Origin of the sequence: Paenibacillus monticola (assembly GCF_009664975.1) — a bacterium.
In the GTDB taxonomy this organism is placed as follows: Bacteria; Bacillota; Bacilli; order Paenibacillales; family Paenibacillaceae; genus Paenibacillus_AQ; species Paenibacillus_AQ monticola.
Map to the genome: position 1 here is coordinate 346029 of NZ_WJXB01000003.1, position 57671 is coordinate 403699.

Below are 57671 nucleotides of genomic sequence, written 5' to 3' on the forward strand. Positions count from 1 at the left end.
TAAAGTTCAAAGGCACTTTGTCTGTGCCGCCGATTTCTGTATTCATCCAGCTTCCGATCAGCAGCATGCTGGCGGATTCATTAAAGAATTGGGTCCGGTAAGCCAGCTTCTGCGAGATCATATCGGCGTAAGGAACCGAAGATTGATCTTCTTTTTCCATTCTCAATCTCAGCTCAAGCGTAGCCTTGAAGTTAGGATCATCCAGATTGGATGTGCCGTCAGCTTTCAGATATTCAGCATTCTGTGGTTGATTCTCCATCTTCAGCTTCAGGAATTCCATCCAGCCGCCTGCTTGAGGACCATGAAAGTAAGTACCATAACGTTTCTGGGCACCTTCACCAGTCGTCAGTTTCTTGGCATAGTCGGCAAAATCATCCCAAGTCCAATCGGTAGGAACCGCAAGACCGGCCTCATCCAACTGGTTCTTGTTCAGCAGTACATACCATGGATTAAACTTGCCTGGAAGTGCATAAACCTTGTCATCCAGATGGGTATCCACCTTGTAATCTTCCTCTACCTTGTAACCGTCTTTGGCAATAAAATCATCCAATGGTTCAGCCATACCAAGTGCAACACGCTGAGCATACCCTGCTGCATCACTAAACATCAGAACATCCATCTGCGCAGATGATGCCGCCTCTAGGTCAAGCTTCTTGAAAGCCTCCTGCGTATCGCCCTTTTCACTTAACTGCACTAGCTCCACCGTTACATTCGGTTCTAAGGCTTGATACGCATCAAGCGTATGCTTCCAGTTATAAGCTTCTTCTGTACCATAGGTGTACAAGCGCAGATTAATCTTGTCTGCCGCAGCATTTGTACCCTTAGTAGCATCCGGGGAGGCCGTATTTCCGTTAGCCGCGTTATTGTTGTTCGAGCCACCGCAGCCGGATAGCAGGCTTAACATCAACACCCCTGAAATCGCACCTGCCCAAACTTTTCTCTTCATCATGTAATAACCCTCCTAAAAGTTTTGTGAGCGTTGCTTCTTTGAGAACCTTCGTACAAAACTCGCTTCGAAAGCATTCATCTTATGATCACTGTCTCACTACCAAAGTATAGAATACGCTTTCACAAGGGACATGAAACAATATTTACTTTTTCCAAACTATTTTTACTTCTATTTAAAATGGCTATTCATTCCGTATCATTTATTACCCTTTCACACCGCCAAGTGCGATGCCTTCGATAACGCTTTTTTGACCGATGATGAAAATAATGATTAATGGGAGTATAGCAGATACAGCTGCCGCCATAATTAAGGAATAGAATTCTCCACTCATTGAAGTAAATTTCTGGATCGCAATCGGCAAGGTCAGCAGGTTATCACTTCTTATGAAGATAAGCGGATTCTGATAATCATTCCAGGTCCAGATAAATCTCAGGATAGCATAAGTAGCTACAGCTGGCTTAACGAGCGGCATGGCGATAGACCAGAAAATACGGGCATGACCTGCTCCATCGATTTTGGCGGATTCAATAAATTCCTGATGCAGTCCCATGAAAAATTGGCGCAGCATGAATGTGCCCAATACGCTAAAGCTGCCGAGCATAATCAAGCCCAGATGGCTGTCGAACAGCCCAATATTACGATACAGAATAAATTGGGGAATCAGGATAGCCTGTCCTGGAATCATGTACGTCACAAGTACGATCATAAACAGGAAGTTGCTGGCAGCGAATTTGATTTTGGAGAACCCATAGGCGGCCATTGCGGATATGAGACACGATACCACCGTAGTAATCACTGCCACTTTAATTGAATTCCAGTAATACAAAGGAAATGGATAATCCCCAAACCAGACTTCTTTATAGTTCTCTATAGCATTCCAGTGCTTGGGAATCCACTGAATCGGATAGGTGAAGACATCCGTCTCTACTTTGAACGAGGTAATAAGCATCCATATGAATGGCAGCAGAAACAGAACACTTCCTGCGAACATAAGAATTGTAACGACAAGCTTGCGCCAGTTGAGGCCTTCGCGCGTTTCCATATTTTCTCTCCCTCACTCTCTCTTTAGTAATTGACCCATTTCTTCTCAGCCAACCACTGGCCAAAGGTAATCAATAGCACGAAGACAAACAGCACAACTGCGATCGCCGAAGCGTAACCGACCTTGAGATTCACAAAGGCTGTATCATATAAATACCAAACCATCATGGTTGTCGAGCCAATTGGCCCCCCTTGCGTCATGACGGCGATAATATCAAATACCTTAAAGGTAGCGATAATTCCCGTTACAAGCAGGAAAAATGAGGTTGGAGACAGCAGCGGAAAGGTGATCCGTCTAAACTTCGTCCAGGCGTTAGCACCATCAATATCCGCAGCTTCATACAAATCCTTCGGAATGGACTGCAGACCCGCGATGTAGATAATCATGTTAAACCCAATCGAGATCCAGATAGAAATCATCATAATCGAGATCAGTGCAAAATGCGGATCAGCAATCCATTTCGGCGGATCGGAGATCCCGATGGCCTTCAACATTTCGTTAATGGGCCCATAGGAAGGCTGGAACAGCACCTGCCAAACTACGGCTACCGCTACGGTCATGGATACATAGGGAACGAAGTAGGCAATTTTGAAATACCCCTTCAGATACACATAACGGTCAATGAGTACCGCCAGCACCATGGATACCAACAAGTAAATCGGTACGGTCAGCAGAAAAATAAAGTTGTTGCGGATCGAGCGGATAAACATCTCATCCTGAAACAGGTTGATGAAATTCTGCAATCCCACCCAGCGGATACCATCAAAACCTTGAACAAAGTTCCAGTCAGCAAAGCCGAGCACCAGCGTCGCTATAATTGGGATCAGCACTAGAATGGATACTCCGATCAGCATCGGGCTTACAAACAGAAAGCCTGACAGCGTTTCACCTCTTTGCAGTGACCACCCTTTGCGTTTACGCGCAGCTGGTGGCTTTTGCGATAATGTCTCAATATTTTGCCCCATTGTCTACACCTCAATTGTTTCGTTTATAAGTCACACTTGAATATGTATTTATTATAAAAAAAATACCGTCAGCACTTTGACGGTATTTTGATCATATTCACTGTAATTTTTACTTATTGCGTTCATGCGAAAGGATGGCTGTTACTTTTTCTTCTTGCCTTTAGCACCCCGTTCAGTTGCTGCTATCAGCTTCTCATCATAGGTATATACAACCTGCTCTTCAAGCCGCTCGCCCTGCAAATGCTTCCGCACCAACGCTTTCGCTGATTTGGGCGTAATTTCTTTATACCACACGCCTTCAGGGTAAGCGATAACTACACAGGCATCATCGCATCGCCCATTACAACGGGTCACAGTCGTATGGATAAGACTCTGTGCACCTTGCTTCTCTATTTCATCCTCAATGGCTTCGGCAACCTCTTCGCCCTTATTCTTCTTACAGCTGCTTCCATTACAGATCAGCAAATGGCTTACCGTCCCTTGCAGATTCCAGGTCGTCATGGAATCATCCCCCCTCTTGCCCAATAATCCCCCACTACCGGAGTATCATAAACTCTACTAATAAGAGTGCTTAGCGTCAATAGGAGCACCGGTAGATGAAGTGGCGAGGTTATTTTCAATGACTACGGAATTACTCAAGTGGAAATAATAGCTTTAGCTACGATACTAAACCAAGGAGATCACACCCTATGAAGATTCTGTTTCTTTATTTCCTGCTCGCCTTTATGGGCTTGTCTATGATTGTCACCATTGATCTGTTGTCAGAACTGAGTCTTTCGATGTCGCTCCACTCCATTTATACCGCCTTTGTCAACATAAACATACAGGAATCTATACTCATGGTTTTCTTTATTTCCCTTCCCTTTATTAACGCTATAGCCGATTCCTTCAAGAAACGGAAACAAAGAACTAAATAATGTCACCTCAAAAGACCCAGACATTTACGTATGTAATGTACAATGAACAGCAGTATAGGAACGGCCGCACACATATACGTCAATATATATTTCATAAAAACTTTTCCCTCATCCAAATGTATGGGGTAATTCTCTGCGCTAATAAATGAACTAAACAGAACAACAATCCCAATAGGAACAGCCAATTTCCGGGCATCCTTCACCTTAAATAAATCCGCAGTCACTGTCATAGCAGCGTAACAGTAAATAGTCATTTTGAAGAAAACGCCGATAATTAAGGTTAATATAACTAGAGCATCTAGCCGTTGAATAAAATTAGCCAAATTAACTAAAGTTATCGTTGTAAATAATGGAAAAGTAGCTCTGGCGTATATATTCGTTCCTAGTACAGATATTTCGATAGCATGTGTGAAACTCAACAGTAGACCACTTAGGATGATTGCTGCAATTCCTGTCCGCTGGGCCACACGAAACTTGTTAATATGAGGTAAAATTGTAGTAAAGCATACGAGTTCCCCGTAAGGAAAAGTCCAAATGCTGGGATACGCTGAAGTTAATGCATCTCTCCAGTCCTTCGCATGTATTGGAAACAAATTTTCAAATTCAACGAGTCCGGCAGCAATAACAACAAAGCAGCATATTAAGCCCATACCAAGGATAATTAGCAAATATATTTCTGCTGTTCTGGAAAATACTTCTAATCCTTTATTAAGCACATAGATCACCGCAGTGATCATCATGGCATTAATTATAAATATGGGTGTTTGGTCATAGGAAGACGCTATTAACAAGTCCCCCGCTTCCCGTAAGTTTCTGGAGCCATTATACATGAAGATTGGAATATATAATAAGCTCAGTGGCCAACCCAAGAATCGGCCCAAAATTCTCTGAGTATACCCACTGATGATCATATTGGGATATTGCTGATATAAATAAGAATAGATAAGATATAAGAGAACGCCTCCAGGCAGGGCGAGCAGTATAGATATCCAGACTGCATGTCCACTTTCAAGCCCTATGGGAACCACGAGTGCCGTACCCATTTCAAACAGAATAATCATGGCAAACAATTGATTTGCACTAATGAGTTCTTTTCTCATTTTGTGGATTCCCCCACCTTTCCAGCAGATTCTTGTTATTCTTCATTTTGTTGATACGGCTTTGATCTCATTCCTGTGCTGCGAATGTACGCTTCAACATGAACATCCAGTTCCCCTTTAGCAAATAAGGATACCCAATTCTTCTTTACCGTTTTCCATGCCTTAGGATCAGTACGTTTTAATTCATTTCCAAAATTGAAAATATCACATTCCATGCTCTGGGCAACTTGTAAAGATTTCACAACTTCTCCTTTCGTCTTCAACGCGATCTCTTTTTCCAATTTATAGAGTTCCTTCCTCTGGCTTATATCAACAAAATCTTTTATCTCATTTATTGAACCCTCCTCTTTGATGTAAATATGAAAGACCGGCACCCCCTCACGAAGATTAACCTTCACTTTCGTTTTTGAATGATTAATAATGACGGCAATCGAATCTTGTTCTTTCTCGGAATCGATATTAATACTGGTCTGCTCTAACTTATTCTGAACCCACATTGTTCCTCTGGCCTCTGGACCATCCAGCCAACCCTTTAATTTCCCTTCTTTAAATACAGCCAATCCGCTCAGGGAAATGACCGCTTCCACTTGACTTTGTTCCAGGTGTGATTTTTTCGATCCTTTATCCAAGTCACCATAAATTTGAACACCGCTGATAACCGGTTCGCCTTCTCCAGTTATGGTGTTAATTAGCTCAAATACACTTATTGCCCTATTTTCTCCCCATAATTTTGCTGTATTCTTATTCTTCTTGACCACAGCCATTGCTGGAATGCTCTCGATAGGTAACAGTATTTTCAGAACAGAAGCCGCATCAGTCTCTCTGGATACAATAACTACCGAATTTAGCCGAAGTTCGTGAGACCTTTCAAATACGTCAAACAGACCGTTTATTCCGCTCTTTGCCATAGACTCTCCTATAATCAAAAGCTGCGTGTGAGCAAAAAATAGCTGTCTCGCCGCCTTTCTTGATGTTTTACGCAAGGCCCCAAACAAAGTCCGATCTGTTGTCGTGTAGACTGTAATCGGTGGCTGCCCTGTACTGGCTCCTACACTCGTAGCAGTTGCCGACGGATTAACAATTTGAAAAGTAACCCGATATTCATCACTATTCGGCGCTTTATCTATTCCTATACCGGTCACTATGGCCATATCATTCAATTCTCTGCTGTTCCAACAACTTGTAAGCAGCAATAGCATTACCATATAAATAGGAGGCTGAATTATCCATTTAACTTTCATCTGAATCTCCCCGCTTCCCCTTATCTACTGCCATTCGAGTAATATTCTTTTGGTTGACCAGACGCGGCCTTTTACTCATGAACTTCAAAGGAACACGTATGATGGAATCTCTATGATTCTCGGCAATAAAAGGACCCAAAGGAGACATATAAGGAAATCCAAGGGATCTCAGACTGCACATATGGGCAATTAAAATAAAAAGAAGGATAGATATCCCATAAAGCCCCATAAATGCGGCGACAAACATAATGGTAAAACGGAGGATGCGTATCGAAAGAGCCATGTTAAAGGCGGGTGTCGCAAAGCTGGAAATACCCGTTAGCGAAACGACGATTACCATCGCAGGTGAGATAATTCCTGCTTGTACTGCAGCCTGTCCCAATACCAATCCCCCAATAATAGATACGGTTTGACCAATGGGGGATGGCATACGAATTCCAGCTTCACGTATAATCTCGAAGGTAACCTCCATCATGAGTGCTTCAATAAATGCAGGGAAAGGAACGCCCTCTCTTTGCGAGGCTAGGTTAATTAACAGTGAGGTGGGGATCATTTCCTGATGAAAGTTGAGCGCAGCAATAAATACAGCAGGACCAAATAACGAAATTATCAGACACATAAATCTTAATAAGCGAATAAATGTGGAAATATCAAACCGTTGATAATAATCTTCTACAGCATGAAAAAACATAAAAAATGAAGTAGGAGCAATCAAAACAAAAGGCGTGCCATCCACAAAAATAGCAACCCGTCCCTCCAGTATATTTCCGGCAACACTATCTGGGCGCTCCGTGTTATATAAGGTTGGAAATGGGGAAAATACATTTTCTTCAATTAATTGTTCGATATAGCCCGATTCCAAAATGGCATCCACGTCAATGGCCTGCAGTTTTTTTTTCAAAGCCTGAAGCGCTTTATCGTTAACAATGCCATGAATATACATCAGTGAGACGTTTGTTTGTGTCACATCACCGATTTTCATGGTTTCAATCCATAAGTTCGGGCTCTTTATTTTCCTGCGTACCAGAGAGAGATTTGTCCCTAAGGATTCCGTAAAACTTTCTTTAGAACCACGGATCGCTACCTGGGTAGTGGCTTCCGTAACCGATCTAACTTCTCCACCACTTGTGTTTCCTCTTATCGCTTCTCCAATTCCATCGATCAGAAGAATCGTATTCCCGGAGAACAAAGCTTCAAATAGCACATCCCAATCTTTGATAATCTTTTCTTCACTTACGTTTCGTGCTTTTTCTTTCATAAATGCAAAAATATCTTTCGCTGATATTATTTCTGGATGCTTACCGTCAAAAGAATCAATTGACATCATATGCCCCACAAACTCTTCAACCACGGCTTTTTCGATAAGACCTTCAACATATATCGCAGCAACTTGGATCTGTGCAGACATCAAGGTGAATTTCCGGATGATAATATCTGGGCTGTTCCCCAGTCTTTCTCTGAGTTGATCCAGATTATCTGTTAAGCTGCTCGAAATAGACATCATCCACACCTCCTGACGATACTATTTGCTTACAGCACTTTTTTTATACAACTTATGGAATCAAGCGGATACTATATATTCTTTATATCTGCACAAAAAATCCCGATTAGGCTCATTATGAGCTAACCGGGATATACGTTCCTTCTTCTAATGATCATCACCTACTAATGATCGTCGACTACGCCTAACGCTTTGTTCTTTTCCTTGAAACGTTCATTGTGAGACGATACATAAGCCACTTTGGGAGCTGACGGGTCCATGTACAACTTGGCACTATTAAGCGCCAGAACAGCATCCGTGAAAGTTCCGGCAATCAGGCGGACCTTGCTGCTGTGGTCTACAAAGTCACCGGCAGCGAAGATGCCAGGAAGATTGGTCTCCAACTGGGCGCTGACATTTGCACACCATTCACCCATATCCAGGCCCCATTCCTTCAGCGGCCCGAAATCACTTTTCAAGCCATGATTCACGATTACAGCATCCACCTCAAGCAGCGCGGTTTCCCCCGTTTCTATATGACTGATCGTTACCTGATCAATAGCTTCACCGTTGCTGCTCTGCAGATGACTCACAGCGTAAGGCACTCGCACATCAACTGTTGAGGATTTCATCCGAGCGATATTCTTCTCATGGCCTCCGAACTGCTCGCGGCGGTGCACGATGGTTACGCTCGCCGCAACAGATTCTAGCTCATTGGCCCAATCCACTGCCGAGTCGCCCCCTCCGGAGATCAGCACCCGTTTACCCCGAAAGGGCTCTAATTCCTGAACGGTATAATGCAGATTCGTTACCTCATAACGATCTGCACCAGCAATTTCAAGCTTCGCCATCTGCAAAATACCATAACCAATGGCCAGTATCACCGTTCTTGTCCAATGCTTCTCTCCGGTAGCCGCGGTCAGAATATAGGTCCCATCCTCCTGCCGCGCCTGATCTGTAATCTGCTGCCCCAGGACGAGAGTTGGATCAAATGTCCGCGCCTGCTCCCCTAGCTGATCAATCAGCTTGCGGCACAGAATCGGAGTCACGCCCCCTACGTCCCAGATCATTTTCTCAGGATAAATAAGCATTCTTCCGCCAAGCTCTTCCTTCGCTTCAATTAACTTTGTCTTCAAATCTCTCATTCCACTATAAAAAGCAGCATACATACCGGCAGGTCCCCCGCCAATAATCGTGACATCATATAATTCCAATGGTTTGCTCACTTTGTTCTCCTCCATATCTTTAGTCTAGTAACACACTTCTTAAGACTTCGTACGTGCCAGTAAATATAAAAAATAGGGAGCTCCAATAACGGCAACAACGATCCCCGTTGGAATCTCTGAAGGCTGTAGAATCCACCGGCCGATAGTATCGGCCGTAATCACCAGCAGTGCTCCCAGAAGCGCTGATGCTGGCAGCATTAGCTGATGCTTTGGGCCAACCAGACGTCTGGCCAGGTGTGGCCCAATCAGACCGACAAAACCGATCCCACCACTCACCGCAACACTTGCAGCAGCTAGTCCTACCGCGGCAGCCAGCAGACGGAATTGTTCTTTTGTTACCGCGGCTCCTAGTCCGGTGGCGGTCTGCTCACCCAGATTAAGTACATTCAACACCCGCGCCTTATAAATTACATAAGGCAGCAGAATAACAATCCAGGGCAGCAGAGAAAGTACAAACTTCCAGCTAGTCCCCCAGATACTTCCAGCCAGCCAAGTAGCAACGAACTGGTACTTGTCCGGATCAAGCCGCAGCGTAAGCACGATCATCGCTGCGCTCATCCCTGCCGCGACGGCAACACCTGTCAGGAGCAGACGAATCGGAGAGATCCCCTGATGCCGTTTGTAAGCGAGAGAATAGATTAGGGCGGCAGTACAGGCGGCACCTACGAATGCCACTATCGGCAACAGAAATACTGGTGCTGCTGAGGTCGTTGGATAGAAGGAAATCAGCAGCATGACCATAAGGCCAGCTCCAGCATTAATGCCGAGAATACCGGGATCTGCAAGTGCATTGCGGAAGACCCCTTGCATTACAGCTCCGGAAACAGCAAGTCCTGCACCGATCAGAATAGAGATGACAATCCGTGGCAGTCGAAAATCAAACAATATTAGTTCTTGCTTCGCTGTCCCCTTCCCGAACATTGTCTTCAGCAGATCCAGAGGAGTTAAGCGTATGTAGCCAGTGTTCACACTGATAATAAAAACAATGATAATTAGAAGCATTAATACGAGCATCACGTGCAGACCCCGTTTGTTTCTGGATGAACCATAGGAGGTGACAGCTGTCTTCTCCGGCATCACAGCTCCCTCCTTTCCTTGCGTGCAAGATAGAGGAAGAAGGGGACACCAATAAGCGCAACGATCGCCCCCACTGGCGTTTCATACGGGGGGTTAACCATCCGGGCCCCAAGGTCAGCGAAGACGACCAGCAAACTGCCCAACACAGCCGAACATGGAATAATCCAGCGATAATCCACACCAACCAGATAGCGGGTCAAATGCGGAATAATTAGACCAATGAAACCTACTGCACCGACCACTGCTACAGAGGAACCGGCTAGGATCAAGACAATTAGCGCGCCAGCCAATTTAACCAGACCGGTTCGTTGCCCCAGTCCCTTGGCAATATCCTCACCCAGACTGAGCATAGTTATAGAACGAGATAACGCTATAGCACCCATCATCGCTCCTCCTATCCAGGGGAACATTATCTTCAACTGGAACCACTTGGTGCCTGCCACACCCCCTGCATACCAGAAAGCCAGATCTTGACCAATATGAAAATATAAAGCGACCCCTTCGCTCAGCGCTGAGAGCAATGCACTAAACGCGGCACCAGCCAGCACCAAACGCGCGGGCGACAGACCCCCTTGGGCCATGGAACCAATACCATACACTATTCCTGCACCTGCTCCCGCTCCCACAAAGGCATACAGAATCAGATACATAAACGAAAGATTCGGAAAAAAAGCAAAGCAGAGTGCCAGGGCAAATCCGGCACCTGAGTTAATGCCCATCAGACCGGAATCCGCCAAGGGGTTTCGGGTCATACCCTGCATAATAGCCCCGGCTACCGCAAAGCTGGCCCCAACCATTGCACCACCTAACACCCGAGGCAAACGTAATTCCCGAATAATCTGATGGTCCGTAAGCTCCGGATTAAAGTGAATAATGGCTGCCCATACGACAGACCATTTAATGTCAGCGGCTCCAAAAGAGACCGATACAGCCATACCCAGCGCTAGCAGAATCAGGCCACCGACCAAGATTAATGTCGCAGCCCAAGGGCGTGAACGGAATTTCTCTTTATCCGCTTTTCTATTCACCCCTACTCTAGTAGTCACTTGTTGATTCATGAATGTCACCTGTTTTCTATGAAATTGATTATCATTATCATTACCATTCTTTATAGTATTGTAATTTATGTTCCCTTAGTTTGGCAATGGACAAATATAATCTGCCCTTTAGCATAGCAATAAAAAGCCAGCCTCCGAGTGATCGGGGCTGGCTGCTTTTAGCGGGTATAATCCTCATATTCATCAGTTCTACTTAACTTATGATACATATATTCATCATTCTTCAGCTTGGATAGCTGCCCTATTCCGGCAAATACGATAAACAGCACCAGGATTAATCCGTAAGCATACATGAACTGATTCAAGTAGAAGCAGACTACGATGGCAACAAAAATGAACAACAATAACATCATTGCAATCCTGGATAATATTTTTTTCATTTATAATACCCCCTTGGCACTAGATAAGAGGAGCAACCCATTTGCTCCATTCTGGATCAGCTTCGCCGATTTTACTGCTAATTCCTCTTTCGATAAGCTTTTATTGTTGTTCCACTTTAAAGCAACTCCATAAATCGACCAACTCACAATAATAATGGAAAGCTCCATTTCTTCTGAGAAATGCTCCGGCTCAGCAACGCATGGTTTAGCGATTCCCGCAATAAAGGCAGCCAAGCGGGAGATGATTTTCTCTTCCATCAGGGACATCACGGATGAACTAATCTTTCTACAGGCATTTTTAATAAACATGAAGTAGTCGCAGACAGCCATTATTAATTTCTCCAAGGTTTCAATACTAAAGGAGCTATCATCAATCTTGTTTCTGGCAAGGGTTTGGTCAAAGAACTCTAGAAAAAGCACTTCCAACAGCATGTACTTATCCACATAGTGCGCATAGAAGGTCGCCCGGTTAATCGTGGCTAATTCCGTAATGTCCTTCACAGTGATCGATTCGAAATCACGCTCCATCATGAGCTTAATAAAGGCATCTTTAATTAACTGTTTCGAACGTATTACGCGCGGATCATTCTCATTAGCTATCATACATCCACCCTATCCTCATTGTACCGATTCACTTTACCAACAGATCTGACACTGCGTTGCTAAAGTATACAAACCATCGATTATGCTGGTTGACCTGGTATTTCTTAAGCCTTAGTATACTAGATAAGCAGCGTCTTAACAACAAATGTTGGTTTAGCAACACAGGATGATTAACTACCAATTTTCTATGGAGGAATAGATAATGACAACCCTAACAAACGATCGAACCGCCCTTGTTACTGGGGCAAATAACGGAATTGGACTGGAGTTAACGCGGAAGCTGCTGTCTGAAGGCTGGCAGGTTATTTCCCTCATCCGTTCCGGATTCCCCGAGGACGATACTTTAATCAAGGAGGCCCTGCGCAACAAACAGTTACGGTTCTATACAGCCGAACTAACCAATTTCGACAGTCTGCAGCTTGCATTGAAGCAGATTAAAGCAGAAGTAGACAAGATAGATTTGCTGTTCAATAATGCGGGCGGCAGCCTACCGGAATTAAGTTATTCCAAGCAGGGACGCGAGAAGCAGTTCGAGCTGCATACAGTCGTGCCTTACGTAATTCTCATGGAGCTGAAAGAGCAATTGCGGAGAGGAACCTTGAAAACAGTCATAAACACCTCTACTAGTGCTTTTAAATATCTCAAAGAATTTGCTCCCGATAAGCTGGAGCGTCCAGAAGTATTCGTTAAGCTATACGGATCCTATGCCACTTCCAAGCTGGCACTTTCCTTATGGACCCGTGAGCTCGCCCCCATGCTTGCCGCCGAGGGAATTAAGCTATTGAGCGTGGACCCAGGAGCAAACAACACGATGCGCAAAGGCAAAAAATCAGGGATACCCATCTACCTGAAGCCGCTGATGAAGTTCTTCTTCGCACCTCCAACCAAAGGTGCAACACTACTGTATGAAGCTGCGCTAGGGGCAGACAAGTATCTATCAGGTGTCTTCTTGGTAAATGGGAACGTTCGGGAGCTGAAGTTCCTCGAACAAGGTCCGAAAATTCTAGAGCAGGTAAAAGCCATCTATGAGCGAGAGTTCATGGCAGTCATCAAGAATTGATATCCAATCCCATTACAGCCAACATCTTGCGAGTATAGAGTCTGGTATACAGCAGATAGAACAGCAACTGCAAGACCAGATAAATACTTCCTGCAAGCAAGGAAAGACCCAACGGCTCCAGCGCTTTGTGATTAATAACTTTTACCATATACACAAAATAAAATGTAGCGAAAACGATGCTCAGCACATAGGGCAGAATAAACAGCAGCCTGAACGGTTTAACCATCATTGCAGCGGCTTCCTTGGAAGTCATTCCGATCTTGGCAAGCTTCCTGTATTTGATCTTCTCTCTCTCCAAGTCCATGAGGATACTAAAATGCAATACCACGGCAGAGGACACAATAAATAATAAAGCTACGAACGCGAATAGAAAAAGTCCAAATTGATTGGCTTGTTTAAGAGTGGTAAGTTCACCTATTCTTGAACCTGTTCCAAACGCGAAGGCATCCTGTCGATCATCGCCATACCAAGTATCTGTGTTGTCCTTATTGTACTTAGCTAATGCCGTATTCAGCTTGGCGTCGATAGCTGCAGTCTGCTTCCAATTCTTGAAATTCAGTAGATGGAGTTGACCGATCTCTGGGTGAAGTGCTTGGAGCGCCGTATAATCCTGTTCGCTGACGATGATCTGCAGCCCGTTTGTAAGGAGTGGAAGTCGGTTAAACAACATACTCACAATTGAGCCTTGAGAGAGCAACGTCTTCTTACCAGAAGCAAGCTCGATGTCGTAGGTCGGCATTACTGGTATATTATTTTCGTAGCCGTCCGTCTGATCCACTAAAGCAAGATTCAGAAAATGATCCTGTTCCACTTGATAAGTACTGCCGGTTAACGCATTAATATTCTGATCCAGGAATACTTTTGTCGGAAATAGCTCGATATATTCCAGCACTTGATGAGTTGTAAGCGGCGTTGTGCCCTTGTCCACGATCTCATTTAATGTCTCATCCGAAATTCGATTCTTTCCGAACACCTCCAGATAAGCAATATGATAAGGGTTATGTTTAACAGCGTTTTTCTGCGATTCGTTGGATAAAAAAAGGACCATACTGCTGAGAAAAAGGCTAAAGGTAATCAGGATAGTGATCAGCAAAAGGATGATGCGGGAACGACCCAGCGTGTAGCTCAGATCAGAACTAAACACCATGTGTTTATGATAGGCTTTCGGTGAGCGTGACAAACTGAATTTAATCCAGTCCCCCAGACTGGATAGTAGTAAGAAGATTCCGAACATACTAATGGCCATACTTCTAAAAATAATATTGGAGTTATCTATAGTTAGATGGCTAAGCAGATCATAAACCGCAAAGCCCAGTAGGGCGATACCGATGAAACCGGGCACTTTTCCGTGGATCAGACTGCGGTCTGCGGTCCTTTTTTCTTTTAATAGACGTACTATACTGTATCTCCAGGTTAAGAGTAGGTTGCCGGCAATCGCTATTACATACACTGCACCAAAAAATAAAGCGGTATACAGATAACTATCCAACGTTAATGTAAACGAGACATTTCCCATATCAATCATTTGTGAGACGATCAGATAAAAAAGTGGTGCGAAGACCGTTCCTGCCACTAGTCCAGTAACGATGGAAATGATGGCGATCAGACCATTCTCCAACAGCATAATCTTGCGGATATTTTGAGTCGACATGCCAAGAACCATGAACAGCCCAAACTCGCTTTTTCTGAATTTCACAAAGGTAGTCTGCGCATAAATAATTAACAACACAGAGAACGCACGGATCACATAAAGAGGCGCCGTTAGATTTCCGGATATCATCCCATTGACTTCATAAGGATTATTGAATTGTGGGTTCGTGTACAGCATGTAGTAGGAGAAGTAGATCATGATCGTAAAGCTGCTGCACAGGAAAAACAATAGATATCTTCTAAAGTTAGCCTTAAAGATCTGAAAGGCCATTCTCCTAAAAGTCATCTTCTCCCCCTCCCATAACTGCCAACGTTTCCAATATAGTGTCAAAAAAGGCTTTGCGCGTGCCCTCCCTGGCAATCTCCATGCCGACTGTACCGTCCTTAATAAAGACCACTCTGCTGCAGAAGCTGGCCGCAAACGGATCATGGGTAACCATCACGATCGTTGCTGCCTGCTCAGAGTTCAGCTTGCTGAAGCATTTCATCACTGTGCTTGCAGACTTGGAATCCAAATTCCCTGTAGGCTCATCCGCAAAAATCACATCCGGGTCATTAATAATCGCTCTGCTGATCGCCGTCCGCTGCTGCTGGCCCCCTGATACCGTGTACGGATATTTGTCCTTCACTTCATCGATATCAAATAGCAACAGGGTCGCATCCGTCTTGGCGTTAATGTCTTCCACCTCTTGTTCATCCAACACCATCGGCAGCATTACATTTTCGCGTAGAGTCAGACTGTCCAGCAGATTATAATCCTGAAACACAAACCCCATCCGCTGCCGCCGAAAAAGCGCAAGCTCGTTCTTGGTCATCTCACTTATAATGGTCTCCGCAATCCGTACCATCCCACTATATTCCGTATCAATTCCGCTGAGTATATTCAAAAGCGTCGTCTTCCCGCTGCCCGAAGGCCCCATAATCGCCACGAACTCCCCACTGTCCACACTCAGGCTGATGTCTCGCAGGGCTTGATACCCATTTCCTTTTCCTTTACCTTTACCTTTATACTCCTTGGAGAGATTCTCTACTTCTAGAATTGCCATTTCGGTCTCTTCTTTCTCTGGTAGATATATTTATGCATCAAACAACTCATGATTTTCCTTTTTTATTTTATTAAGGCATTGATTAATTCTATCCATGTCAATAAATTCTCTATCTACAGATGCTACAAACAATAGCTTTAACCAGAAAGCATCGCCCTCAGCATAATTTTCAATAGCTTGCTTGATGTTGTCTTCGGTTAAGGACTTTACAATAATGTCGGGCTGTGTTGCAGATATGAAATTCAGGTTCTCCTTATCCATATAGCTACGCAAATTATCTGGAGTACTCACCACAACAGTTATCCGTGTTCCATCTTCTAATTCGATAAATACATCGATATTATTATTATCAATATCTGCTATTTTAGATAGTACAGTTGGATATTCAATCTTACTAACTTTCATTTAAGGGTCTCCTTTAAGTACTACATGATCTGACTGCACTTTGTACAGTAGAATTAAGAGATCGAACCTTCATAAAACAATCTATTGTACTTTGTGCAATTGAAATTCGAAAAATCACTTCTTGGGGACCTTTCACCTAAATTCTAGTGTGCAAATTACATTAGAATGAGAAATTGAGTTAAATATCCCTGATTCTACTGTACAAAATACAATAGAATCAGATCATGATTTCTAATACCCACTTTGGTGAGGAAACAGAGAATGGCACCAGAGATCTTGTTTACTCTTTTTTTCAATTAAAGGGTACTGAATGCATAAAGTGAAGAAGTAAGACATGCAACGCAGGCTATCAATGATACTATCATTTGATAATTTCTACGTGCTCCCGCCTCTGCTCCTTTCAACTCAAAGAATTGAACCATCAATACTAAACTCAAGTTAATCGACATTAAACCTATGTAGAGTCTTTCAAGGGGGTTAACAAATATCGAATCCACTTCAATGATTGTTTAGTCAATAGATTTGCCTCCTAATCGTAAGCTCCTCCAACTCCTTAACACTATACATCTGTCCCCCATAATTATCCAATATCTCCTTGCTCATGCACAAGTGCTATGTACAAAAATAGAGCCTGCTTCAAGAAGCAGGCCCTTATCATTCATTTATTTACAGCAGCAACTTAGCAATCACAGTGCCGCTCAAAAGCTGGCCCAATGTTTTGTCGAGCGGAAGCGTTTTGTTGCCCATGCAGGTTCTGAGCGCTGTCAGCAGCACACGGATGTCATACTTGCTCGGATGGACAGGGATCACTTCTTTTTCAAGATTCAGCAATTGGTACGACGCCATCATAGCCGATCTCACTGAATATTCCACAGTAAAAACGCAGTCATCCGCCACTTCGGCGAACTGACCGAGGAAGGCAAAGTTAGTGCTGCCTTGCGGAACCACCTCCGGACGATCACCCAGCACACGAGGCATAAACTGTGATGTGATATAAGGCATCATGCAAGGAATGACGTTGGTCGTATGCTCCAGAATTTCCGGGATACGATCCTTCAGTCCAATATGATAGCACAGCTCCTGAAGCAACTCGCTACCGGTACAGTCAGCCATTTTCTTCTTGATGAAGTTGCCTTCTGTATCAGGGAATAAACCGTACGCCCACAGTACCTTGACGTTCTCCGGCTGGTTGATGAAATGAGGTTGCTTCGGTGCAGTCCATGACATCATCCAGTTGGAATCTTTAATCGTAACCACTCCGCCCATGCCTGGCAAATCACCAGTCAGTTCTAACAGATACGGGAATACGATCTCGTCATCGGTAAATGTCATGGTAAAAGATAACCACTTGGTCTTGTCGATATCGCCACAGAATACCTCTGGATGGCCGAAATCAGGAGACTTTGCCGCCAGCTTTTCCCATAGACTCCAGCAGCCCCGTTCCGTTAGCGAGCGATTGAGGATAGCCGGATGATCCATGTCACCCCGCGTGGAATTCTCTGTCATAGAACCGTTTGTTACCATGACCAGATCATTGCGGGTAGTCGAAATAGTCTTCGGTGATCCGTTCACCAGCAGTTGAATCCCAGTTACAGTTGTTTCTCCGTTAGCAAAATCATAATCCAGATCCACCACCTGATGGCCTTTATCAAAGTTGACGCCTTGCGCTTCCAGCCATTTCAGCAGCGGAAGAATCAACGAATCGTACTGATTGTATTCAGTATGCAGGATGCCTTTCAATTGGTTCATACCGGAAATCAGATGCATAAAGCGCTCCATATATCGTTTAACCTCAACCACACTATGCCAATTCTCAAAAGCAAACATTGAGCGCCAGAAATACCAGAAGTTCGTTTCCAGGAAGGTCGGATCAAAGAACTGTTCAATAGTGACTGCACCCAGCTTCTCTTCCGTAGCTAAAGTCAGCTTGCCTAACTGCAGCGCATGTGCGGTCGACAGACCTAACGAGGAGAAGTCAGCCTTTTGACCTTCATTTTCGACCAGGCGACAATGGGATTCAATTGGTTCTGCAAGGTTCAACTCACGGAACTCATCCAGCACCGTACGGTCGGGATTGGTCAGGGAAGGAATAAATCCGTACAGCTCCATAAAACATTCAAAATGTTCTTCAATCTCGCGTCCACCCCGAGCACTGTAACCGTCCTTGGCATTGCCTGCACCATCCATCGAACCGCCGTAAATAGCGGATTGCTCTAGAATATGAATATTCTTCCCGGGCATATGCCCGTCACGGATCAGAAAGGCTGCTGCAGACAGCGAGGCGATGCCTCCGCCAACTAAATATGCTTTCTTGGATGCGATACCTTCTTGTACTAATGGATTAATTCTTTGATAGGTTCCCATTTCTCTTCTTCCTTTCTCAATTTCAGTAGGTAGTTTGCTTATCAACTGCCTTCAATATACCCACTGAGGAGGAAGAATTCTATGGACAGCTAAGCGCAAATGTGCAGCCTTTACACATAAGGATGGTTTTGTGTCATTTATCATTTGCTGTTCTGATAGTTCTCCAGACCTCTGGTGATACTGCCGTCCATAATTCTGCCGACTTTGTCCACGATCTGGGTTGGGTCCGTATTTGCCCCCGTCTTTAGCCAATGGATTACCTGCTCCAGTATAGCCAGTGTGTAGAAATCAGCAATCTCCTGTTTGGCTTGTTGCGTTACCTGCTCCTTCCGTTCCTCGTCCAGTTCGTCCACGATCTTAATAATCACATCATAGATGACCCCATACAAGAAATCTTCCAGATGTTCACGTCCAAGCGAATGAAAAGTGTTCAGGCAAATGGTTTTGTTACTCTGCGTATAATACAACACGCTCAGGAAGCCTTGCTTCCAGCTGGCACAATTGCGGTATTCCTCAAGACCCTCGATAATCTCCGTCTGATAGACCCAGCCCAGCAGCTCATAGATATCCTGAAAATGATTATAAAAAGTATGCCGGGTCACTCCACAATCCGCCGTAAGCTGCTGAATGGTGATCTTGTGGAGCGGTTGGGTCAGCATCAGCTTTTTGAGCGAACGGGCTAACGCGTTCTTCGTAATTTGTGAATAAGACATACATACCTCCTGCATTCCTATTAATAGGATAGCCGCTAGAGTTCAAGTTTCTCTTATACAATACACTATCTATCAACTGGCTTAAAGTCGCAAGCTGACCGCCGATCCGGTTTGCTTACTGGGTGAATAAAGTCTAAAATACGGGGCATGGACCTTATTATATATACGGGGAGAGAAACATTTTGAACACAAGACGGTATGGCAATACGGGGAAATCCGTTTCGGAAATTGGCTTTGGTGCTTGGCAGCTTGGCAACAGACAGGATTGGGAGGCCATGGAGGATACCGCGGCAATCTCACTTGTACATGAGGCTTTGGATCGAGGACTGAACTTTTTTGATACCGCTCCCAATTATGGACAAGGTAGAAGCGAAGAACTACTCGGAACAGCCTTGGCCGGAAGACGGAGTGGCGCCGTAATCAACACCAAATTTGGTCATAGAGCCGATGGCAGTATAGATTATGCTGCAGATCAGATCAGAGGTTCCGTTGAACAAAGTTTAATCCGGCTGCAAACCGACTATGTGGATTCCGTTATTTTACATAATCCCCCCTTTAACGTTCTGGATGGAAAGTATGGTCATTATGACGTAATGGAGAAACTAAAAGCTGAGGGTAAAATATTAGCTTACGGTGTCTCTGTAGATTCTGTACCGGAAATGCTCGAGGTTATCCAGCATACGAATATCGGCGTGATGGAGGTCATGTTCAATATCTTTTATCAGGAGACTGCGGAAGCCTTCAAGCTTGCGCAAGACAAAGGCATTGCGATCATCGTCAAGGTGCCGCTGGATTCGGGCTGGCTGTCCGGAAAATACAACAGCAAGAGTACCTTTGCCGGAGTAAGAAGCCGTTGGTCCCCAGAGATCATTGAGAAACGCGCAGCCCTGCTTGAGCAAATCAAGTTCATTACCAATAAAGAGACCACAATGACCATGGCCGCACTGAGATTCATCCTTGCGTACCCAGAAGTAACCACAGTGATCCCCGGTGTTAGAAATAGCACCCAGCTTATTGAGAATATCGCCGCCAGCGATGCGGTTATGCCAGAGGAACAGGTGAAGCGACTGCAGGAATTGTGGGCGAAGGAGATTAAGGGGCAGGAGCTTGGGTGGTAAGGATTGATATAAAAAACAGTCGTCTCGGATGCTACATCGAGGCGACTGTTTTTTATGTTCGTGGTAAGGATTGGGTCCAAATTAAAACTTAGTGACTTTATCCCAAATATCGGATGTTACCTGCTTGTAGCCCTTAAGGTTATGTTTATTTGTTGTCTCTTGCATACCAAAAACCCATCTCACCACATTATAACTATTGAGATTTATCTTTTGAAAATCGTCGCAGTAGTCCACAATCACCTCTACACCTAATGCAGAAATGAGTAAATTATTAACCATCTCAGATGATAATAACAGGTTCGAAACTTCATCATAAATAGGCTGGGTAAGTTCATTAAGAATATCACTGTCTAAGTAAACAATGTTCTTTGTGTCAAGGGAAACGTTTGTCTCATAGATGTCTTCTATCTTACTTAAAATCACTACAAATTTATTGGAGTTAACCTCACCGCTTATTAATATAATTCTTCCTTCCTCAAGAAGCCCTAAAACTTCGTTAGTATCACTTTTACATGAATGGATTTGCAAATCGTTGAAGTCCCAATTTTCTACAGATTCAATATCATTAATAGTAGCGTTAAACCCTTTTGCTTGCACGACTCCAAGTAGCCAAATTAAATCAATTGCATTTTTTGTGAATGTGATTATATTGAATTTAGCACTCATTTATATCACCTTCCAGCATTTGCTTCTAATCTAAGCAACAGAATGATCTCCTCAATTCTATTATCCATATATTCCTCCAAGTGACATTAACACTTCATTAATATTGAAATCACCTTCCTTACACTCTCATAAAATTCTTGCTCCTCTTCTTCCATAAACCATTCAAAATCTTGTGGAAGGTTGACTTCCTTAGTTTCAATTTTCTCCAATAGTTCCTTTAGTTCTTTACATAAATTCAAGTTACTCTTCCAAAAATCACTTTCAATCGCATTTATTGAATTAATAAGTTCTCCCTCGTAATGCTCTCCTGCAATTGGGTTCTTGGATAATCTCAAGATTGCCTCAGGAATCACATATTTCAAGTGGAAATTCTGCCTAACTAATCTGGCGATTGAACCATCTGGCAAATCTTTAAGCTTATCATCCATTATGCCTGCAAACCATCCTGATAATGGCACACTTTTCTCCACTACTATTTCTTCGTGAAAACCTTCAATCTTGCAAATTTCATTAATGGTTAACTCTCGGTAATTCAACACTAGTTACCCTCCTTCATATTTTTATAATATATGGAATATTCTAAAATTCAATGAAATAATACTTACCGAATACGAAAAAACAGTCTCCTCCGATACTAACTCGAGGCGACTGTTTGTAAATGATCAGTATTTAATTCTTGAAGCTTACCAAGGCAGTTCATCACCTAAGTGATAGAATTTACCGGTTGGGCCATCTGCGGGTAAAGTGGCGAGCTGCACACTTGTTCTGCTGCCCTCGTTAACATCCATTGCGGCGTGCTTACCACCTATTTCGGTCTTCACCCAACCCGGGTGAGCCGAATTCACTTTGATTGGAGTATCTTTAAGTTCGTGTGCAAGATGAATCGTGAATGAATTCAATGCCGTTTTAGAGGTGTTATAAGCTAGCAGCTTTACGCCGTATATTGAAGCAGCCGGATTAGTATGAAGTGTAAGTGATCCCATAATGCTGGATAGATTGACGATCCTGCCGGCTGGTGATTTGCGAATTAGCGGAAGCACCTGCTGAGTGAACTCCACTAAGCTGAAGAAATTGGCATCGAACGTCTCACGTAGAACTGCTGGCGAAACTGTGCTTGTTTCATTAATGGGTGAGATATTTTCAACTTCTTTTTGCACGCCCGCATTATTAACGAGAATATCCAACTTACCATAATGTTGGTCAAAAAAGTCATAGGCACCCTGACGATCTTCAGCTGAAGTGATATCGAATTTGAGATTTTCGGCTTGGATACCTTCAGAACGAAGTGTTTCCGCAGCAGCTTTTCCTTTTTCCAAATCACGTGCGCCAATTACAACATTAGCACCAAGCTTACCAAGTTCACGCGCTGTTTCCAAGCCGATCCCGCGATTTCCACCCGTTACAAAAGCTACTTTACCCTTAAGATTATCCGTATTTGTTGTCATTTTATATTCTCCTTAGTGTTGTTTTTTGGTGAAGCTATTGGGTCTGCCTGAAATGGAGCATCACCACCTCTCTTATTGGGAATGATCGTTCTACATTTAGCAAAAAAAATTAATGGAGTACTGCTAAGGTTGTATCCATAATGCTTATTAGTTTTTCTATATCTTCAGTTGCTTTGACCATTACACGCAAACCCACCCATGCATTATTTAAATATATCGCGAGATTAAGCGCATTATGGTGTTCGGCAATTTCTCCAGTTTGCTGTCCACTCACGAGGAGTTCATAGAACAGCTGCTCCGTATTTAAAAAATCCTCAGTGACTTGGGCTGCTGCCTCCGAATCATACATCGCTAACTCAACCGCAGTATTAACAATTAAACAGCCTTTAGGATGATCCTCTTCTGTACAAAGCGTCATCTCAAACATTTGCCTGATGGCTTGTTTGGCTGATATAGGTGGTTGAATTCGAATCTTAATGTTCTTTTCTTGTATATCTCGATATCGATCCAGAGCTTCCATATATAAAGCGTGTTTGTCTCCAAACGTATCATACATGCTTCTTCGGTGAATGCCCATGTGGGTGACGAGCTCCTGCATAGAGGTTTTCTCATAACCCTGCCTCCAGAATAAATCCATAGCCTTGTCTAATACGATATTGACTTCAAAGTCTTTACTTCGTGCCATGAGCATTCCCGCTCTCTTATGTTTGCTCTTGCCTCTGTCTGCAAAATCAGTTTAACATATTGAGAACGTTTGGTAAAGAATTATTTTAAATCACTAAAATCAAAAAGACGACCATTCATTAAAAATCAATGAACAATCGTCTTTACTTTATTCTTCTCTTTCAGTTACCCAATGTACTTTTCTAGAGTGCGGCGTACCGCTCCAGTTCCTGCCAGCATTTCATGGAACATTGTCTCAATCTTCTGGCCGAGACCTACTTCATACAGATTAACACCAAAGATCGTCTCGTCGTGTAGAATGGCCTGCACATTGGATGTAGTGTCTCCAAGCGCAACACCCTGCAGGGCAGCCTGCAAGGTTTCCAGCAATGGATCGGAACTGATGGCAAATTTTTCACCCTCGTCATTAACACCGAGCAGGTAGCGGCACCAAGTAGCGATAGCCAGTGGAATAGCTGTCAGATCTGCCGGATTCAGGTCTTCTCTCCGCGCATAAGACTTGATCGTTTCTCCAAAGCGAATGCCGACCTTTTGCGAAGTATCTGTAGCGATTCGCTGCGGGGTATCCGGGATAAAAGGATTGGCAAAGCGCTCGTTCAACACTTCGTCCAAAAATTGTTTAGGACTGATAATTCTAGGATCGACCACAACTGGCAAGCCTTCTTGGTAGCCAATGATTTCGACAAACTTTCTTAAGGTAGCATCTTTCATCTCATCTGCGATCAAAGTGTATCCCAGCAAGCAGCCGGACACAGCCAGAGCGGTGTGCAACGGATTCAAACAAGTAGTCACTTTCATCGTTTCTACATTGTTTACGGTATCCCGGTCTGTAAAGATCACGCCAGCTTGCTCCAGAGCCGGTCTGCCATTCGTGAATTTGTCTTCAATGACCAAATATTCACTGACTTCCGCATTCACAAAAGGAGCTGTATAGGTGTTCTTCGAGGTAATAATAACATCCATCTCACCAATTCCCTGTTTAAGCAGCGCTTCTTGCACTTCAGTTGAAGGGCGTGGAGTGATTTTATCAATCATGGATAATGGGAATGTAATCTTGGATTCATCCTCCAGATAAGCAACAAACCCTTGCTCTACAAAACCCTTCTTCGCCCATTCTTTGGCAATCGTTACGACACCATTTTTCAGCTTGTCGCCATTATGGGAACAATTATCCATGCTGACAAAAGTCAACGGATACTGGCCCTTCACATAGCGGCGATGGGCTAGCGCGGCAATAATGCTCATCGCATGGATCGGACGATCCAGTCCATTCGCAATATCCTGCTCTACAATACCCATATATTGACCGGATGGCCCTGTCAGGGAATAGCCTTTTTCCGTAATTGTAAAACTGGCCATCTGCAAACTTGGATTCTCAAAGATTTCAACGAGCCGTTTGTTATCCTCAATTCGGGTAGGATCAGCTGTAATTCCTTCAACGATGCTGCTGATTACCTTTTTCTCAAAATCTCCGTTTGCATTCATCAGCACTAGTAAAGTCAAATTGTCATAGGGCTTGTATACTTTATCAATCATCTCAAAATCAAACGTTTCAGCCGCAATAATACCCGTATCCGCAACCCCGAGATTGAGTAGTTTTTGATGGACGTTCGCTACAAATCCTCTAAAAATATTACCAGCTCCAAAGTGTATCCACTCCGGCTTTGTCTGGGTCTGCGCCGCAACCTGGTCATAATCGAATTGGGGCAACTCTACACCCGCTGCTGTCCAAGCCGCTTTATTGTTTTGAATACTACTTCTGTCCAGACGTAACATTTATTTGCCTCCTTTATTCTTCTCATTCTCCAAGCTATCCCAGACACCAAGTAAGTACATAATGCCCAGCGCTCTATCATATAAACCGTAACCCGGTCTGCAATGTTTCTCCTCACCCCAGAGGTGTCGGCCATGATCGGGACGAACATATCCAATAAACCCGTTCTCATGATACGCTTTGACCACCTCGGCCACGTCCACACTTCCGTCTTGTCCACGGTGCGATACTTCAATAAAATCACCATTCTCGAACACTTTAACATTGCGGATGTGGGCAAAATGAATACGATCGTGGAATTCGCGAATCATAGCTGGCAGATCATTCTCTGGATTGCTGCCGAGCGAACCTGTGCAGAAGGTCAATCCGTTATACGGACTGTCCACCAGATCAAGGAAACGTCTGATGTGGTTTCTACTGCGAATAATACGCGGCAATCCAAAAATCGGCCATGCCGGATCATCTGGATGAATCGCCATTTTGACGTCGTACTCCTCACATACCGGAATAATACGCTCCAGAAAATATTTCAAGTTGTCAAACAACACTTCTTCGGTAACATTTTCATAAGCCTTGAACAATTCATCCAGCTTGGACAGACGTTCTGGCTCCCAGCCGGGCATCGTAAAGTTCTTGGAGCCTTGCAGGATTCTATCGACCATCTCTTGGGGATTGTCGGTAATTGCAGCCTTCTCATAGAACAAAGCATTTGATCCGTCTGGTAGTTCCTTGTACAACTCTGTCCGAGTCCAGTCAAAGATCGGCATAAAGTTATAACAAATGACTTTAACGCCTACTTTGGACAATTTTTTAATCGTATCAATATAAATATCTATATACTTATCTCTGCTAGGCAGACCGATCTTAATATCATCATGCACATTCACACTTTCGACTACGGCCGTGCTGAAGCCTTTGCTCGTGATTTGGTCAGCAACTTCCTGAATTTTGGCCATATCCCATTCTTCGCCCGCTACTTTATCATGCAATGACCAGACGATCCCCATGACACCCGGAATTTGCCGGATATGATCCAAAGTAATATCGTCGTTCCCTTCCCCGTACCATCTCCAAGTCATATTCATAATAAAATCCTCCTTGTAATCGTTATGTGTACAACAAAATAAGGAAATGCTACATAATACCTCGGGAGTAACCTGCTTTTTCCGATGCGTATAAAATAACAACTCAACATCTTGTATACAAGATACATTGATCATAAAATAACTTAACGACCTTTGTCAACACTTTTCCGAACAAGGATTCGATATATATTCTATTTCTTTGTAAACGTTCTCTATTTATTCATGCTTTATAATTTTAAGATTTGTTGTATACTAGTTTGTGAAAATAGCGACAAAGAAAGTTGGAACTGAAATGGCCTCAAAAGAAGAAATCATGAACCAATTAAAGAATGAGATCCTGTCGCTGCAACTAAAACCAGGGACTATGATCAGCGAGACCGCCCTTTCTGAACGGTTTGAGCTCTCGCGTACTCCCATTCGGGATATTCTGAAGCAATTGTCTCAAGAAAACTATGTAGATATTTACCCCAAGAAGGGGAATATCGTTTCATATATTGATCTGGAATCCGTTGAACAAATCATTTATCTCCGAAGTGCCTTGGAGAAAGAGATTATGAAAGGGTTGGCGGGTAATCTATCACTTAAAGGAGTACATGAATTGAAACATATCCTCGCCATGCAAAAAGACTGCATCAGCCAAGAGGACGAATCGGATCATTTCCTACAGCTTGACGATGCCTTTCACGAAGCGTTATTCGTTTTGGCTGGACGTGGATTTCTGTGGAATCTGATTCAGCAGTTTAATGTACACTATATCCGTTACCGCAAATTGCATATGTTGCAACAAGATAAATTGACAGAAATCCAAAAAGAACATCAGCTAATGGCTGACTACATCATCCAAGATGAACGTGATAAAATTGACGACTTGCTGCATCATCATCTGCGTGCGGATATCGACTCTTTATATTTTCAAGAGCATTTCTCGGAATACATTAAGAAGTAGACTTCTCGCTGCTGGTTCACTTTATGTAGGGCAAGAATCCGTTTTTCAAACCAATAGTTACTTGTCCTTCATGAAAATACCCAATTACATAACCAGAGGATAGACAAAAAACCATGTATCTGAACCCATGGCATTTAAGAAAAATAATAATTAGATAAGCTGAACTTAAGATTTTGCTGAATCGGCTTTAATCGTAACTGCGGTGAATGTTTGGACTTCCGGCCGCTGTTGTCTCCTGATTTCTTGATTATTCCGTTTTAGCGGATGAAATCCGGAGACAGCTTATGCTTACGATGCGAGCTTTCCTGCGGAAAGCTTTCAGGCAGTCGCTATCGCCCCTACAGTTCCAAAATTCCCCTCCGTTACTTTTGCCTTTCGCTAAGTTTTCCAGTTTATATAGATTAAAAAAAATCGTAAATATAAGTTACCGATTAATCAGGCATTCTCAATAACTCAACTTTCGCAGAGTCAAAATCGAGTTGACCCCAAGCTGGGGTTAAGGTGGAGTCGGTTTAAGTAAGGATCTTGCCAACATAGAAAAACACCGCTTCGTTTGGTAAAGTGAGATTGTCGAGATCCACTAAACCACAGAAGAGGTGTCCCTTCTATGATAAATCAAAAGTCGTCCCTAGATCAACTTCCACCTGAAATGAGACCTGCTTTTCAAGAGCTCGGTGTGCTGAAGCACCTGAGGAATGCAGGGTTTAAAAAGACGTTTGGCTATACCTGTTCCCATCTGTTCATGCTCGTTTTCGTCTTGCTCTTTCATCAGAAGAATTGGTTTCGTCTGCTCGAAAGTGCCAAGGGTGAAGCCTTTCCTGGCAAAGATGCCGTCTATCGCTTTCTCAATCACAGCGGATTCGCTTGGCGACGTTTCTTGTCTTCGCTTAGTAGTGACACTGTGCAGCGAGTCGAAACCTTGACCTCCGTCACGCGGACCTCCGTATTCATTGTGGATGATTCCATGTTTGAGCGGAATCGGAGCAAAGCTGTGGAATTGTTGGCTCGCTTCAAGGATCACGCGACGGGGGCTTACTATAAAGGGTTTCGCATGCTTACCTTAGGCTGGTCGGACGGCCATACGTTTCTCCCTTTGGACTTCGCCTTGCTGAGTTCCGTGAAGGCTGGACTCACCGGCATACATCCGGGAATCGACAAGCGATCCTCTGGATACAAACGCCGGAAAGAAGCTCTGCTTTCTGCTCCGCATCTGGTTTCTGAACTGCTGGATCGGGCCATTACTTCTGGGGTTTCTGCGGCTTACGTACTTATGGATAGCTGGTTCACGCATGCCCCCCTGATTCAGCGGATTATAGATCGCAGACTGCATGTGATTGGCATGGTGAAAAACGACAATAAGCGATATCTCGTTCACGGTCAACGGATCGATCTTAAGGGTCTGTACCGAGCTGCTTTACGCGTCGAAGGAAAGCACCGGAACATCTTGCGTCAGATTCACACCGAACTTGTTCCTGGCATTCCAGTCGTCGTGGTCTTTGTTCGCCATCGCTCCAAAAAAAACGAGTGGCTCGCGATTCTATCGACGGATCTAACGCTGACGGCACCGGAAGTTATTCAAATCTACGCTCTTCGCTGGGACATCGAAGTCTTTTTCAAATGCGCTAAATCCTTGCTGCGCCTGCAAAAAGAGTTTCAAGGCCGCTCCTATGATTTGCTCATTAGCCATACAACGATTGTCTTTTCCCGCTATATTCTGCTGGCCTGGCAGCATCGACAAAGCACGGATCAGCGGACGCTCGGTGGACTCTTTTATTTGCTTTGCGATGAAGTGGGTACCTTGGACTGGGCCGTTGCTTTACAACAATTGGTGGAATTAATGAACGAAATCGCCAATCAAGTCGGTAAGAAACTATCCGCTATGATTAAAAGTCAACTCCAGCACTGGATCTCTGCTTTGCCTTGTTACATCAAGGCTTATCTGCCGATTTCATGCTGCGAAAGTTGAGTCAATAAGATTTCTTTTAATATATTCTTTTCTTGTTCGTTACCTAATAACTCCTTAGGTTGTACGTTTTTCAATATTGGCACTTGTGTATGGAGCCACTTTGCTGCTTGACGTTCACCAAATCTATAACAAAGTACTAACGCAATATCTTCAGGTAAAATTATTCCACCCAGTTCAGTTTTATAATCGATATTCATTTTTCTACATACCTTTAGATAGCTTTTCCAATCACTTTCATTAAATGATTTTAGAAATACGTCTAATTCCACTGTATGTCCTCCTAAATTATTTTCAATAAAAAGGTTTTCTACTGCATTGTTCCTCTCATGAGAACTTTTAAATTATAACTCAGATTTTTCGAGCGTCGTCCTTATTTCTTTTAACATTTGATAGTATTCTTCTCTTTCTTGATTAGAGAATCTCTCCTCATCTTCTGGGAAATTCAGTTCGTTGTTTTCAAATAAATGTATGAAACCGTCTATAAATGATCTTACTAGTTCACATATGTCAGGGTTGTTATCCCATTCCCTTTTTTCGACTTTCGCTATTGCTTCTAAAACCTCTCCATCCCCTAAATAACCAGCAACTGGGTTTTCTTTTAACCTCTTTAATGCTTCCGGAATAATGGAATGTAAATGTATCATTTGTCTTATTAGCTTTGCTACGTCACCATCATTCAAATCTTTGATCCTTATATTTTGAATGCTACCAGACCAAATAGAAAGAGGAACTTCTTCATCAACGATGAAGTCTTCAGCGAAGCCTTCCAATTTTGATATTTTATTTATTGTTAGCTGTCTTAAATTAATATAAATAATATCACTCCTAAACTTTAATCAAACCCTATGGTGTACAATTAACAAATCATGCTAATTTATTTGGAAGGGGATTACCCTATTTTAGTTCAGGCCATACTGATTGTGCTTATGATACTCTCTACACTTTATCTAATAAAACGTAATAAAAAGAAATAATATGATGTCACAGCTATCTCAATAAATTCTAGAGGTGTTAGTTAATCTGAGAAAACCCGACCCATTGCGGTCGGATTTCCTTATATACAAGTGTGTCCACATCCCACTCACTATTTCTCCCCTTGCCTTACAAAAAATGATCTATATTCACCGTCACAAATCTCCAGACAGTTAAGTCGTTGGCCGTAGGCGCAACCCCCATCTATGCCTATCTTGTCTCCATGTGGGCTAAACCATATTTCTTCGCTATCGCTATTATGTAAATCTTCTGTCGATGTATGTCCAAAGACTACAGTCTTATGGGTTGCAGTTACTGGATTACTGTAGAACGGTTCTCTGATCCAGATGAAATCATAGGCATTCTGATCCTTCCAATTCTCTACCGTTGGGTTAATTCCTGCATGCACAAAAATATGCTCGTCCGTTTCATAATACAGTGGTAAGGAACTTAGGAAATCCAAATGATGCTTGTACTCCTGTCGTATAAATTCCTTCATTCTCATATAATCCTTCCACCCAAAATCATCCTTAAAAAAATCAAATTCTGTTCTGCAGTAGTTTAATAGGGTGTACCATCCACCGTTATTAAGCCAATGTGTATCCAGCTTATCATCTTCATTCAGCAGGGCATCACAGGCCATTTTGTCATGATTCCCTTTTAGAACGATGACTCCGCATTCTTCATGGAGATTCTTAACCTGTTCAACAATTGCTTTGCTGTTTGGCCCTCTATCTACATAATCACCTAGCAGGATGAGTTGGTCTGCGGAGGAACTATAGTTCACTTTTTTCAAAAGCGCGTTGAATTCTTGATAACTTCCGTGTATGTCACTAATGACTAAAGTTCTGATGATAATCCCTCCTTGCCTATAACTTCACAAATTATACTTGGACAGGCATGCCGTTTGAACTGTCCCAACGCCAAGGAATATCATGCCCCAGCAGATGCAAACCTCCGTACCATTCGTCCATTCCTTGAACCGCCACACGATCCGCCGATCCAGCCAGCACTTGAGCACCAAGTTCAGTTAGTGCAACCTGACGATTCAAAAATCCCGGTAGAGCCCTAAAATCAGTAGATCCGTCTGCCCCGTCAATAATCAGCAAGGGATGAGCGCCCCGTGCCAACGCACCAAGAACCTTCCAAAATTCGAGATCGCCCATGCCGAGAACATGCAGGTTGTCGGTAACCTGACTAAACAACTCCAATGGAGTACTCGCTCCCCCACGAACGGCCTGCAGCGTAGTCTGTTCTACAATACCAAGACCGTTCCGCACCGAAGGAAGACGAGAGAGATGTCCCTGAAAAGCTGCGTAGGCAAAAGGCAGGGCGGACGCCGCCAATTCTGTTCTTCTCTGCTCTAGCAGATCAGCCATCACAAGGGGATCTGGAGCAGCATAGGCCTGCCAAAGATCGCTGCCAAGTTCCAATTCCTTTTGCCCAACGGGTCTCCAGGTTCCATATAAGCTCTTTAACTGCTCAGAAGATAGCTGACCCAGACCATGAAATCGCTCAATACCCGGAAATTCTCCGATGTTGAGTAGACTCAATTTCGTGTTCCCAAGCTTCTGTCCCTTGAACCAGTGCAGCAGGTAGGCTAGCATACTCTGATCGAATAGATCATGTTCAAACCACAATACCACTTCATCGTGCGTATTAAATTCACGGAGGCGTTGCTCCTGTTCCTTACAGCCCTTCGTATATTCACCAGTTGGAATGCCTAGAGTATCCTCCAGAACTCGGGCCCGTAGGGACCGTTCTTTTTCCCCTGCTGGATTTGCGAATATTGGCCCGGCTGAATATACCTCTCTCCACACCAGAATATCACCTTGCACAACCCCTTGTTTTAGCTTCTCACCTACGCTATCTCCATTAACAATATGCAGCATATGCCCGCCCCCCCAATAGTTCAATTCTATAGGAACAGCATAGCATGCAAAAAGCCGCCCAGCGAGGGCGGCTCTTCACAAAGTACTCATTCATGACTTCCCATTCCAATCAACACTTGCTACCCGTCACTTCATTACCTACTGCACCTACTGCGCAATCTGCTCACGTATATTCGCTAATATCTTCTTCTCCAGCCGTGACACCTGCACCTGAGAGATCCCCAAGCGACTCGCGACTTCGGACTGGGTCTGGTCGCGGTAGTAGCGCAGGTAGACGATCAGGCGCTCGCGTTCACTCAAACCCCCGATGGCCTCGTTCAGCGCCAACTTGTCGAACCAGCGCTCCTGTGACTCGTCAGCGATCTGGTCGATCAGCGTAATCGGATCACCATCATTCTCGAACACGGTCTCGTGAATCGAGGTCGGCGGCTTGTTGGCTTCTTGGGCGAAGACAATTTCTTCGGGTGTTACGCCCAGCGCCAATGCAACTTCGCCGATGGTCGGCAGGCGATCCAAGGTTTTAGACATTTCGTCCTTCATCTTACGAACCTTGTTGGCCATTTCCTTGAGTGAACGGCTGACCTTCAAGGTACCATCGTCGCGCAGGAAGCGCTGGATCTCGCCAATAATCATCGGTACAGCATAGGTGGAGAATTTGACCTCATAGCTGAGATCGAATTTATCGACGGACTTCAACAGTCCGATACAGCCGATCTGGAACAAATCGTCAGGCTCATACCCGCGGTTCATAAACCGCTGCACTACTGACCAGACCAAGCGGATATTACAGTTTACGAGCGTGTCGCGGGCGAGATTATCCCCGGCCTGACTGAGCGCGATAAGACGTTTGACCTCCGCATCGTCCAAATAGGTCGGCGGAGCTTTTTTTGACTCTGCATCCATGGCTCCAACCCCTAATTGTATAAAGCTTTTTTCGAGACAATAGTTTTCTTCATTGAGATGGAGGTACCGCGCCCCGGTTCACTTGTGACTTCGAACTCATCCACGAAATTCTCCATAATAGTAAAGCCCATACCCGACCGCTCCAGCTCCGGCTTGGAGGTGTAGAGCGGCTGCTGTGCCAGCTCCAAATCCTCAATGCCCCGTCCCTGATCCTCAATAGTGAGATGTACCGTTTCATTGTCGATTGATGCTGTTATCGTGACAATACCGTTCGGGTCACTGTCATACCCATGAATAATGCAGTTAGTGACTGCCTCGGACACAACCGTCTTCAGATCATTCAGCTCTTCCATCGTAGGATCCAGCCTGGTGACGAAGGCCGCCACAACAACACGCGCGAACGATTCGTTCTCAGACAATGCAGCGAACTGTACATTCATGAAGTTCCTGGCTTGGCTCTTTGTCATAACGCAACCTCCAGATCCGAGAGAGCAGTGCTCTCGTCGTCATATAAGGGCATAATTTTGAACAGGCCCGACATTTCCAGCAGTCTTTGTACGGGTGCGGTGGCGTCGCATACTACCATTTTGCCACCTTTACTACGAATCAACTTATACCTTCCGAGAATAACGCCCAGCCCGGAGCTGTCCATAAATTGCAGTTGCTTCAGACTGAGAACCAGATGCAGTACCTGGCCCCGCATAATCGCATCATCCATTTCCATGCGTACATAATCCGCTGCGTGATGGTCCAGTTCCCCTGACAAACGGACAATCAGCACACTCCGGTGTTGCTCCATCTCCACATGAGAATTCATGCTTGCCACTCTCCTCTTCGTTGCTTTGAAACCGCCCCTTAAACACGATGTTGCTTCCCTTCAAGGACTAGGTTTCTACGCGGCAAATCAGGAATCCTGCCTCCCGACAAAACTAGAAGAAAACCCCTATGAATCTACAGAAAACATAGAAGCAATCTACAAAATACAACGAATTAATCAATCGTAAACAATGAACCCGCTGTTCGCTTGAACAGCTTCCACCAGCCCGCCTTCGGCACATCCTCGCCTGCCTTCAGCTCATATTCCTTGAGTACATTAGTCCCTTGGTAGACAACCAGCTTCCCAACCGTTTGCCCTGCGGCTACAGGAGCTTTCACATTCTCCGGCAGTACCAGCTGATTGCGAATACCTTCTTGCGTCACTCCTTTTTTCAAAAGAACGCTGTAGGTTTCCTTCGCCATAAGCGGCAGCTCCGACTTCACGCCCTTCTCAATCTTCAGCGTGCCAATGGTATCTCCCACCTTGTGAATCGTGTGTACTTTATATTGCGAGAATAGGTAATCGAACATACCCGAAACCTCGCTGTTGCGTGTTTTCGTGTTCGGTTCGCCTAGCACGACTGCCACGGCACGCAGGCCATCCCTTGCCGCTGTAGCCGACAGACAGAATTTGGCCTCTGCCGTATAGCCAGTCTTCAACCCATCGGCTCCCGTATAGAAACGCACTAGTTTATTCGTATTTACCAGCCAGAAGGGCTTGGTTGAATCCTTACGCAGATAATCCTGATAGGAGCCGGTATATTTAATAATGCGCTCATGCTTCAGGAGCTCCTGACTCATTACAGCAATATCATGTGCAGAGGAATAGTGATTCTCAGCGGGTAGTCCATTACAATTGGCGAAATGTGTATCCTTTAGGCCAAGGTCCTCTACCTTTTTATTCATCAGATCAACAAAAGCGCTCTCCGAACCCGCTATTTTCTCAGCCATTGCCACAGAAGCATCATTCCCGGAGGCCATAGCGATGCCTTTGAGCATCTCGTCCACCGACATTTCTTCACCAGGCTCTAGAAAAATCTGCGAGCCCCCCATCGAAGCGGCATATTCGCTCGTCCGCACCTTATCCGTCAACTGCAGCCGCCCTTCATCCAGCGCCTCAACCGTAAGCAGCATCGTCATAATCTTTGTAATACTTGCCGGAGGCAGCTTATCATGACTGTTTTTTTCATAAATCACAGTGCCGGTATTGGCATCCATAAGTATGGCAGAACGCGCCCCCGGTGCGAGATCAACAGCGGCAGTTTTGCTTCCGGAGTCCTTGCTTTTCTCCTCTGCAGAAACGCCTGAGATCGGTCCAAGAGCCGAAACAACAACACAAAGCACAATTAACATCGTTGCAAAACGTTTTTTTCTCACAATGATTCCCCTCCTGAACGTTAACCTTCATTTCACAGGTACTGTGTTCCAGTTTCGTCAGAAAGGGTGGAAATTATTCCAATTGGCCGTAAATAATTGTTATTATTATCAACGAAAAACTCTAGCGAGGCGTAGCTATGCTCTCTCCGACACTTACGGCCGGACGTCTGCTGCCACTATGACCAAGAAATAGCTTGGACAAAACCGGAGAATAGCTTGCAATCAGCGTAATAAGCACCGGTATGCCCACACCAATAACAGTAAACACGATGAGTCCATATTCCATGCCGAGGAGGTACTTAAGTGCATAATTTACAGGCAGGTGTAGATACATAATCGCAATCGTATTGCGTCCCAGATAACCTAGTCCTTTTAGAGGCAGACGCTTCGATAACCAGAATGAAATCGCACAGATCAATAATGAAAATAACACTGGAATCACTAAATCCAGCAGCAGTGCGTCGTACTCCTTATATTTCATATTCAGGCTGTAACTCAGGATTCCCTTATAATCCATATATAAAATACCAGCACATAATAGAATAAGCAGCGGTAATGCAGCTATTCGGCCAATTAATAAGGGAATCAACCTTTTCCCGTAATATCCAAGAGCGTAGTACGTAATAGCTAAGAGAGCAACATCGATATTCCATGGGAGGTTGAAGCTTTTTAAGGAAGTGAGTGAGATCAGGTGGGCCAGTAGATAACACGAGGCAATCAAGAGGAGTTGCGTTCTCATTGTAAATCGGACAACGAAACCGAAGATTAGTTGTGTGAATAATAGACAGGTAATAAACCACAATACACCAAACGGACCGGTCAGCGACAGGCCGCCATACAGAAGTCTAACTAAATTCCCAGCTAAACTCTTGAGGTCAAAGGTGAATATGAGCAGTATCATCGTAATCAGCAATCCGTAGGCAAAGTAGGGTGTCATCAGCCCCCGCGTTCGTTTCCACGCCCAGCTTAAGTACTCCTTGGGGATCGTTGGTTTGAATACCATTCCACTTAGGAGAAAAAACAATGGCACATGGAACCAGAATAAATAATGAGTAAACAGTCCATCCCCGGAGTGACCCATGACTACAAAAATAATACTCAAGCCTTTGGCAGCATCAATCCACAGTTCTCGTCGCTTCTCCAATAATAATCCAGCTCCTTCCAACCGAGTCTTATTTTCATATAATTATAGTGAACTTCAGTAGACTTATCAAATTTAAAAATTAATATAACTAAAGGAGATCATCACTTTTTCACGAATCTTATAGAATTACGATACGGTTGAAGAGTTTGGAGGATTGATTATGCATTTAGGATATATTGCACCGTCTGTTCACACTAAAGCTATTGAAATCGGTTTCTCGGGAGCCGTTCTGGTACAACAGAACGATAAAGATCTTGCCAAAGGTGCCTACGGATATGCCAATAAATCGGACTGTGTACCGAACAATCTGAACACAAGATTCGGAATGGCCTCCGGCTGCAAGCTATTTACAGCAATTGCGATCTGCCAGCTGGTTGAGCAGGGAAAGCTTGCTTTTGAGGGTAGGCTGAGCGCTTATCTGCCGAACGTAGACGTGAACTTTCCGCACTTTAGCCCGGACATTACCGTGCATCATCTGTTGACGCATAGCTCGGGCATTCCAGATTATTTTGATGAAGAGACGATGGATGATTTCGCGGAATTATGGCAATCGAGTCCCATGTATACCCTGCGGAGGCTTGCAGACTTTATCCCGATGTTCGGAGAACTTCCGATGAAGTTTACTCCAGGTGAACGGTTCCATTACAACAATGCGGGATATATCCTACTGGGACTGCTGGTAGAAGAACTTAGTGGTTTGGAGTTTGCAGATTATGTGGAGCAGCATATATTCAGAGCTTGTGGGATGGAGCGTTCAGGTTATTTTGTAATGGATGCACTTCCAACCAATACTGCACTTGGTTACATTGATGAATCGAATGGAATCTGGAGAACCAACATTTACTCCCTTCCGGTAAAAGGAGGGGCCGATGGCGGCGCGTTCGTAACCGCTCCTGAAATGCTGCTGCTGTGGCAGTGCCTGCTCAACCATACACTACTTAGTCCAGAGCTGACCACACTTCTGCTTACCCCGCACATTCATGAAGGTGCTGAGGAATATTACGGTTATGGAGTGTGGATCACTATGCAGAATGGGGAGCTATTCAAGTTCCATCTGATGGGTGCAGATCCCGGCGTTTCCTTCCGGTCAGCCGTCTATCCAGCCTGCGGAGTGACGGTTATCATTCTATGTAACGAGAGCAGGGGGACCTATCAAATGCTGCAGGCCATTGAAAAGTGCTTGTGAATCACAAAAAAAAGCCTTACAGAACGCATTGCTGCGGTCCGTAAGGCTTATTTCTAATTACATATATAAGTCTGAGAATTCCTTCAACTAACCTAATAACGGGTTACGCCATCCTTAGTCACGAGGGCAAATATCAGCGGCTGCGGTGCAACCGGTTGAGAGGTAATACGGTAGGCTTCCAGCACCTTGGCTTCTGCTTCCTGTACCTTCTTGTCGCTGGCATCATTCACATGCAGAACAGCAAGGATCTCACCTTCTGCCACAGCGTCGCCAACCTTTTTGGACAGCTGAATCCCAACAGCCAAATCGATTACTGATTCCTTCGTCTCACGTCCGGCACCCAACAGCATAGCGGCTACGCCGATTTCCTCCGCCTGAATACCTTCAATGTAACCTCCGGTCGCTGCCTTCACCTCGATGAATCGGGAGGCTGTAGGCAAAGTATCCGGAGCCTCAATCTGTGTGACATCTCCACCTTGTGCGGCAACGATCTGTTTAAGCTTCTCCAGAGCACTGCCATCCTCAATATGACTCATGAGAATGGACCGCGCTTCAGCTTCATCCTTGGCTTTGCCGCCAAGCACAAGCATATGGCTGCCCAGAATGAGGCAGACCTCCTGCAGATCCGTAGGACCGTGGCCGTTTAGGGTCGCGATCCCTTCCTTAATCTCCAGGGCGTTACCGATCCCGTATCCCAGAGGCTGGTCCATATCACTGATTACTGCGACAGTATTGCGACCCAGATGGGTGCCGATGTCCACCATTGCTTGTGCCAACGCGATAGAATCGTCAAGCGTCTTCATAAACGCGCCGCTGCCAGTTTTGACATCCAGTACGATCGCGTCAGCGCCGGCAGCAATCTTTTTGCTCATGACGGAGCTGGCGATCAGTGGAATGGATTCCACTGTTGCCGTAACGTCACGCAGCGCGTATAGCTTTTTGTCCGCAGGCGTAATATTGCCTGACTGACCTATGACCGCTGCGCCAATTTCCCCAACCTGGTCAAAGAACCGTTCACGGTCCATCTCCACGGAGAAACCGCTGATCGACTCCAGCTTGTCGAGTGTACCGCCGGTATGGCCTAGCCCACGACCAGACATTTTGGCTACAGGAACTCCGGCTGCTGCCACTAAGGGCGCCAACACAACTGTCGTCTTATCGCCTACACCGCCAGTAGAATGCTTGTCTACTTTGATGCCGGCAATCGGACTAAGATCCACCTGGTCGCCGGACATGGCCATTTCCAGTGTCAGATCGCCGGTTTCCCGGGCATTCATCCCTTGAAAATAAACAGCCATCGCCCAAGCAGAAAGCTGATAATCCGGAATTTCACCCTTGCTGTAGCCCTGGATCAAAAATGCTATTTCTTCACGGCTCAACTCTCCGCCATCTCTTTTTTTCTGGATAATATCGACTGCTCTCATATTAAACCTGTACTTCGCGCACAAATGCACGGACAAGACCGATAAATTTCGGTTTGGTCAGATTTGCTACTTTTACGACCTGCTCATGGGTCAGCGGCTCAAGCTCATCACCAATGGCCATATCAGTAATACAAGTAATGCCGAGTACACGCAGTTTGCTATGACTTGCTACAATAACCTCGGGAACTGTGGACATACCCACGGCATCCCCACCAAGATAGGCAAGCATTTTTAGTTCGGCTGGTGTCTCGTAAGTTGGGCCGCTAATGCCAGCATATACACCTTCCTGCAGAACAAGCGTTTCGCCGTCAGTACCTTTAACTTCACCAGATAACTTCTTAGCTAGGGCGATATATTCAGGATCATAAGCACGGGACATGTCCGGGAAACGTACACCCAGATCGGAGTCATTGGGTCCGATCAGCGGATTGTCACCCGTCATGTTCAGATGGTCGGTAATCAGCATAAGGTCACCGGCTTTGAATGCTCTATTCATCCCGCCGCCTGCATTTGTAATTACAAGTGTGCTCACTCCAAGTTTAGCCATTACATAGACTGGCAGTACAACCTTGCGCATTGCATAACCTTCATAGAAATGAAAACGGCCCTGCATGATGATAACATCCTTGCCTTCAAGCTTGCCAATGACGAACCGGCCAGCATGGCCTTCTACTGTTGAACGTGGAAAGTGTGGAATTTCTTCGTAAGGCAGGTATACCGCTTCTTCGATTTGATCGCCCAGATCACCAAGCCCAGAGCCAAGGATCAGACCGATGCTGGGGGAATAAGCACCTAATTTAGATTTTATATAATCAGCAGCTTCCTTCACTTGCACGCCGTATGCAACTGTTGGGGTATTTGTTTGAGTCATGTGTTAATCCTCCCGAAATATGAATTGTGTATTTGGTATAATCGTATGTGTGTAATTAGAATTTACATCTTCGGAATAAAAGCCAGTACCAGCTTCAGGAAACGCTCGCGCACCCGTTCAGCTGTCTCCATAACCTCTGCATGGTTAAGCGGCTGATCCAGAATTCCGGCAGCCATATTGGTGATGCAGGAAATGCCCAGCACTTCGATCCCTGCATGGCGGGCTACGATAGTTTCCGATACAGTGGACATGCCCACTGCATCAGCACCCTGACGGCGCACCATTACAATTTCGGCCGGAGTTTCGTAGTTAGGACCCAGCAGGCCGGCATAGACGCCTTCCTTGAACTCAAAGTTCTGCTCTGCAGCTGTTTCTTTCGCTACCCCGATCAGGCGACGGCTGTATGCTGAAGACATATCCGGGAAACGTACACCCAGTGCAGGATCATTGGGTCCTGTTAACGGATTGCGTCCAGTCAAGTTAAGCTGATCCGTAATCAGCATCAGATCACCAGGGGTATAATCCAAATTCACGCCCCCGGCAGCATTGGTAACCAATAGACTGGTTACGCCTAGTTCCTTCATGACACGCACTGGAAACGCTGTTGTCTCCGGTCCGTACCCTTCATACATGTGGAAACGGCCTTTCATCATCACCACGCGCCGACCTTCGATCATCCCGATCAGCAGCTCGCCTTCGTGTCCTTCTACAGTAGATACAGGGAAATGTGGAATTTCATGATAGGGAATGCTGATCTCATCCGTGATCAGGTCAGCCAGCACGCCGAGACCGGAGCCTAGGATCAGGCCGATCTCCGGAGCTACCGGACTTTTGTCTTTAATATATTGGGCTGCTTCCTGAATTTCGGTTTGGCTAACTACGTTCATTATTGATGTGCCTCCTTGAAGTTTAAAAGTATGGTAAGCGATGTACTTATTGTAATTCTGCTAAAAAGCTTACTCCGTACTGTGGTGCCTTAGCTCCAAAGTTATCAGCGATTGTCGCTGCTACATCCGAGAAGGTCTGGCGAATGCCCAGACTGCCTGGAGTCTTAAATCTTGGGCTGTAAATTAGCAGGGGTACAAATTCACGGGTATGATCTGTTCCGCTATGAATTGGATCGTTTCCATGGTCAGCTGAGAGGATTAACAGATCATCCTCACCTAAGCTTGCGAGAATGTCCGGCAATGCCTGATCAAATACCTCTAACGCATGGCCATAACCCTCGGGATCGCGGCGGTGTCCATACAAGGAATCAAAATCCACCAGATTTGTGAACAGCAATCCATTAAAAGGCTTACGCAGTTCTGCAATCGTAATCTCGATTCCATGCTCGTTACTCTTAGTCGGGTAGGTTGCCGTAACCCCTTCGCCCGTAAAAATATCATTGATTTTGCCTACTGCAATCACATCTTTGCCGATATCCTCCAGCGCGTTCATAATCGTTGGTTGTGGCGGCTTCACCGCATAATCGTGGCGGTTCGAGGTACGTACGAAATGACCTGGTTCACCAACATAGGGGCGGGCAATGACCCGGCCTACAGAGAACTCCGGTGCCATTGTCAACTCACGGGCGATTGCACAAGCTCTGTATAGCTCATCCAGTGGAATAATATCCTCGTGTGCCGCAAGCTGGAACACGCTGTCTGCAGAGGTGTAGACAATCCATGCCCCTGTCTTCATCTGCTCCTCACCGTACTCCACCAGAATCTCAGTGCCTGAGGCTGGTTTATTGCCGATTACTTTACGTCCAGTTGCTGCTTCGAACTTCTCAATCAAAGCTGCAGGCAATCCGTCAGGATACGTATTGAAGGGAACCTCAATCTTTAACCCCATCAACTCCCAATGACCCGTCATCGTATCTTTGCCGACCGAAACTTCCTGCATCTTGCCGTAATAACCCGTTGGGGAAGTCACCGGCTCAAGTGGCGGCAATGCAGCAATATTTGCAAGTCCGAGCTGTTGCAGATTAGGCAACTTTAACCCGGGAACCCGTTCTAATATATGACCAAGCGTATGGGAACCAAGATCACCGAAATCGGCAGCATCCGGTGCTTCACCGATACCTACACTATCAAGAACAATAAAACCTATCCGTTTAAAAGATGACATTGTCTTCTTCACTCCTTCGTTATATACATCATTTACATGATTAGGAATCGTCAATTCAATAGAAAGAAACGGCTGTACCGCTGTTAGGTATCCGTTTCGAGCTAACTAGATAACCTGTGGGCATCCCACAGACTATTTCTTACAGTATGATTCCAGCATAACATTCTTACTCATTTACCGTGCCCTAGGATGATGGTTTTCGAAGACTTCCTTCATATTTTTACGAGCGATTCCGCTATAGATCTGGGTCGTTGAAATATCAGCATGCCCCAGCATTTGTTGCACAGAACGCAGATCAGCACCACCTTCAAGCAGATGGGCTGCAAAGGAATGCCGCAGAGTATGGGGTGTGATATCCTGTTCGATATGGGCTTCCCGTGCGTATTTCTTAATAATCTTCCAGAACCCTTGCCGGGTTAAACGCCCGCCCAGACTGTTGAGAAACAGAGCCGGCTCAGTCTTGCACTTCCGCAGGAGCTTGTCCCGCTTATCAACAGTATAAACTTCCACACTCTCTGCAGCCATAGCTCCAATCGGAACAACCCTCTCCTTGCCAGAAGTCCCGGTACAGCGAGCATATTTCATATCCGTATGCACATCATCTACATTCAGCGAGATTAACTCAGATACCCGAATACCCGTAGCATACAGCAGCTCAAGCATCGCTTTGTCACGCATTCCATGGGAAGTGGTCTCATCAGGGGCTGCCAGCAGTTGTTCAATTTCCGGAACAGTAAGTACCATAGGTGGCTTCTTCTCTGGCTTAAGCGATTCCATATCCAAGGTCGGGTCCTGTCCGATTAAACGTTCTTTCAGTAAATAGTGAAAAAAGGCGCGGAGGGAGACCGTGTTCCGGTTAAGTGTTGCCGTTGCGCGCCCGGCGCCACGCAGTTCACCGAGATATAACATAATATGAGATCTTCTTATCTCATCCGGTAGTGTCACGCCCCGCCCTTCGGCAAACTCCAGAAACTGTGTTACATCCCGTCCGTAGGATTCCAATGTACTTAAGGATAAACCTTTATCCTCGGACAAATAAAGCAGAAAGGGCTGCAAGTGTGACTTCATCAATTCACGCTCCTGTCTAACGCAGCTACTCTTTGTGAGAGGCTTCTAAGCTTGTCTTTCGTGTAATCACAAAGAAACTCACCCTAGCTTCATTCGACAGGGTTCTATCTTTTCCCTGCTTCTAAGGAGTATTTCACTCCCCAAACCAGTAGTAGAAGCGGAGACGCTGTCTTGTGTTCAGACCATCATCGCTGCGCGTTACGGGCTCGCCATCATGAAACGCCCGTACTGCTGAGCCCTCCGGAATTCCATAATCTTCGATCGGACTAAGCCATTCCCCGAGCAGACTCAACGCGTAATATAGCAGATAGCTCAGAGCAACAAACATGATCATCATGTAAAGCCGGCGCACCGTTTTAGGCAAAGAGACAATCATAAGGACTCCTCCTAAAAGTTTTATGGAGCTTAGACTCCACTTGAGTTACTTCGCAATAAAACTCGCTTCGTAAGCATACACTTAAGTTTTATGCGATTTATACTCGTCCTACACCTTATGCACCAACAGAGGGGGTTATGTATGATCACAGCAATCCAATCATTTAAAAAGCCCCCTCCGGCAAAATAACCGGCGAGAGCTTATCGCAGTAAATTCTCATCTCATCTATAAGATTACTCAGGACGAGTCCCGTCCGTATTATTTTTATCTTTGTCCTTATCCTTGCAGCGATAGCATATTCCATGAAAATCCAGTCTATGATCAAGCACTGTAAAGTTATATTCCTTATCCAGCCGTTCTTCCAGCAATCCCAGCCAGTCTTCACGAATCTCATCCATAGTGCCACACTGCACACAGATCAAATGATGGTGGTGATGCTTCGCCGTATCCGTTCGCAGATCATATCGGGCAACTCCGTCGCCAAAGTTAATCTTCTCCACGACATGCAGCTCACTAAGCAATTCCAGGGTACGATATACGGTAGCTAGACCAATCTCAGGAGCTTTCTCTTTCACGAGCATGAATACGTCTTCAGCACTTAGATGATCCTCTTCGTTCTCCAGCAGCACTCTTAAGGTAGCTTCCCGTTGGGGCGTAAGCTTGTATCCTTGGGATTGTAACTGTTGCTTAATCTTGTCTATCCGGGCTTCCATTGTCTGCCTCCCCCTTGGATAATTACCGCACCGGGCTTCAAACCGCTTCTTCCATTATAGGGCGTGTCGCTTTGAGAAGTCAAACGCATATTTCCCTGTTCTTGATTGAATATCTTGAGCATTTAAGAAATGAGGGATTGAACTTTGTTATAATTGTAAGCAACCTATTGTTTTAGCCCTCTACTTCTTGGCAATCTCCCAACTAGCTTTCTCACGCACTCAACAAAGAACCCGTATCCAGTATTAGTGTAAAGCCGAGATGATTCGGTATCTCCTGATATTCTGAAAGGATTTTCCCAAATGAAAATAAAGAAGAATGAAGCTATTATGTATCTAATTCTAAAATATATCGAACAAGAAGAAGACCCAGAATTCCGAAAAATAGACGTTGAAAAGAAAGATTTCCATGCTGCTTTAGAAAAGATAAACGAAGCTGGATTGGCAACAAATATTACTTTCAGTCGAGGCAGCTTACTACATCGTATTAAGGTCGCTTTTACAAATGGAAGTAGGTTAACTCAAGCAGGTCGCTATTTCATCACAGATTTTGAGAGCAGAGTTGATTAAAGCTAACTGTCGTATTTTCCGACATGCTCATGTCAAAGATAAAAACAAAAAAGAATGCTGCCAAAGTAAAAAACCACTTTGGTAACATTCCAAATCTTGAATAAATGCAAGAAAGCCTGTAATCCCTATGTTCACGACCCTATCACTACCAGCATAGGCGTTACCCATCTCATCATTGACGGGGTTACCCAGGTCTCGAAGCAGGACACTCCCAGAATCAGCAGCGCCATTAGGAAGGACAACAAGGTATACATGGCAAAAGGACGAGTCACCGTCGTCCGGCGCTGGCCCAGCACACGGCTGCGGATCATCAGCAGAGAAAAGGCTATTGCCGCCGCGCTGCACACGAGCAGAACCGGGATCAGTACCAGATTATGCGGTGCGACCGAGACAAGCGCGAACAACAATCCGTGCCAAGAATATTGGCTGACCAGACAACCAACCGTAAAGCCGATCAATACACCTTTGAGAAAATCAAGAATTAAAATCCCCGGCAGGCCAATCACCGACAATCCGAGAATCCAAATCAGCCCAATCCATTTCAGGTTTAGCGTAGCAATGCTCCAGAACGATTCCGGTGCTGCAGGCAGCCCCTGCTGATCTACGGTCGCGAAGAAGTTCCCCAGGTAATCACCAAGCTCCTGCTGCTGATCCATGGTCAGCGCACTAACGATAAGCGCCCCGAAGACAACCCCTACCAGAAATAATACGGCCACAAAAATATACAGAGGCGTCTGTTCCTTAACCATCAGTCGGAAATTACGCATCGGGACGTTCTCCTTTCTAGGTCACATGTTACACCATATGAGGAAACGTCCCAATCTATGACTTGTCCTTAGATACAAGCTGTTACTTTCTATGTTGGACAACTTTGCCGTAAGTTCCTCCACCGCCTGCGGATAGCGCAAGTGTCCCGGAGCGGGCAGCAACGATCTGTGAAGCCAGCTCAATGCCTGCAACCGCCGCAATTTCCTCTTCACCCACCCCATGCAAAATATTCATTTCTGTGCCAAAAGCCTGCAATAGCTTGTTCAGCTTAGCCTTTCCCAACCCTGGAATGAATTCAAGAGGCACCTGGTAATGGTACGGCGGACGATTCGCGGGTACAACTGGCTTCTCCCGGTCAGCAATATCCATAATCCGGTCAAATACACCTTTCACCAGCTTGAGGCTTCCACAATAGGGACAGCGCTCGGAGGTGGCATAAACTTCGTCAATAATACTGCCACAACCCCCACAGTAGGTTCGGTGATATTTACCGAGGCGGGGATTCAGTCCAAAGTTGGCACTAACGTGCCGTCCCCCTTTACGTTCAAGGGCCAGGCACAGCTCGGCAAAGGAAGGACGAGCCAGCTCCATAACATTGTATTCACGGCCGATTTTACCCAGAGAATGAGCATCCGAATTCGTCAGGAAAGTATACCTGTCTAGCTCGGAAAGATAGCCTGCCATCTCCGAATCCGCGCTCAGTCCAAGCTCTACGGCCGCAATCCGGTCGAGATCAAAAATGTCCGACATTACTTCAGCTGTACAGCCATACAGTCCTTTGTGCGGTGTGAAGATATGTGCGGGAATCAGAATTCCACCTCGCCCGTAGATTTCATTCTGCAGTTCCCTGGCTGGAACATACAGGCGCTGTGAGCTGAGGTTCACATTCCGCATATGACGGCTCATCCAGCCGCTGAAATCGGTCATAGTCTCCAGGTCCGGCATAAAGGCGAGAACATGACATTCCTTTCGCCCCGGCTCACGGATTTCAATCTCCGCTCCAAGCACGATCGTCGTCCCCCGGTAAGCAATCCCTCCGCCTTCAGCTACCGTCATTTCTCCGGATTCGAGCAATTCCCGGATATCCCGCAAGACACCAGGTGCATGGCTATCGATGATACCAATCAGCTCAATCCCTTTGCGCTCCGCGGCTTCCTTGGCGATATTGGCGAAGGTTAACTCGCGGCTGCCGCTGATTTTGACAGGCTGCCCTTCAGAAGTTCGGCCAATATGAACATGTAGGTCACAGTAGCAGCTCTTCAGCTCCGCTTCTAGTGCCATTGTCCGGTTAACGTATACAAGTGCCAAGCATATACTGCCATTATTGTCTTCGCGTCAGCAATACGCCCGTCCGCAATATATTGGTAAGCTTCCTCAAGTGTAAGCTCTGATACCTCCAGAAACTCATCCTCATCCAGCGACATATCCCCTGGTTGTGCATTTTCAGTTACATACATATGAATAATCTCGTCGGCAAAGCCAGGAGAGGTGTAGAACGATTTCAAGTGACGCATATCACCGCTATGTAACCCTGTCTCCTCCTGAAGTTCCCGATGGGCTGCTGCTAGTGGATCTTCACCCTTGTCGAGCTTACCTGCTGGAATCTCCACCTCAGTGCGGTGCATTGGCTGCCGGTACTGTTCTACAACCAGCATTTTATTCTGATTCAGCGCTAGCACTGCCACAGCACCAGGATGCTTAATCACTTCGCGGGTTGCGGTATTGCCATCAGGCATCCTTACGGTGTCCACCTGCAAGGTAATAATATTCCCTTCAAAAATCGGCTGCGTAGATATCGTCTCTTCGTCCAGCTTGGGGTTGCTGATCAATTCATAATTTTTCATCGTTTTCTGGTCTCCTTTATCTCTGTTCTGCATAGGGTGTATTATAGCAAATTCACCGTGAAAGAAGGAATCGGATATGAAAGATGTCCTCCGCCGTACAAGCTCATCCGCTGTAACCATAGTCGGAAAGCCAGAGCAAATTAAAGCCATCCTAGCCGGATGGATAGAGCAATATGGACGTGATATGCCCTTGGCCTACATTTTATCTCTGCATGCAGATAGTCGGGGTACATCCACTAAGGCTGGATAATAAAACTAAGCTTTGAACTCATTCATACATGCTTGTATAACATAAGGAGCTGTCCCTTAGGCTGTTGACCTGGGGACAGCTCCTTCATTTGAATAGTCATCAGTTGCTCTAGTCTTAAGCTTTAACACTTTCTTGAACGATGGCAACAACCAGTTTGGCAACTTTAATAATATCTTCAGCCTTAATCCGTTCCTTCGTCGTGTGAATATGTTCATAACCAACCGCGAGGTTAATGGTAGGAACTTTGAGGCCATTGAACACGTTCGCGTCACTGCCACCACCGGATGCAAACAGCCGGGGCTGTAAGCCAATGGAGGATATTGCACGATCAGCAAGCTGAACAACCGGATCATGTTCATTAAAGCTGAAGGCAGGGTAAATAATTTCGCTGCGGAATTCACACTCTGCACCGTATTCCCGTACTGTCGTTTCCAGTGCTTCACGCATGGAAGCAATCTGCAGATCAACCTTCTCCTGTACAATACTGCGAGCTTCTGCATCCAACTGCACATGATCACAGACGACATTCGTAGGTCCGCCACCGGCGAATTTGCCAATATTGGCTGTTGTCTCGCTGTCAATACGTCCAAGCTTCATTGCCGAAATCGCTTTGCTGGCTACTTGAATTGCACTAATCCCATCCTCTGGATTAACGCCAGCATGAGCTGACTTCCCAAAGATCTGCATAGTAACCCTAGCTTGTGTTGGGGCAGCAACGGCGATAGCTCCAACTTCACCATTGGAGTCTAGTGCAAAGCCGAAGTCTGCATCCAAATGCTTTGGATCCATCGCACGTGCGCCTAACAGCCCGGATTCTTCACCTGCTGTAATTACAAATTGTATTTGTCCGTGCGGAATACTCTGCTCCTGAATGACTCGGATAGCTTCAAATAGCGCAGCCAATCCGGCCTTGTCATCCGCTCCAAGAATGGTAGTACCGTCACTTGTAATCCAGCCGTCTTCCCCAAGTGTTGGTTTAATTCCCTTACCGGGAACAACAGTATCCATATGACAGGTGAACAGCAGTTTGGGTCCAGTTCCACCATGCTCTGCTGCCCAGGTCACGAACAGGTTGCCTGCACCATGCCCAGTTCTTTCCTGTGAATCATCCTCGATAACTTCCAATCCCAGGGCGCTAAATTTACTCTTCAGAACATCCGCAATTTGCCGCTCATTTCCGGTCTCACTATCTACACGTACAAGCTCCATAAATTCCTGGATCAATCGATCTTGTGCTATCACTAGACTTCCCTCTCTTTCACGGATACGGTACAATGGTTGTACTGCGTCAATACTCTGTGTGCTTATAACTTAAACTAATACTAAAGGAGTCACTCATGCAACGTCAAAAAAAATGGTTCCGTGTTGTTATCTACGTCATGCTGTTAGCCATGATCGCATCTACCGTATTATTTATGATTGAGCCTTTTCTTGCAGGATAATTACTGCTTAGGCTTTCGTTAATAATAGCGGCCAGGGTCTCCCTGGCCGCTATTAGCCTGCTCATTGATCAACTTCAAGCGAACTGCTGAATGAGCTATGTTTCTCATACGGAAAATGCTTCAGGAAGTGAGGAACTAGCTCCCTCGCTACCTCCTCCAGCTCAAACATACGACCTGCGCATTCCTCCAATGAGGTCACTCCATACTCCGTTATGCCGCAAGGAATGATTCCTTGGAAGCCTTTCTCAGCGATACCCTCCGAGACATTAAACGCAAAACCGTGGCTGGTGATAAACCCTCTACGGAGCTTACTCTTGTTGAATTTAACACCAATGGCACAAATCTTCTTGTCGCCTACCCACACACCCGTATATTCGGGCTTGCGGTCTCCAACAATTCCATAGGAAGCCAAATAATCAATAATTACAGCCTCTAAGCTGCGCAAGTACTCGTGAAGATCTACCTTGCCTTCCTCTCCAAGCTTAAGCAGTGGATATCCAACCAGTTGACCCGGCCCATGATATGTAATATCTCCACCCCGGTCGATTTCAAACAACGCAATTCCTTTTTCCTTAAGCTGTTCGCCATTCAGGAGAAGATGTTCAGGATGATTCTGGGAGCCAATGGTATAGGTCGGTGGATGCTGCAAAAGTATAAGCCGTTCTGGCTGCTCGCCAGTATCAATAGCATGAACGGACTCCTTTTGCAGCTCCCAGGCCGCACCATATTCCATTAGCGGTATATATAATATTTCCAGTTCACGTGCATCTGTATTATTCATACCGTCAGGTCCCCTTTTCACGCGAAACTATTTCTTCTCAATACAGCTTAGTTTCCGGTGTATAGCCTTCAACGTTATCCTTTACACGCTGCAAAAAGCGTCCACAAATGACTCCATCCAGAATCCGGTGATCCAGGGATAGGCAAATATTGGCCATGGAGCGCACAGCAATCATATCGTTAATAACAACGGGTCTCTTCACAATCGATTCGAACGTCACTATTGCTGCCTGCGGATAGTTAATGATCGGATAAGAAAGAATAGAACCAAAAGAACCTGTGTTATTAACTGTAAAGGTTCCGCCCTGCATATCCTCAAGCCTCAGCTTGCGTTCACGTGTCTTCAGCGCCAATTCATCAATCTCACGGGCAAGGCCAGCAATATTCTTCTGGTCAGCTTTTTTGATCACTGGTGTCATTACAGAATCCTCTGTACCTACTGCAAGCGAGATATTGATATCACGCTTTACGATAATTTTATCTACAGCCCAAACAGAGTTCATGATCGGGTAATCCTTAATGGCGCTCACGACAGCCTTCATCAGAAAGGACAAGTAGGTCAAATTAATGCCTTCCTTGCGCTTAAAATCATCTTTGAGCCTATTGCGAAGCATCACGAGATTGGTAACGTCTACCTCAATCATGGTCCAGGCATGTGGAATCTCCGATACACTTTGACGCATTCTAGTGGCAATTGTATTGCGAATAGGCGTTACATCAATCAAGAATTCCGAACTGCTGCCCCGTCCACCCTCTACTTCAATCGTAGGAATACGTGGTGATTCGCTTAAGTGCAGCCCGGAGTGACGATCTGGCTGCAGCGCTTGGTTGGCTTCCTCAGTAGTGACTTGATGTGTCGGTGGTGTCGCTATTGCAGCTGTTTGTGCGGAAGCGACAGAAACCCCGCCTCCTTCGATAAAGGACAATACATCTTTACGCGTAATGCGGCCACCCATACCGGTTCCTGATACGGCTGTTAAATTAATGCCATGCTCTGCCGCGAGGGTCTGTACTGCCGGAGAATAACGCGCCCGCATCGACGTATCTCCCGTAGGAGTAGCATTTGGTACAGACACAATTGCGGGAGCCTGCGCAGCAGCATTATTTGTACCTTGGACAGCTTTGGGAGCGGCTACAGGTACAGCAATGCGGCAGATAACTTCCCCTACATTAACAGTCTGGCCTTCTTCCGCCAACAATTCGCCCATAATTCCTTCTATAGTGGAGGGTAGCTCTGCATTTACTTTATCTGTAATAAGTTCACATAGTGGCTCGTATTCCTCTACCCGGTCACCCGGCTTCTTCAGCCATTTGCCGATCGTTGCTGATACCAATGATTCCGCCAGCTGTGGCATGATCACATCGGTCAACGTTTGGTTGTCTGACATCTTTTCAACTCCCTAAAGTTTTATGGAGCATCGCTTTTCTGATTTCGCTTGATCCCCTTAAATCTAATATTGCGCCAACCGCAGCATTTCTGCCTTAACCTTGTCCTTGCTCAGCATGAAGAACTTCTCCATCGGCGGACTGATTGGCATAGCCGGCACATCTGGACCACAGAGGCGGAATATCGGTGCGTCGAGCTCGAACAGACAATGCTCCGCGATAATTGCGGCCACTTCGCCGCCAATTCCTCCGGTCTTATTATCCTCATGGACAATCAGCACCTTCCCGGTCTTACGGGCTGCAGCAATAATGGCTTCCCGGTCCAGCGGCTGAAGTGTGCGCAGATCCAGAATATGCGCTGTAATGCCTTCCTCACGTTCCAACTCCTCTGCAGCCTGCATGGCAAAATGCAGCGGAAGACTGTAGCCGATCACCGTAATATCGCTTCCCTCGCGCAGCAGATTCGCTTCTCCAATCGGTACTGTATAATCGCCTTCCGGTACTTCTCCCTTGATCAGCTTGTAGCATTTCTTATTCTCGAAGAACATGACGGGATCCGGATCACGCACAGCCGACTTTAGCAGTCCTTTGGCATCATAAGCCGAATAAGGTGCCACAATCTTCAGCCCCGGTGTGCCAAAAAAGATCGATTCCGGGCACTGCGAATGATACAGCCCGCCAAAAATACCTCCGCCAATCGGGGCACGAATTACAATGGGACAATTCCAGTCATTATTGGAACGATAGCGGATTTTGGCTGCCTCACTAATAATCTGATTGGTCGCTGGCAGCATAAAGTCGGAATATTGCATTTCAGCAATGGGCTTCATGCCATACATAGCAGCACCTATAGCAACACCGACAATAGCCGATTCCGCCAGCGGTGTATCCAATACACGAGCTTCGCCGAACTGGTCCTGCAGACCTTTAGTTGTGGTAAATACGCCGCCCTTAAGACCAACATCTTCACCGAGCACAAATACGGAATCATCGCGCTCCATTTCTTCCTTCATCGCCAGCCGGATCGCATCGATATATTCCATTATAGCCATGAGTTAAACCCCTCCTTCGTACACATGCAGCAGCGTATCTTCCGGTTTAGGGAACGGTGCATTGTCAGCGTATTCGATAGCCTCTTTCAGCTCCAGATTGCACTCGGCAATCATGTCGCGTTCCTGCTCGTCACTCCATAATCCCAGCGCGATCAAGTAATTGCGGAATCCAGCCACACCGTCCTTCTTCCAGTTCTCGTCAACTTCTTCTTGGGTCCGGTAAGCCAGATCATTATCAGAGGTAGAGTGTGGAGAAAGACGGTACATCATGGCTTCAACCAGCGTAGGGCCTTCACCTGCGATGGCTCGTTCCCGTGCTTCTTTCACTACACGGTACACCTCTAGCGGATCATTGCCGTCTACACGCACACCTGGAAATCCATAGCCCAGTGCACGGTCGCTGATCTTGCCACCAAGCTGTTTATGAGCAGGTATCGAAATGGCATATTGATTATTCTCACAAAAAATAATAACGGGGAGCTTATTTACTCCGGCAAAATTACACGCTTCATGAAAATCCCCCTGATTGCTGGAGCCTTCGCCGAAGGTGACAAAGGAGACAAATTTCTTCTTCTGCATTTTGGCCGCCAGCGCAAAACCAACCGCATGCGGCACCTGCGTAGTTACTGGGCTTGAGCCCGTCACGATACGTAGTCGCTTACTTCCAAAGTGGCCTGGCATCTGTCGCCCCCCACTGTTCGGGTCCTCGGCTTTGGCAAAAACAGACAACATTAGTTCTCGTGTGGTCATACCCACTGTAAGCACAAACGCATAATCACGATAATAGGGTAAAAAATAATCACTTTGCCGATCCAGCGCAAAGGCTGCTGCTACCTGTCCAGCCTCCTGACCAATACCAGAGACATGGAAGTTGATCTTGCCAGCACGTTGAAGCAGCAAACTGCGCTCGTCGTATTTACGCGCGAGCAGCATATATCTGTACATATCGATGACCTGGCCGTCGCTGAGTCCAAGTTGCTTATGTCGGTTAACGGTTTCTACAGTACCTTGAGATTCCATACAAGAGGTACCTCCTAAAATTTTAGTGAAGTTCAACCATACCCTGATCTTATAACCAGGTACTAAAACTTGGTTTAGGCTTATTATAATCCCTTTGCACCTAAAAAGAAAAGATAAGAAAATTCTAGAACCCGATAGCCCGTCCATCTACAGCTAGCATCGCTTCTCCTATAATTTCCGAAAGCGTCGGGTGAGCATGGATCGTCTCACCGATCTCCCAAGGTGTTGCATCCAGCACCTGAGCTAATGCTGCTTCTCCAATCAGATCGGTAACATGCGGTCCAATCATCTGCACACCGAGAATATCACCGCTTGTACGATCGGCGACAACTTTAACAAATCCGTCTTTCTGACCATATACAATCGCTTTTCCAATCGCTGAGAACGGGAATTTCCCAGTCACAACATCATGGCCAAGCGTCTTCGCTTCCTTCTCCGTATAACCTACACTCGCTACTTCAGGCCGTGTGTAGACACAGCGGGGAACAAGATGAGCATGATAAGGATGTTGCTTCTCCCCGGACAAATGATTGACCGCCATAATCCCTTCATGGCTGGCGACATGTGCCAGTTGGAGTCCACCGATGCAATCACCAATTGCATAAATATGCGGTTCATTAGTCTGCATATTGGAATTCACGGATATAACACCTTTATCATAATGAATGTCTGTGTTCTCCAGTCCAATATTTTCAATATTGGCTACTCTACCTACCGACACAAGCAGTTTCTCAGCGGATAAAGTTTGGCTCTGCTCCCCTTTGCGGGCTTCAATAGTAATGCGGGCTTCAATAGTAATGCCGGCTTCAGTCACTTTGCAGCTATCCGCATCAACCATTGTCCCCGTCAATATCTTGACGCCCCGCTTCTTCAATAATCGCTGCAGCTCACGAGCTACTTCTTCATCCTCTTGCGGCAGCAATTGCCCTGCGACTTCGACCACCGTTACCTCTACGCCGAAATCAACCAACATGGAGGCCCATTCTACGCCAATAACTCCGCCACCCACAATAATAATGGAAGACGGCAGTTCTTCCATCTGCAACGCTTCTTCACTGTATAGAATGAACTTTCCATCCGGTTCCAACCCTGGCAGAATACGCGGACGTGAGCCAGTGGCAATAATAAGATTTCCAGAGACTACCATCTCCATTTCTCCGTCTTCCAGTTCAACCGCCACAGCTCCGCTGCGCGGGGAGAAGATAGAAGGTCCGATTACGCGCCCCTTGCCCTTTAAGACTTGAATTTTATTTTTTCGCATCAAATATTGTACACCTTGATGAAGCTGCTCCACTACGGATTCTTTACGCCGCTGTACCTTCGGGAATACAAGTTGTACGCCTGAAGTTTCGATGCCATAGCTCTCGCTCTCATTTATTTCAGCATATACCTCTGCACTGCGTAGCAGCGATTTACTTGGAATACAGCCTCGGTGCAGGCAGGTACCCCCTAGTTTGTCCATTTCAATAACAACAACGGACTTCCCTAGCTGTGCGGCACGAATTGCCGCCACATAACCTCCGGTTCCTCCGCCAAGTATGGCCACGTCACATGTAATTGTCATGATATATCCTCCAGTCATACACTTAAGTTCTCTTTAACCTAATATATTGTACTCTCTTTTAATAGGATTACAAAACCTTTCAAATAGACTTTTCTCTGTTGAAGCGTTATCATAATGGGGAATCCAATGGGCTAAGAAGGGTAGGAGACACTTATGAAACTGTTGATATCACGCTTCATTGCCATCCTTATTCTTGTCATTCCCGGCTTGCTCGCCATGAAGGGCTTCATTATGATGAAAGACGATATTTTCAACTATATATCCATGCATGGAGATGATAGTGCAACCCCTGCTTTTGCTTGGCTTCACTTTGGGGGCGGACTTCTGATCTTTGCAGTTGGAATGACCTTCCTGGGCGGCTGGATTCTAGCCCGCGACCGCAAACGTAATTATGTCGGCCCACGTTTCAAGGAGAAACAGCAGGTTAAACAGGCTACACCGCCGGAAGCTGGTTCTTAAGCAACTTTTTTCTTACTTCTACTAGTAATAGGCGAGAGATCCCTAGTGACGCACCTGCGTGACTATAAGATTTCTCGCCTTATTTGTTAAAGTAAACGTAGATCTGCATTTCACATTGCCTTAAGCTTCAACCTCAGCGGCCTCTCTACGCTTACCCTGCACCAAATCGCTATAAAGTCCTCCCTGGCGCAGCAGTTCTTCATGATTTCCCTGCTGCAGCAGACGGCCGCCTTCAAGCACCAGAATCCGGTCAGCGGAGCGGATCGTGTTCAATCTGTGAGCGATCACGAAGCTGGTACGCCCCTTCATTAGTGCCTGCAGCCCTTCCTGAATCTTTATCTCGGTCACCGTGTCAATGCTACTCGTCGCTTCATCGAGCACCAGCATGGAGGGATTGGCGAGAATAGCCCGCGCAATGGCCAGCAGTTGCTTCTGCCCCTGGCTAATCCCACTGCCATCTGCCGAGAGCATTCGCTCATAACCATCCGGCATCCGCATAATAAAGGAATGAGCATTCGCTAGAATAGCTGCCTGTTCAACCTCCTCGTCGGAGGCATCCAATCTGCCATAGCGGATATTATCGCGAATACTTCCCTTGAACAGGAATAAATCCTGCAGGACAAAGGCCATCTGGCTCCGCAGACTTTCACGCCGGATCGAGGTTAGATCCTTCCCGTCCAGGGTTATGCTGCCTCCATTTGGATCATAGAAGCGGGATAACAGCCCGATCAGCGTTGTTTTACCTGCACCTGTTGGCCCGACCAAGGCGATCATCTCACCGGGCTTTGCTTCAAAGCTGATATCCTGCAGTGTATTGGCCCCTCCATCGTACGAAAAGGATACTCCGGCAAAGCGCACCGCACCTTCCACTTTATCCAGCGAGATCGCTGCGCCCTCATCCTTCGCTTCTGTTTCTTCGTCCAGCACTTCAAATACCCGCTCCGCTCCGGCAATCGCCGACAGCAGCGTGTTCCACTGATTTGCCAGATCATTCAGCGGTCGGGTGAACTGGCGTGTATATTCCACAAACACTATAATTACTCCGACTGTGATGGACCCGTTGATAGCCAGCAGACCACCAACTCCAGCGACAATGGCAAAGCTTAGATTGTTCAGTCCATTCATCAGCTTGGGAATGAAGCCGGAGATCGACTGCGCCCAATACCCTGACAGCATGATCCGTGTGTTGCGTTCACGAAAACCATTGATGACCCGTTCTTCCTGTGAAAAAGCCTTAATAATGCGCTGCCCGGATAACGTTTCCTCAATATAACCATTCAGTTCACCCATGTTACGTTGTCTTTCCTTAAACAGTGGACCGGTTCGACGTGTGATCCAGCGCATCCCTATCGCCATCAAAGGCACAACAATAAACGTGAGCAGCGTTAGGAGTGGGCTGAGCCAGAGCATTACCCCTACAGTGCCGAGCAGCGTCAAGATACTGGAGAATATCTGAATCGCCGAGCTATTAAGCGTAGAACTGACATTTTCAATATCATTAGTCAGCCGGCTCATGATCTCTCCTTGCTGTCTCTTGTTAAAGAACGAGATTGGCAGCCGGTGTAGATAACTGAATAGATCAGTACGCATCCGGAATATGGTTTCTTGGGCAATTTCGATCATCCAAATATTTTGCAGCCACGAGGTCAAAGAAAAGAATATATACACAAGGGCTAGACTGAGCAGAAAAATCCCCCAGGACTGTCCACCTGTCCCCTCCAGATAAACATCGACCGCTTTGCCGATCATATAAGGGCCAAGCAGTGCTAACGCTGAACTGAGTACAACCATCAGCAAGACCAGACTCAACCTTGCTTTACGCTTGGCAAGGTATCTCCAGAGCTGCTTCAATGTACCTGCCCAATCCTTTGCTTTTGCTTTCGGTTTGCGGCCCGTCACCGAACCCAGGCTTCTTCCCGCTCCAAGCTCAATAACGGGCTTAGGATGGCGAAAAGGCTCAACTAATGCTTTGAACATGCTGCACCATCCCCCCTACCTGCGATTCATTAATTTTCCGGTACAACTGCGAGCTTGCCAGCAATTCTTCATGCGTCCCGCGACCGATTAACCGCCCTTCATCCAGCAAAAGTATCAGATCCGCCGATGCGGTGGAACTAATCTTCTGTGTGATTAGGAATGTTGTACAGGATATTTCCTTCAGCGCTGCAAGCAGCAGCCCTTCAGTTACGGCATCGAGTGCACTGGTGCTGTCATCCAGAATCAGAATTGCCGGTTTCCTGACAAGAGCCCTGGCAATTGTCAGACGCTGTTTCTGTCCACCGGATAGATTAACTCCACGTTGACCAAGCATAGTATCATAGCCGCCTGGCAGACTTGTTATCGTGGCATGGATCTGCGCCGCTGCTGCCGCTTGCTCAATTTGTTGCAGAGTGGCATGCTCATTGCCCCAAGCGATGTTCTCGCGCACTGATCCGGTGAAGAGCAAAACTTCCTGAGGCACATACCCGATAGCTCCCCGCAGCTTGGAAATCTCCAGCTTGGCGCTCTCTACTCCATCAATCCGGATAATACCTTCAGTTTCTTGATACAACCGTGGAATCAGCCCCACAAGCGAGGACTTGCCTGAACCAGTTGCCCCCATAATCGCGATTCTTTCACCCGGCTTGGCTTCAAAGGATATATCCTCCAGTACCGGAATATTGCTACCAGGATACCGGAAGCTAATGCCTTCAAATTTCACACCGCCCTGTATGGACTGTGAATT

The 57671-nt window shown here is 45.7% G+C and carries 60 protein-coding genes (2 of these 60 cut by a window edge); 10 read left to right on the forward strand and 50 right to left on the reverse strand.

Annotation, left to right across the window (positions count from 1 at the left end):
- The 4 genes from GJB61_RS10685 to GJB61_RS10700 form a co-directional block, all read right to left on the reverse strand.
- Nucleotides 1-949 carry the 5' portion of an ABC transporter substrate-binding protein gene (locus tag GJB61_RS10685; RefSeq protein ID WP_154118487.1) on the reverse strand. 452 nt of this gene lie to the left of the window's left edge, so the window shows 949 of its 1401 coding nt (coding positions 1-949); the start codon lies at nucleotides 947-949; the stop codon falls past the left edge of the window.
- 202 nt (nucleotides 950-1151) lie between these two features.
- Nucleotides 1152-1991 (reverse strand): carbohydrate ABC transporter permease, encoded by an 840-nt coding sequence (locus GJB61_RS10690; protein ID WP_154118488.1) that lies wholly within the window; start codon nucleotides 1989-1991, stop codon nucleotides 1152-1154.
- Nucleotides 1992-2014: 23 nt separating this feature from the next.
- Nucleotides 2015-2956, reverse strand: a complete 942-nt coding sequence (locus GJB61_RS10695; protein WP_154118489.1) for a carbohydrate ABC transporter permease — start codon at nucleotides 2954-2956, stop codon at nucleotides 2015-2017.
- Between the two features lie 141 nt (nucleotides 2957-3097).
- A complete protein-coding gene (locus tag GJB61_RS10700) occupies nucleotides 3098-3457 on the reverse strand; it encodes a (2Fe-2S) ferredoxin domain-containing protein (protein ID WP_154118490.1) in 360 nt (119 codons plus the stop codon).
- A gap of 188 nt (nucleotides 3458-3645) precedes the next feature.
- Between GJB61_RS10700 and GJB61_RS10705 the strand changes: the two genes are divergently transcribed.
- Nucleotides 3646-3873: a YczF family membrane protein gene (locus GJB61_RS10705; RefSeq protein ID WP_154118491.1), complete on the forward strand. Its 228-nt coding sequence runs from the start codon at nucleotides 3646-3648 to the stop codon at nucleotides 3871-3873.
- A gap of 2 nt (nucleotides 3874-3875) precedes the next feature.
- On the opposite strand, the gene GJB61_RS10710 is transcribed toward GJB61_RS10705, so the two are convergent.
- The 8 genes from GJB61_RS10710 to GJB61_RS10745 form a co-directional block, all read right to left on the reverse strand.
- The gene (locus tag GJB61_RS10710; protein WP_154118492.1) at nucleotides 3876-4973 is read right to left on the reverse strand and encodes a GerAB/ArcD/ProY family transporter; all 1098 of its coding nucleotides are present in this window, start codon (nucleotides 4971-4973) and stop codon (nucleotides 3876-3878) included.
- A gap of 35 nt (nucleotides 4974-5008) precedes the next feature.
- The gene (locus GJB61_RS10715; RefSeq protein WP_154118493.1) at nucleotides 5009-6214 is read right to left on the reverse strand and encodes a Ger(x)C family spore germination protein; all 1206 of its coding nucleotides are present in this window, start codon (nucleotides 6212-6214) and stop codon (nucleotides 5009-5011) included.
- Complete coding sequence (locus GJB61_RS10720; protein WP_154118494.1) at nucleotides 6204-7718, reverse strand: spore germination protein; 1515 nt, start codon at nucleotides 7716-7718, stop codon at nucleotides 6204-6206. Before GJB61_RS10720 ends, GJB61_RS10715 begins: the two co-directional genes overlap by 11 nt.
- Before the next feature lie 161 nt (nucleotides 7719-7879).
- A complete protein-coding gene (locus GJB61_RS10725; RefSeq protein WP_338115749.1) occupies nucleotides 7880-8920 on the reverse strand; it encodes an NAD(P)/FAD-dependent oxidoreductase in 1041 nt (346 codons plus the stop codon).
- 39 nt (nucleotides 8921-8959) lie between these two features.
- Nucleotides 8960-9997, reverse strand: coding sequence for a FecCD family ABC transporter permease (locus GJB61_RS10730; RefSeq protein ID WP_154118496.1), 1038 nt, complete (start codon nucleotides 9995-9997; stop codon nucleotides 8960-8962).
- A complete protein-coding gene (locus GJB61_RS10735; protein ID WP_154118497.1) occupies nucleotides 9997-11055 on the reverse strand; it encodes a FecCD family ABC transporter permease in 1059 nt (352 codons plus the stop codon). The genes GJB61_RS10730 and GJB61_RS10735 overlap by 1 nt, the downstream gene beginning before the upstream one ends.
- 158 nt (nucleotides 11056-11213) lie before the next feature.
- The gene (locus tag GJB61_RS10740; protein WP_154118498.1) at nucleotides 11214-11435 is read right to left on the reverse strand and encodes a hypothetical protein; all 222 of its coding nucleotides are present in this window, start codon (nucleotides 11433-11435) and stop codon (nucleotides 11214-11216) included.
- Entirely contained in the window at nucleotides 11436-12038 is a 603-nt protein-coding gene (locus tag GJB61_RS10745; protein ID WP_154118499.1) for a TetR family transcriptional regulator, read from the reverse strand.
- Between the two features lie 202 nt (nucleotides 12039-12240).
- On the opposite strand from GJB61_RS10745, the gene GJB61_RS10750 reads away from it, so the two are divergent.
- Entirely contained in the window at nucleotides 12241-13098 is an 858-nt protein-coding gene (locus GJB61_RS10750) for an SDR family NAD(P)-dependent oxidoreductase (protein WP_154118500.1), read from the forward strand.
- Here the strand turns inward: GJB61_RS10750 and GJB61_RS10755 are convergent.
- The 5 genes from GJB61_RS10755 to GJB61_RS10775 all read right to left on the reverse strand — a co-directional run bounded on the left by GJB61_RS10755 (nucleotide 13088) and on the right by GJB61_RS10775 (nucleotide 19276).
- The gene (locus GJB61_RS10755; RefSeq protein ID WP_154118501.1) at nucleotides 13088-15034 is read right to left on the reverse strand and encodes an FtsX-like permease family protein; all 1947 of its coding nucleotides are present in this window, start codon (nucleotides 15032-15034) and stop codon (nucleotides 13088-13090) included. The two genes, GJB61_RS10750 and GJB61_RS10755, sit on opposite strands and share 11 nt — an antisense overlap.
- Nucleotides 15024-15794 (reverse strand): ABC transporter ATP-binding protein, encoded by a 771-nt coding sequence (locus GJB61_RS10760; protein WP_154118502.1) that lies wholly within the window; start codon nucleotides 15792-15794, stop codon nucleotides 15024-15026. The genes GJB61_RS10755 and GJB61_RS10760 overlap by 11 nt, the downstream gene beginning before the upstream one ends.
- 30 nt (nucleotides 15795-15824) lie before the next feature.
- Complete coding sequence (locus GJB61_RS10765; RefSeq protein ID WP_154118503.1) at nucleotides 15825-16199, reverse strand: hypothetical protein; 375 nt, start codon at nucleotides 16197-16199, stop codon at nucleotides 15825-15827.
- Nucleotides 16200-16865: 666 nt separating this feature from the next.
- Complete coding sequence (locus GJB61_RS10770; protein ID WP_154118504.1) at nucleotides 16866-18563, reverse strand: oleate hydratase; 1698 nt, start codon at nucleotides 18561-18563, stop codon at nucleotides 16866-16868.
- Nucleotides 18564-18703: 140 nt separating this feature from the next.
- Entirely contained in the window at nucleotides 18704-19276 is a 573-nt protein-coding gene (locus GJB61_RS10775; RefSeq protein ID WP_195724302.1) for a TetR/AcrR family transcriptional regulator C-terminal domain-containing protein, read from the reverse strand.
- A gap of 182 nt (nucleotides 19277-19458) precedes the next feature.
- Between GJB61_RS10775 and GJB61_RS10780 the strand changes: the two genes are divergently transcribed.
- Nucleotides 19459-20394, forward strand: coding sequence for an aldo/keto reductase (locus GJB61_RS10780; RefSeq protein WP_154118506.1), 936 nt, complete (start codon nucleotides 19459-19461; stop codon nucleotides 20392-20394).
- A gap of 81 nt (nucleotides 20395-20475) precedes the next feature.
- On the opposite strand, the gene GJB61_RS10785 is transcribed toward GJB61_RS10780, so the two are convergent.
- The 6 genes from GJB61_RS10785 to uxuA form a co-directional block, all read right to left on the reverse strand.
- Nucleotides 20476-21060 carry a hypothetical protein gene (locus tag GJB61_RS10785; protein WP_154118507.1) on the reverse strand — a complete coding sequence of 195 codons (585 nt, stop codon included), beginning with the start codon at nucleotides 21058-21060 and terminating at the stop codon, nucleotides 20476-20478.
- An 86-nt stretch (nucleotides 21061-21146) separates the two neighbouring features.
- Nucleotides 21147-21599, reverse strand: coding sequence for a contact-dependent growth inhibition system immunity protein (locus tag GJB61_RS10790; RefSeq protein WP_154118508.1), 453 nt, complete (start codon nucleotides 21597-21599; stop codon nucleotides 21147-21149).
- A 144-nt stretch (nucleotides 21600-21743) separates the two neighbouring features.
- Complete coding sequence (locus tag GJB61_RS10795) at nucleotides 21744-22505, reverse strand: SDR family oxidoreductase (RefSeq protein ID WP_154118509.1); 762 nt, start codon at nucleotides 22503-22505, stop codon at nucleotides 21744-21746.
- Nucleotides 22506-22614: 109 nt separating this feature from the next.
- A complete protein-coding gene (locus GJB61_RS10800; RefSeq protein ID WP_154118510.1) occupies nucleotides 22615-23190 on the reverse strand; it encodes a TetR/AcrR family transcriptional regulator in 576 nt (191 codons plus the stop codon).
- A 164-nt stretch (nucleotides 23191-23354) separates the two neighbouring features.
- A complete protein-coding gene (locus tag GJB61_RS10805; RefSeq protein ID WP_154118511.1) occupies nucleotides 23355-24965 on the reverse strand; it encodes a mannitol dehydrogenase family protein in 1611 nt (536 codons plus the stop codon).
- Nucleotides 24966-26048: a mannonate dehydratase gene (gene uxuA / locus GJB61_RS10810; protein ID WP_154118512.1), complete on the reverse strand. Its 1083-nt coding sequence runs from the start codon at nucleotides 26046-26048 to the stop codon at nucleotides 24966-24968. It lies immediately after the preceding gene.
- Nucleotides 26049-26361: 313 nt separating this feature from the next.
- On the opposite strand from uxuA, the gene GJB61_RS10815 reads away from it, so the two are divergent.
- Nucleotides 26362-26994, forward strand: a complete 633-nt coding sequence (locus GJB61_RS10815) for a GntR family transcriptional regulator (protein ID WP_229521596.1) — start codon at nucleotides 26362-26364, stop codon at nucleotides 26992-26994.
- Between the two features lie 607 nt (nucleotides 26995-27601).
- Nucleotides 27602-28960: an IS4 family transposase gene (locus GJB61_RS10820; RefSeq protein ID WP_154118514.1), complete on the forward strand. Its 1359-nt coding sequence runs from the start codon at nucleotides 27602-27604 to the stop codon at nucleotides 28958-28960.
- Here GJB61_RS10820 and GJB61_RS10825 read toward each other — a convergent pair.
- From GJB61_RS10825 to GJB61_RS10865, 9 genes are all read right to left on the reverse strand, one after another.
- Nucleotides 28930-29229: a hypothetical protein gene (locus tag GJB61_RS10825; protein WP_154118515.1), complete on the reverse strand. Its 300-nt coding sequence runs from the start codon at nucleotides 29227-29229 to the stop codon at nucleotides 28930-28932. The two genes, GJB61_RS10820 and GJB61_RS10825, sit on opposite strands and share 31 nt — an antisense overlap.
- A gap of 72 nt (nucleotides 29230-29301) precedes the next feature.
- Nucleotides 29302-29730 carry a contact-dependent growth inhibition system immunity protein gene (locus tag GJB61_RS10830; RefSeq protein WP_154118516.1) on the reverse strand — a complete coding sequence of 143 codons (429 nt, stop codon included), beginning with the start codon at nucleotides 29728-29730 and terminating at the stop codon, nucleotides 29302-29304.
- A 314-nt stretch (nucleotides 29731-30044) separates the two neighbouring features.
- Nucleotides 30045-30791: a metallophosphoesterase family protein gene (locus GJB61_RS10835; protein ID WP_338115783.1), complete on the reverse strand. Its 747-nt coding sequence runs from the start codon at nucleotides 30789-30791 to the stop codon at nucleotides 30045-30047.
- A gap of 25 nt (nucleotides 30792-30816) precedes the next feature.
- Complete coding sequence (locus tag GJB61_RS10840; RefSeq protein ID WP_154118517.1) at nucleotides 30817-31824, reverse strand: DUF1835 domain-containing protein; 1008 nt, start codon at nucleotides 31822-31824, stop codon at nucleotides 30817-30819.
- Nucleotides 31825-31971: 147 nt separating this feature from the next.
- A complete protein-coding gene (gene sigF / locus GJB61_RS10845; RefSeq protein WP_154118518.1) occupies nucleotides 31972-32727 on the reverse strand; it encodes an RNA polymerase sporulation sigma factor SigF in 756 nt (251 codons plus the stop codon).
- An 11-nt stretch (nucleotides 32728-32738) separates the two neighbouring features.
- The gene (spoIIAB, locus tag GJB61_RS10850) at nucleotides 32739-33194 is read right to left on the reverse strand and encodes an anti-sigma F factor (RefSeq protein ID WP_154118519.1); all 456 of its coding nucleotides are present in this window, start codon (nucleotides 33192-33194) and stop codon (nucleotides 32739-32741) included.
- Nucleotides 33191-33544, reverse strand: a complete 354-nt coding sequence (spoIIAA, locus tag GJB61_RS10855; protein WP_154118520.1) for an anti-sigma F factor antagonist — start codon at nucleotides 33542-33544, stop codon at nucleotides 33191-33193. Before spoIIAA ends, spoIIAB begins: the two co-directional genes overlap by 4 nt.
- A gap of 173 nt (nucleotides 33545-33717) precedes the next feature.
- Nucleotides 33718-34896: a D-alanyl-D-alanine carboxypeptidase family protein gene (locus tag GJB61_RS10860; RefSeq protein ID WP_154118854.1), complete on the reverse strand. Its 1179-nt coding sequence runs from the start codon at nucleotides 34894-34896 to the stop codon at nucleotides 33718-33720.
- A 145-nt stretch (nucleotides 34897-35041) separates the two neighbouring features.
- The gene (locus tag GJB61_RS10865; protein ID WP_154118521.1) at nucleotides 35042-36064 is read right to left on the reverse strand and encodes an acyltransferase family protein; all 1023 of its coding nucleotides are present in this window, start codon (nucleotides 36062-36064) and stop codon (nucleotides 35042-35044) included.
- 160 nt (nucleotides 36065-36224) lie between these two features.
- Here GJB61_RS10865 and GJB61_RS10870 point away from each other — a divergent pair, with 160 nt between their 5' ends.
- The gene (locus GJB61_RS10870; RefSeq protein ID WP_154118522.1) at nucleotides 36225-37250 is read left to right on the forward strand and encodes a serine hydrolase domain-containing protein; all 1026 of its coding nucleotides are present in this window, start codon (nucleotides 36225-36227) and stop codon (nucleotides 37248-37250) included.
- 92 nt (nucleotides 37251-37342) lie between these two features.
- Here the strand turns inward: GJB61_RS10870 and GJB61_RS10875 are convergent, their stop codons facing one another.
- From GJB61_RS10875 to fur, 7 genes are all read right to left on the reverse strand, one after another.
- Nucleotides 37343-38674 carry a pyrimidine-nucleoside phosphorylase gene (locus GJB61_RS10875; RefSeq protein WP_154118523.1) on the reverse strand — a complete coding sequence of 444 codons (1332 nt, stop codon included), beginning with the start codon at nucleotides 38672-38674 and terminating at the stop codon, nucleotides 37343-37345.
- A 1-nt stretch (nucleotide 38675) separates the two neighbouring features.
- Entirely contained in the window at nucleotides 38676-39545 is an 870-nt protein-coding gene (locus GJB61_RS10880; RefSeq protein WP_154118524.1) for a purine-nucleoside phosphorylase, read from the reverse strand.
- Between the two features lie 62 nt (nucleotides 39546-39607).
- The gene (locus tag GJB61_RS10885; protein WP_154118525.1) at nucleotides 39608-40432 is read right to left on the reverse strand and encodes a purine-nucleoside phosphorylase; all 825 of its coding nucleotides are present in this window, start codon (nucleotides 40430-40432) and stop codon (nucleotides 39608-39610) included.
- A gap of 46 nt (nucleotides 40433-40478) precedes the next feature.
- A complete protein-coding gene (gene deoB / locus GJB61_RS10890) occupies nucleotides 40479-41657 on the reverse strand; it encodes a phosphopentomutase (RefSeq protein ID WP_154118526.1) in 1179 nt (392 codons plus the stop codon).
- Nucleotides 41658-41831: 174 nt separating this feature from the next.
- Nucleotides 41832-42725 carry a site-specific tyrosine recombinase XerD gene (gene xerD / locus GJB61_RS10895; RefSeq protein WP_154118527.1) on the reverse strand — a complete coding sequence of 298 codons (894 nt, stop codon included), beginning with the start codon at nucleotides 42723-42725 and terminating at the stop codon, nucleotides 41832-41834.
- 133 nt (nucleotides 42726-42858) lie between these two features.
- Nucleotides 42859-43101, reverse strand: coding sequence for a DUF4227 family protein (locus GJB61_RS10900; protein WP_154118528.1), 243 nt, complete (start codon nucleotides 43099-43101; stop codon nucleotides 42859-42861).
- A 233-nt stretch (nucleotides 43102-43334) separates the two neighbouring features.
- Nucleotides 43335-43814, reverse strand: coding sequence for a ferric iron uptake transcriptional regulator (gene fur, locus GJB61_RS10905; protein ID WP_154118529.1), 480 nt, complete (start codon nucleotides 43812-43814; stop codon nucleotides 43335-43337).
- A gap of 300 nt (nucleotides 43815-44114) precedes the next feature.
- Here fur and GJB61_RS10910 point away from each other — a divergent pair, with 300 nt between their 5' ends.
- The gene (locus GJB61_RS10910; protein ID WP_154118530.1) at nucleotides 44115-44381 is read left to right on the forward strand and encodes a hypothetical protein; all 267 of its coding nucleotides are present in this window, start codon (nucleotides 44115-44117) and stop codon (nucleotides 44379-44381) included.
- Nucleotides 44382-44512: 131 nt separating this feature from the next.
- On the opposite strand, the gene spoIIM is transcribed toward GJB61_RS10910, so the two are convergent.
- The 3 genes from spoIIM to GJB61_RS10925 all read right to left on the reverse strand — a co-directional run bounded on the left by spoIIM (nucleotide 44513) and on the right by GJB61_RS10925 (nucleotide 46993).
- On the reverse strand, nucleotides 44513-45148 hold the full coding sequence (gene spoIIM, locus GJB61_RS10915) for a stage II sporulation protein M (protein ID WP_154118531.1): 636 nt from the start codon (nucleotides 45146-45148) through the stop codon (nucleotides 44513-44515).
- An 82-nt stretch (nucleotides 45149-45230) separates the two neighbouring features.
- Nucleotides 45231-46430, reverse strand: coding sequence for an endonuclease Q family protein (locus tag GJB61_RS10920; protein ID WP_154118855.1), 1200 nt, complete (start codon nucleotides 46428-46430; stop codon nucleotides 45231-45233).
- On the reverse strand, nucleotides 46421-46993 hold the full coding sequence (locus GJB61_RS10925; RefSeq protein ID WP_154118532.1) for an NUDIX domain-containing protein: 573 nt from the start codon (nucleotides 46991-46993) through the stop codon (nucleotides 46421-46423). The genes GJB61_RS10920 and GJB61_RS10925 overlap by 10 nt, the downstream gene beginning before the upstream one ends.
- A 76-nt stretch (nucleotides 46994-47069) precedes the next feature.
- Between GJB61_RS10925 and GJB61_RS10930 the strand changes: the two genes are divergently transcribed.
- Nucleotides 47070-47243, forward strand: a complete 174-nt coding sequence (locus GJB61_RS10930; protein WP_154118533.1) for a hypothetical protein — start codon at nucleotides 47070-47072, stop codon at nucleotides 47241-47243.
- A 114-nt stretch (nucleotides 47244-47357) separates the two neighbouring features.
- Here the strand turns inward: GJB61_RS10930 and GJB61_RS10935 are convergent, their stop codons facing one another.
- A complete protein-coding gene (locus GJB61_RS10935; RefSeq protein WP_338115750.1) occupies nucleotides 47358-48485 on the reverse strand; it encodes a tripeptidase T in 1128 nt (375 codons plus the stop codon).
- A 95-nt stretch (nucleotides 48486-48580) separates the two neighbouring features.
- Between GJB61_RS10935 and prli42 the strand changes: the two genes are divergently transcribed.
- Nucleotides 48581-48685 (forward strand): stressosome-associated protein Prli42, encoded by a 105-nt coding sequence (prli42, locus tag GJB61_RS10940; protein ID WP_154118534.1) that lies wholly within the window; start codon nucleotides 48581-48583, stop codon nucleotides 48683-48685.
- A 61-nt stretch (nucleotides 48686-48746) separates the two neighbouring features.
- Here the strand turns inward: prli42 and lipB are convergent, their stop codons facing one another.
- The 5 genes from lipB to lpdA all read right to left on the reverse strand — a co-directional run bounded on the left by lipB (nucleotide 48747) and on the right by lpdA (nucleotide 54487).
- The gene (lipB, locus tag GJB61_RS10945) at nucleotides 48747-49466 is read right to left on the reverse strand and encodes a lipoyl(octanoyl) transferase LipB (protein WP_154118535.1); all 720 of its coding nucleotides are present in this window, start codon (nucleotides 49464-49466) and stop codon (nucleotides 48747-48749) included.
- Nucleotides 49467-49503: 37 nt separating this feature from the next.
- A complete protein-coding gene (locus GJB61_RS10950; RefSeq protein ID WP_154118536.1) occupies nucleotides 49504-50853 on the reverse strand; it encodes a dihydrolipoamide acetyltransferase family protein in 1350 nt (449 codons plus the stop codon).
- Nucleotides 50854-50916: 63 nt separating this feature from the next.
- Nucleotides 50917-51903: an alpha-ketoacid dehydrogenase subunit beta gene (locus tag GJB61_RS10955; RefSeq protein WP_154118537.1), complete on the reverse strand. Its 987-nt coding sequence runs from the start codon at nucleotides 51901-51903 to the stop codon at nucleotides 50917-50919.
- Nucleotides 51904-51906: 3 nt separating this feature from the next.
- Nucleotides 51907-52923: a thiamine pyrophosphate-dependent dehydrogenase E1 component subunit alpha gene (locus GJB61_RS10960; RefSeq protein ID WP_154118538.1), complete on the reverse strand. Its 1017-nt coding sequence runs from the start codon at nucleotides 52921-52923 to the stop codon at nucleotides 51907-51909.
- Nucleotides 52924-53047: 124 nt separating this feature from the next.
- Complete coding sequence (gene lpdA, locus GJB61_RS10965; RefSeq protein WP_154118539.1) at nucleotides 53048-54487, reverse strand: dihydrolipoyl dehydrogenase; 1440 nt, start codon at nucleotides 54485-54487, stop codon at nucleotides 53048-53050.
- A gap of 153 nt (nucleotides 54488-54640) precedes the next feature.
- Between lpdA and GJB61_RS10970 the strand changes: the two genes are divergently transcribed.
- Nucleotides 54641-54946 (forward strand): DUF2627 domain-containing protein, encoded by a 306-nt coding sequence (locus tag GJB61_RS10970; protein ID WP_154118540.1) that lies wholly within the window; start codon nucleotides 54641-54643, stop codon nucleotides 54944-54946.
- 120 nt (nucleotides 54947-55066) lie between these two features.
- Here the strand turns inward: GJB61_RS10970 and GJB61_RS10975 are convergent, their stop codons facing one another.
- Together GJB61_RS10975 and GJB61_RS10980 are read right to left on the reverse strand one after the other, a co-directional pair.
- Nucleotides 55067-56923: an ABC transporter ATP-binding protein gene (locus GJB61_RS10975; RefSeq protein ID WP_154118541.1), complete on the reverse strand. Its 1857-nt coding sequence runs from the start codon at nucleotides 56921-56923 to the stop codon at nucleotides 55067-55069.
- A protein-coding gene (locus GJB61_RS10980; protein WP_154118542.1) for an ABC transporter ATP-binding protein crosses the window boundary here: on the reverse strand, nucleotides 56904-57671 show its final stretch. 978 nt of this gene lie beyond the right edge of the window; the window shows 768 of its 1746 coding nt (coding positions 979-1746); its start codon lies off the right edge, out of view; its stop codon occupies nucleotides 56904-56906. The genes GJB61_RS10975 and GJB61_RS10980 overlap by 20 nt, the downstream gene beginning before the upstream one ends.

Coding starts and splice junctions, on each gene's coding strand:
- GJB61_RS10690 (WP_154118488.1), bottom strand. CDS start 1,991: ATGGAAACGCGCGAAGGCCTCAACTGGCGCAAGCTTGTCGTTACAATT.
- GJB61_RS10695 (WP_154118489.1), bottom strand. CDS start 2,956: ATGGGGCAAAATATTGAGACATTATCGCAAAAGCCACCAGCTGCGCGT.
- GJB61_RS10700 (WP_154118490.1), bottom strand. CDS start 3,457: ATGACGACCTGGAATCTGCAAGGGACGGTAAGCCATTTGCTGATCTGT.
- GJB61_RS10705 (WP_154118491.1), top strand. CDS start 3,646: ATGAAGATTCTGTTTCTTTATTTCCTGCTCGCCTTTATGGGCTTGTCT.
- GJB61_RS10710 (WP_154118492.1), bottom strand. CDS start 4,973: ATGAGAAAAGAACTCATTAGTGCAAATCAATTGTTTGCCATGATTATT.
- GJB61_RS10715 (WP_154118493.1), bottom strand. CDS start 6,214: ATGAAAGTTAAATGGATAATTCAGCCTCCTATTTATATGGTAATGCTA.
- GJB61_RS10720 (WP_154118494.1), bottom strand. CDS start 7,718: ATGATGTCTATTTCGAGCAGCTTAACAGATAATCTGGATCAACTCAGA.
- GJB61_RS10730 (WP_154118496.1), bottom strand. CDS start 9,997: ATGCCGGAGAAGACAGCTGTCACCTCCTATGGTTCATCCAGAAACAAA.
- GJB61_RS10735 (WP_154118497.1), bottom strand. CDS start 11,055: ATGAATCAACAAGTGACTACTAGAGTAGGGGTGAATAGAAAAGCGGAT.
- GJB61_RS10740 (WP_154118498.1), bottom strand. CDS start 11,435: ATGAAAAAAATATTATCCAGGATTGCAATGATGTTATTGTTGTTCATT.
- GJB61_RS10745 (WP_154118499.1), bottom strand. CDS start 12,038: ATGATAGCTAATGAGAATGATCCGCGCGTAATACGTTCGAAACAGTTA.
- GJB61_RS10750 (WP_154118500.1), top strand. CDS start 12,241: ATGACAACCCTAACAAACGATCGAACCGCCCTTGTTACTGGGGCAAAT.
- GJB61_RS10755 (WP_154118501.1), bottom strand. CDS start 15,034: ATGACTTTTAGGAGAATGGCCTTTCAGATCTTTAAGGCTAACTTTAGA.
- GJB61_RS10760 (WP_154118502.1), bottom strand. CDS start 15,794: ATGGCAATTCTAGAAGTAGAGAATCTCTCCAAGGAGTATAAAGGTAAA.
- GJB61_RS10765 (WP_154118503.1), bottom strand. CDS start 16,199: ATGAAAGTTAGTAAGATTGAATATCCAACTGTACTATCTAAAATAGCA.
- GJB61_RS10770 (WP_154118504.1), bottom strand. CDS start 18,563: ATGGGAACCTATCAAAGAATTAATCCATTAGTACAAGAAGGTATCGCA.
- GJB61_RS10775 (WP_195724302.1), bottom strand. CDS start 19,276: ATGTCTTATTCACAAATTACGAAGAACGCGTTAGCCCGTTCGCTCAAA.
- GJB61_RS10785 (WP_154118507.1), bottom strand. CDS start 21,060: ATGAGTGCTAAATTCAATATAATCACATTCACAAAAAATGCAATTGAT.
- GJB61_RS10795 (WP_154118509.1), bottom strand. CDS start 22,505: ATGACAACAAATACGGATAATCTTAAGGGTAAAGTAGCTTTTGTAACG.
- GJB61_RS10800 (WP_154118510.1), bottom strand. CDS start 23,190: ATGGCACGAAGTAAAGACTTTGAAGTCAATATCGTATTAGACAAGGCT.
- GJB61_RS10805 (WP_154118511.1), bottom strand. CDS start 24,965: ATGTTACGTCTGGACAGAAGTAGTATTCAAAACAATAAAGCGGCTTGG.
- uxuA (WP_154118512.1), bottom strand. CDS start 26,048: ATGAATATGACTTGGAGATGGTACGGGGAAGGGAACGACGATATTACT.
- GJB61_RS10815 (WP_229521596.1), top strand. CDS start 26,362: ATGAACCAATTAAAGAATGAGATCCTGTCGCTGCAACTAAAACCAGGG.
- GJB61_RS10820 (WP_154118514.1), top strand. CDS start 27,602: ATGATAAATCAAAAGTCGTCCCTAGATCAACTTCCACCTGAAATGAGA.
- GJB61_RS10840 (WP_154118517.1), bottom strand. CDS start 31,824: ATGCTGCATATTGTTAATGGAGATAGCGTAGGTGAGAAGCTAAAACAA.
- sigF (WP_154118518.1), bottom strand. CDS start 32,727: ATGGATGCAGAGTCAAAAAAAGCTCCGCCGACCTATTTGGACGATGCG.
- spoIIAB (WP_154118519.1), bottom strand. CDS start 33,194: ATGACAAAGAGCCAAGCCAGGAACTTCATGAATGTACAGTTCGCTGCA.
- spoIIAA (WP_154118520.1), bottom strand. CDS start 33,544: ATGAATTCTCATGTGGAGATGGAGCAACACCGGAGTGTGCTGATTGTC.
- GJB61_RS10860 (WP_154118854.1), bottom strand. CDS start 34,896: ATGTTAATTGTGCTTTGTGTTGTTGTTTCGGCTCTTGGACCGATCTCA.
- GJB61_RS10870 (WP_154118522.1), top strand. CDS start 36,225: ATGCATTTAGGATATATTGCACCGTCTGTTCACACTAAAGCTATTGAA.
- GJB61_RS10875 (WP_154118523.1), bottom strand. CDS start 38,674: ATGAGAGCAGTCGATATTATCCAGAAAAAAAGAGATGGCGGAGAGTTG.
- GJB61_RS10880 (WP_154118524.1), bottom strand. CDS start 39,545: ATGACTCAAACAAATACCCCAACAGTTGCATACGGCGTGCAAGTGAAG.
- GJB61_RS10885 (WP_154118525.1), bottom strand. CDS start 40,432: ATGAACGTAGTTAGCCAAACCGAAATTCAGGAAGCAGCCCAATATATT.
- deoB (WP_154118526.1), bottom strand. CDS start 41,657: ATGTCATCTTTTAAACGGATAGGTTTTATTGTTCTTGATAGTGTAGGT.
- xerD (WP_154118527.1), bottom strand. CDS start 42,725: ATGAAGTCACACTTGCAGCCCTTTCTGCTTTATTTGTCCGAGGATAAA.
- GJB61_RS10900 (WP_154118528.1), bottom strand. CDS start 43,101: ATGATTGTCTCTTTGCCTAAAACGGTGCGCCGGCTTTACATGATGATC.
- fur (WP_154118529.1), bottom strand. CDS start 43,814: ATGGAAGCCCGGATAGACAAGATTAAGCAACAGTTACAATCCCAAGGA.
- GJB61_RS10910 (WP_154118530.1), top strand. CDS start 44,115: ATGAAAATAAAGAAGAATGAAGCTATTATGTATCTAATTCTAAAATAT.
- spoIIM (WP_154118531.1), bottom strand. CDS start 45,148: ATGCGTAATTTCCGACTGATGGTTAAGGAACAGACGCCTCTGTATATT.
- GJB61_RS10920 (WP_154118855.1), bottom strand. CDS start 46,430: ATGGCACTAGAAGCGGAGCTGAAGAGCTGCTACTGTGACCTACATGTT.
- GJB61_RS10925 (WP_154118532.1), bottom strand. CDS start 46,993: ATGAAAAATTATGAATTGATCAGCAACCCCAAGCTGGACGAAGAGACG.
- GJB61_RS10930 (WP_154118533.1), top strand. CDS start 47,070: ATGAAAGATGTCCTCCGCCGTACAAGCTCATCCGCTGTAACCATAGTC.
- prli42 (WP_154118534.1), top strand. CDS start 48,581: ATGCAACGTCAAAAAAAATGGTTCCGTGTTGTTATCTACGTCATGCTG.
- lipB (WP_154118535.1), bottom strand. CDS start 49,466: ATGAATAATACAGATGCACGTGAACTGGAAATATTATATATACCGCTA.
- GJB61_RS10950 (WP_154118536.1), bottom strand. CDS start 50,853: ATGTCAGACAACCAAACGTTGACCGATGTGATCATGCCACAGCTGGCG.
- GJB61_RS10955 (WP_154118537.1), bottom strand. CDS start 51,903: ATGGCTATAATGGAATATATCGATGCGATCCGGCTGGCGATGAAGGAA.
- GJB61_RS10960 (WP_154118538.1), bottom strand. CDS start 52,923: ATGGAATCTCAAGGTACTGTAGAAACCGTTAACCGACATAAGCAACTT.
- lpdA (WP_154118539.1), bottom strand. CDS start 54,487: ATGACAATTACATGTGACGTGGCCATACTTGGCGGAGGAACCGGAGGT.
- GJB61_RS10970 (WP_154118540.1), top strand. CDS start 54,641: ATGAAACTGTTGATATCACGCTTCATTGCCATCCTTATTCTTGTCATT.
- GJB61_RS10975 (WP_154118541.1), bottom strand. CDS start 56,923: ATGTTCAAAGCATTAGTTGAGCCTTTTCGCCATCCTAAGCCCGTTATT.